At 66.3% G+C, this 55,220-nt stretch carries 59 protein-coding genes (2 of these 59 cut by a window edge); 46 read left to right on the plus strand and 13 right to left on the minus strand.

All coding sequences use genetic code 11. From position 1 onward, the window contains the following. From kynU to AC1MDG_RS07280, 5 genes are all read left to right on the plus strand, one after another. Positions 1–61 carry the 3' portion of a kynureninase gene (kynU, locus tag AC1MDG_RS07260; protein ID WP_479808380.1) on the plus strand. 1,184 nt of this gene lie to the left of the window's left edge, so only the last 61 of its 1,245 coding nucleotides appear in the window; its start codon lies off the left edge, out of view; it ends in the stop codon at positions 59–61. A 208-nt stretch (positions 62–269) separates the two neighbouring features. Beyond that, positions 270–539: a 30S ribosomal protein S15 gene (rpsO, locus tag AC1MDG_RS07265; protein ID WP_011691294.1), complete on the plus strand. Its 270-nt coding sequence runs from the start codon at positions 270–272 to the stop codon at positions 537–539. A 245-nt stretch (positions 540–784) separates the two neighbouring features. Continuing rightward, positions 785–3,025: a polyribonucleotide nucleotidyltransferase gene (locus tag AC1MDG_RS07270; protein WP_479809041.1), complete on the plus strand. Its 2,241-nt coding sequence runs from the start codon at positions 785–787 to the stop codon at positions 3,023–3,025. 168 nt (positions 3,026–3,193) lie between these two features. Beyond that, the gene (locus AC1MDG_RS07275; protein WP_043480128.1) at positions 3,194–4,537 is read left to right on the plus strand and encodes a M16 family metallopeptidase; all 1,344 of its coding nucleotides are present in this window, start codon (positions 3,194–3,196) and stop codon (positions 4,535–4,537) included. 85 nt (positions 4,538–4,622) lie between these two features. Beyond that, positions 4,623–5,084, plus strand: a complete 462-nt coding sequence (locus AC1MDG_RS07280) for a DUF1579 domain-containing protein (RefSeq protein WP_479808381.1) — start codon at positions 4,623–4,625, stop codon at positions 5,082–5,084. 71 nt (positions 5,085–5,155) lie between these two features. Here AC1MDG_RS07280 and AC1MDG_RS07285 read toward each other — a convergent pair whose 3' ends face one another. Beyond that, positions 5,156–5,437: a hypothetical protein gene (locus tag AC1MDG_RS07285; protein WP_479808382.1), complete on the minus strand. Its 282-nt coding sequence runs from the start codon at positions 5,435–5,437 to the stop codon at positions 5,156–5,158. 154 nt (positions 5,438–5,591) lie between these two features. Here AC1MDG_RS07285 and AC1MDG_RS07290 point away from each other — a divergent pair, with 154 nt between their 5' ends. After that, complete coding sequence (locus tag AC1MDG_RS07290; RefSeq protein WP_479808383.1) at positions 5,592–6,698, plus strand: helix-turn-helix transcriptional regulator; 1,107 nt, start codon at positions 5,592–5,594, stop codon at positions 6,696–6,698. 23 nt (positions 6,699–6,721) lie between these two features. Here AC1MDG_RS07290 and AC1MDG_RS07295 read toward each other — a convergent pair whose 3' ends face one another. Both AC1MDG_RS07295 and moaA read right to left on the minus strand, forming a co-directional pair. Next, positions 6,722–6,988, minus strand: coding sequence for a MoaD/ThiS family protein (locus AC1MDG_RS07295; protein ID WP_043480132.1), 267 nt, complete (start codon positions 6,986–6,988; stop codon positions 6,722–6,724). Between the two features lie 4 nt (positions 6,989–6,992). After that, complete coding sequence (moaA, locus tag AC1MDG_RS07300; RefSeq protein ID WP_479808384.1) at positions 6,993–8,123, minus strand: GTP 3',8-cyclase MoaA; 1,131 nt, start codon at positions 8,121–8,123, stop codon at positions 6,993–6,995. A gap of 132 nt (positions 8,124–8,255) precedes the next feature. Here moaA and AC1MDG_RS07305 point away from each other — a divergent pair, with 132 nt between their 5' ends. The 9 genes from AC1MDG_RS07305 to AC1MDG_RS07345 all read left to right on the plus strand — a co-directional run bounded on the left by AC1MDG_RS07305 (position 8,256) and on the right by AC1MDG_RS07345 (position 15,979). After that, complete coding sequence (locus AC1MDG_RS07305) at positions 8,256–8,999, plus strand: response regulator transcription factor (RefSeq protein WP_479808385.1); 744 nt, start codon at positions 8,256–8,258, stop codon at positions 8,997–8,999. After that, positions 8,986–10,227: a sensor histidine kinase gene (locus AC1MDG_RS07310; RefSeq protein ID WP_479808386.1), complete on the plus strand. Its 1,242-nt coding sequence runs from the start codon at positions 8,986–8,988 to the stop codon at positions 10,225–10,227. The genes AC1MDG_RS07305 and AC1MDG_RS07310 overlap by 14 nt, the downstream gene beginning before the upstream one ends. 187 nt (positions 10,228–10,414) lie before the next feature. Continuing rightward, positions 10,415–11,845, plus strand: a complete 1,431-nt coding sequence (locus AC1MDG_RS07315; RefSeq protein ID WP_479809042.1) for a molybdopterin-dependent oxidoreductase — start codon at positions 10,415–10,417, stop codon at positions 11,843–11,845. A gap of 103 nt (positions 11,846–11,948) precedes the next feature. Beyond that, the gene (locus AC1MDG_RS07320; RefSeq protein WP_479808387.1) at positions 11,949–13,178 is read left to right on the plus strand and encodes a molybdopterin molybdotransferase MoeA; all 1,230 of its coding nucleotides are present in this window, start codon (positions 11,949–11,951) and stop codon (positions 13,176–13,178) included. Then, the gene (gene moaC / locus AC1MDG_RS07325) at positions 13,166–13,660 is read left to right on the plus strand and encodes a cyclic pyranopterin monophosphate synthase MoaC (RefSeq protein WP_479808388.1); all 495 of its coding nucleotides are present in this window, start codon (positions 13,166–13,168) and stop codon (positions 13,658–13,660) included. Before AC1MDG_RS07320 ends, moaC begins: the two co-directional genes overlap by 13 nt. Then, the gene (locus tag AC1MDG_RS07330; RefSeq protein WP_011691307.1) at positions 13,657–14,181 is read left to right on the plus strand and encodes a MogA/MoaB family molybdenum cofactor biosynthesis protein; all 525 of its coding nucleotides are present in this window, start codon (positions 13,657–13,659) and stop codon (positions 14,179–14,181) included. The genes moaC and AC1MDG_RS07330 overlap by 4 nt, the downstream gene beginning before the upstream one ends. Next, positions 14,171–14,638: a molybdenum cofactor biosynthesis protein MoaE gene (locus AC1MDG_RS07335; RefSeq protein WP_479808389.1), complete on the plus strand. Its 468-nt coding sequence runs from the start codon at positions 14,171–14,173 to the stop codon at positions 14,636–14,638. Before AC1MDG_RS07330 ends, AC1MDG_RS07335 begins: the two co-directional genes overlap by 11 nt. Positions 14,639–14,732: 94 nt before the next feature. Continuing rightward, positions 14,733–15,491: a 4-hydroxy-tetrahydrodipicolinate reductase gene (dapB, locus tag AC1MDG_RS07340; RefSeq protein WP_479808390.1), complete on the plus strand. Its 759-nt coding sequence runs from the start codon at positions 14,733–14,735 to the stop codon at positions 15,489–15,491. A gap of 5 nt (positions 15,492–15,496) precedes the next feature. After that, complete coding sequence (locus tag AC1MDG_RS07345; RefSeq protein ID WP_043480144.1) at positions 15,497–15,979, plus strand: hypothetical protein; 483 nt, start codon at positions 15,497–15,499, stop codon at positions 15,977–15,979. On the opposite strand, the gene AC1MDG_RS07350 is transcribed toward AC1MDG_RS07345, so the two are convergent. After that, the gene (locus AC1MDG_RS07350) at positions 15,976–17,211 is read right to left on the minus strand and encodes a heparan-alpha-glucosaminide N-acetyltransferase domain-containing protein (protein ID WP_479808391.1); all 1,236 of its coding nucleotides are present in this window, start codon (positions 17,209–17,211) and stop codon (positions 15,976–15,978) included. The genes AC1MDG_RS07345 and AC1MDG_RS07350 overlap by 4 nt on opposite strands. A gap of 68 nt (positions 17,212–17,279) precedes the next feature. Between AC1MDG_RS07350 and AC1MDG_RS07355 the strand changes: the two genes are divergently transcribed. The 7 genes from AC1MDG_RS07355 (at position 17,280) to AC1MDG_RS07385 (ending at position 25,279) form a co-directional block, all read left to right on the plus strand. Beyond that, on the plus strand, positions 17,280–17,696 hold the full coding sequence (locus AC1MDG_RS07355) for a hypothetical protein (RefSeq protein WP_479808392.1): 417 nt from the start codon (positions 17,280–17,282) through the stop codon (positions 17,694–17,696). Positions 17,697–17,774: 78 nt separating this feature from the next. Beyond that, entirely contained in the window at positions 17,775–18,683 is a 909-nt protein-coding gene (gene dapA / locus AC1MDG_RS07360; RefSeq protein ID WP_479808393.1) for a 4-hydroxy-tetrahydrodipicolinate synthase, read from the plus strand. 42 nt (positions 18,684–18,725) lie between these two features. Next, the gene (locus AC1MDG_RS07365) at positions 18,726–20,417 is read left to right on the plus strand and encodes a ribonuclease J (RefSeq protein WP_479808394.1); all 1,692 of its coding nucleotides are present in this window, start codon (positions 18,726–18,728) and stop codon (positions 20,415–20,417) included. Positions 20,418–20,613: 196 nt separating this feature from the next. Then, the gene (locus AC1MDG_RS07370) at positions 20,614–23,553 is read left to right on the plus strand and encodes an FtsK/SpoIIIE family DNA translocase (protein WP_479808395.1); all 2,940 of its coding nucleotides are present in this window, start codon (positions 20,614–20,616) and stop codon (positions 23,551–23,553) included. 9 nt (positions 23,554–23,562) lie between these two features. Next, positions 23,563–24,204: a CDP-diacylglycerol--glycerol-3-phosphate 3-phosphatidyltransferase gene (gene pgsA, locus AC1MDG_RS07375; RefSeq protein WP_043480152.1), complete on the plus strand. Its 642-nt coding sequence runs from the start codon at positions 23,563–23,565 to the stop codon at positions 24,202–24,204. After that, entirely contained in the window at positions 24,201–24,695 is a 495-nt protein-coding gene (locus AC1MDG_RS07380; RefSeq protein ID WP_043480154.1) for a CinA family protein, read from the plus strand. Before pgsA ends, AC1MDG_RS07380 begins: the two co-directional genes overlap by 4 nt. Before the next feature lie 140 nt (positions 24,696–24,835). After that, complete coding sequence (locus tag AC1MDG_RS07385; protein ID WP_043429615.1) at positions 24,836–25,279, plus strand: helix-turn-helix domain-containing protein; 444 nt, start codon at positions 24,836–24,838, stop codon at positions 25,277–25,279. A gap of 130 nt (positions 25,280–25,409) precedes the next feature. Here AC1MDG_RS07385 and AC1MDG_RS07390 read toward each other — a convergent pair whose 3' ends face one another. Continuing rightward, the gene (locus AC1MDG_RS07390; RefSeq protein ID WP_479808396.1) at positions 25,410–25,919 is read right to left on the minus strand and encodes a MarR family winged helix-turn-helix transcriptional regulator; all 510 of its coding nucleotides are present in this window, start codon (positions 25,917–25,919) and stop codon (positions 25,410–25,412) included. Positions 25,920–25,960: 41 nt separating this feature from the next. Between AC1MDG_RS07390 and AC1MDG_RS07395 the strand changes: the two genes are divergently transcribed. From AC1MDG_RS07395 to dapF, 6 genes are all read left to right on the plus strand, one after another. Next, positions 25,961–26,185, plus strand: coding sequence for a DUF3046 domain-containing protein (locus AC1MDG_RS07395; protein ID WP_043480156.1), 225 nt, complete (start codon positions 25,961–25,963; stop codon positions 26,183–26,185). 190 nt (positions 26,186–26,375) lie between these two features. Then, entirely contained in the window at positions 26,376–27,431 is a 1,056-nt protein-coding gene (recA, locus tag AC1MDG_RS07400) for a recombinase RecA (protein WP_043480159.1), read from the plus strand. A 28-nt stretch (positions 27,432–27,459) separates the two neighbouring features. After that, complete coding sequence (locus AC1MDG_RS07405; RefSeq protein WP_479808397.1) at positions 27,460–28,005, plus strand: regulatory protein RecX; 546 nt, start codon at positions 27,460–27,462, stop codon at positions 28,003–28,005. Between the two features lie 17 nt (positions 28,006–28,022). Next, positions 28,023–29,591, plus strand: a complete 1,569-nt coding sequence (gene miaB / locus AC1MDG_RS07410) for a tRNA (N6-isopentenyl adenosine(37)-C2)-methylthiotransferase MiaB (RefSeq protein WP_479808398.1) — start codon at positions 28,023–28,025, stop codon at positions 29,589–29,591. A 3-nt stretch (positions 29,592–29,594) separates the two neighbouring features. Beyond that, on the plus strand, positions 29,595–30,551 hold the full coding sequence (miaA, locus tag AC1MDG_RS07415; protein WP_479808399.1) for a tRNA (adenosine(37)-N6)-dimethylallyltransferase MiaA: 957 nt from the start codon (positions 29,595–29,597) through the stop codon (positions 30,549–30,551). A 105-nt stretch (positions 30,552–30,656) separates the two neighbouring features. After that, positions 30,657–31,601, plus strand: coding sequence for a diaminopimelate epimerase (gene dapF / locus AC1MDG_RS07420; RefSeq protein WP_043480165.1), 945 nt, complete (start codon positions 30,657–30,659; stop codon positions 31,599–31,601). On the opposite strand, the gene AC1MDG_RS07425 is transcribed toward dapF, so the two are convergent. Continuing rightward, entirely contained in the window at positions 31,582–32,196 is a 615-nt protein-coding gene (locus tag AC1MDG_RS07425; protein WP_479808400.1) for a class I SAM-dependent methyltransferase, read from the minus strand. The genes dapF and AC1MDG_RS07425 overlap by 20 nt on opposite strands. Before the next feature lie 445 nt (positions 32,197–32,641). On the opposite strand from AC1MDG_RS07425, the gene hflX reads away from it, so the two are divergent. Together hflX and AC1MDG_RS07435 are read left to right on the plus strand one after the other, a co-directional pair. After that, complete coding sequence (hflX, locus tag AC1MDG_RS07430; protein ID WP_479808401.1) at positions 32,642–34,210, plus strand: GTPase HflX; 1,569 nt, start codon at positions 32,642–32,644, stop codon at positions 34,208–34,210. Further along, entirely contained in the window at positions 34,203–36,275 is a 2,073-nt protein-coding gene (locus AC1MDG_RS07435; RefSeq protein ID WP_479808402.1) for an ATP-dependent DNA helicase, read from the plus strand. The genes hflX and AC1MDG_RS07435 overlap by 8 nt, the downstream gene beginning before the upstream one ends. 72 nt (positions 36,276–36,347) lie before the next feature. Here the strand turns inward: AC1MDG_RS07435 and lexA are convergent, their stop codons facing one another. After that, positions 36,348–37,097 carry a transcriptional repressor LexA gene (gene lexA / locus AC1MDG_RS07440; RefSeq protein WP_043480173.1) on the minus strand — a complete coding sequence of 250 codons (750 nt, stop codon included), beginning with the start codon at positions 37,095–37,097 and terminating at the stop codon, positions 36,348–36,350. 475 nt (positions 37,098–37,572) lie between these two features. On the opposite strand from lexA, the gene AC1MDG_RS07445 reads away from it, so the two are divergent. From AC1MDG_RS07445 to AC1MDG_RS07480, 8 genes are all read left to right on the plus strand, one after another. After that, positions 37,573–37,923, plus strand: coding sequence for a LysM peptidoglycan-binding domain-containing protein (locus AC1MDG_RS07445; protein WP_479809043.1), 351 nt, complete (start codon positions 37,573–37,575; stop codon positions 37,921–37,923). A gap of 77 nt (positions 37,924–38,000) precedes the next feature. Further along, positions 38,001–39,119, plus strand: coding sequence for a histidinol-phosphate transaminase (locus AC1MDG_RS07450; RefSeq protein WP_479808403.1), 1,119 nt, complete (start codon positions 38,001–38,003; stop codon positions 39,117–39,119). A gap of 91 nt (positions 39,120–39,210) precedes the next feature. Beyond that, a complete protein-coding gene (hisB, locus tag AC1MDG_RS07455; protein WP_028271935.1) occupies positions 39,211–39,837 on the plus strand; it encodes an imidazoleglycerol-phosphate dehydratase HisB in 627 nt (208 codons plus the stop codon). Then, positions 39,834–40,595, plus strand: a complete 762-nt coding sequence (gene hisH / locus AC1MDG_RS07460) for an imidazole glycerol phosphate synthase subunit HisH (RefSeq protein ID WP_043480177.1) — start codon at positions 39,834–39,836, stop codon at positions 40,593–40,595. Before hisB ends, hisH begins: the two co-directional genes overlap by 4 nt. Then, entirely contained in the window at positions 40,596–40,754 is a 159-nt protein-coding gene (locus AC1MDG_RS07465; RefSeq protein ID WP_479808404.1) for a hypothetical protein, read from the plus strand. 54 nt (positions 40,755–40,808) lie between these two features. Beyond that, positions 40,809–41,555, plus strand: coding sequence for a bifunctional 1-(5-phosphoribosyl)-5-((5-phosphoribosylamino)methylideneamino)imidazole-4-carboxamide isomerase/phosphoribosylanthranilate isomerase PriA (priA, locus tag AC1MDG_RS07470; RefSeq protein ID WP_479808405.1), 747 nt, complete (start codon positions 40,809–40,811; stop codon positions 41,553–41,555). A gap of 13 nt (positions 41,556–41,568) precedes the next feature. Then, positions 41,569–42,468 (plus strand): SseB family protein, encoded by a 900-nt coding sequence (locus tag AC1MDG_RS07475; RefSeq protein WP_479808406.1) that lies wholly within the window; start codon positions 41,569–41,571, stop codon positions 42,466–42,468. 58 nt (positions 42,469–42,526) lie between these two features. Next, on the plus strand, positions 42,527–43,837 hold the full coding sequence (locus AC1MDG_RS07480; RefSeq protein WP_479808407.1) for an MFS transporter: 1,311 nt from the start codon (positions 42,527–42,529) through the stop codon (positions 43,835–43,837). A gap of 79 nt (positions 43,838–43,916) precedes the next feature. Here AC1MDG_RS07480 and AC1MDG_RS07485 read toward each other — a convergent pair whose 3' ends face one another. Further along, positions 43,917–44,315, minus strand: a complete 399-nt coding sequence (locus AC1MDG_RS07485) for a DUF1844 domain-containing protein (protein ID WP_479808408.1) — start codon at positions 44,313–44,315, stop codon at positions 43,917–43,919. 385 nt (positions 44,316–44,700) lie between these two features. Here AC1MDG_RS07485 and infC point away from each other — a divergent pair, with 385 nt between their 5' ends. The 4 genes from infC to AC1MDG_RS07505 all read left to right on the plus strand — a co-directional run bounded on the left by infC (position 44,701) and on the right by AC1MDG_RS07505 (position 47,595). Further along, positions 44,701–45,741 carry a translation initiation factor IF-3 gene (gene infC / locus AC1MDG_RS07490; RefSeq protein WP_479808409.1) on the plus strand — a complete coding sequence of 347 codons (1,041 nt, stop codon included), beginning with the start codon at positions 44,701–44,703 and terminating at the stop codon, positions 45,739–45,741. 116 nt (positions 45,742–45,857) lie between these two features. Then, positions 45,858–46,052, plus strand: a complete 195-nt coding sequence (gene rpmI / locus AC1MDG_RS07495) for a 50S ribosomal protein L35 (protein WP_009358635.1) — start codon at positions 45,858–45,860, stop codon at positions 46,050–46,052. A gap of 119 nt (positions 46,053–46,171) precedes the next feature. After that, a complete protein-coding gene (rplT, locus tag AC1MDG_RS07500) occupies positions 46,172–46,645 on the plus strand; it encodes a 50S ribosomal protein L20 (RefSeq protein ID WP_043480189.1) in 474 nt (157 codons plus the stop codon). Between the two features lie 53 nt (positions 46,646–46,698). Beyond that, complete coding sequence (locus AC1MDG_RS07505) at positions 46,699–47,595, plus strand: TrmH family RNA methyltransferase (protein WP_479808410.1); 897 nt, start codon at positions 46,699–46,701, stop codon at positions 47,593–47,595. A gap of 94 nt (positions 47,596–47,689) precedes the next feature. Here AC1MDG_RS07505 and AC1MDG_RS07510 read toward each other — a convergent pair whose 3' ends face one another. Then, on the minus strand, positions 47,690–47,956 hold the full coding sequence (locus AC1MDG_RS07510; RefSeq protein WP_043480193.1) for a GlsB/YeaQ/YmgE family stress response membrane protein: 267 nt from the start codon (positions 47,954–47,956) through the stop codon (positions 47,690–47,692). Between the two features lie 232 nt (positions 47,957–48,188). On the opposite strand from AC1MDG_RS07510, the gene AC1MDG_RS07515 reads away from it, so the two are divergent. Beyond that, positions 48,189–49,106, plus strand: a complete 918-nt coding sequence (locus tag AC1MDG_RS07515; protein ID WP_479808411.1) for a cation diffusion facilitator family transporter — start codon at positions 48,189–48,191, stop codon at positions 49,104–49,106. A gap of 63 nt (positions 49,107–49,169) precedes the next feature. On the opposite strand, the gene AC1MDG_RS07520 is transcribed toward AC1MDG_RS07515, so the two are convergent. Next, the gene (locus AC1MDG_RS07520) at positions 49,170–50,381 is read right to left on the minus strand and encodes an MFS transporter (RefSeq protein WP_479808412.1); all 1,212 of its coding nucleotides are present in this window, start codon (positions 50,379–50,381) and stop codon (positions 49,170–49,172) included. A gap of 177 nt (positions 50,382–50,558) precedes the next feature. On the opposite strand from AC1MDG_RS07520, the gene AC1MDG_RS07525 reads away from it, so the two are divergent. Continuing rightward, positions 50,559–51,011, plus strand: coding sequence for a (deoxy)nucleoside triphosphate pyrophosphohydrolase (locus AC1MDG_RS07525; protein ID WP_479808413.1), 453 nt, complete (start codon positions 50,559–50,561; stop codon positions 51,009–51,011). A 7-nt stretch (positions 51,012–51,018) separates the two neighbouring features. Here AC1MDG_RS07525 and AC1MDG_RS07530 read toward each other — a convergent pair whose 3' ends face one another. Further along, positions 51,019–52,140, minus strand: a complete 1,122-nt coding sequence (locus tag AC1MDG_RS07530) for an Rv2578c family radical SAM protein (RefSeq protein ID WP_479808414.1) — start codon at positions 52,138–52,140, stop codon at positions 51,019–51,021. 84 nt (positions 52,141–52,224) lie between these two features. On the opposite strand from AC1MDG_RS07530, the gene pcp reads away from it, so the two are divergent. Further along, a complete protein-coding gene (gene pcp, locus AC1MDG_RS07535; RefSeq protein ID WP_479808415.1) occupies positions 52,225–52,899 on the plus strand; it encodes a pyroglutamyl-peptidase I in 675 nt (224 codons plus the stop codon). Positions 52,900–52,903: 4 nt separating this feature from the next. Here pcp and AC1MDG_RS07540 read toward each other — a convergent pair whose 3' ends face one another. Together AC1MDG_RS07540 and AC1MDG_RS07545 are read right to left on the minus strand one after the other, a co-directional pair. After that, positions 52,904–53,539 carry an SIMPL domain-containing protein gene (locus tag AC1MDG_RS07540; RefSeq protein ID WP_479808416.1) on the minus strand — a complete coding sequence of 212 codons (636 nt, stop codon included), beginning with the start codon at positions 53,537–53,539 and terminating at the stop codon, positions 52,904–52,906. 1 nt (position 53,540) lies between these two features. After that, complete coding sequence (locus AC1MDG_RS07545) at positions 53,541–54,029, minus strand: eCIS core domain-containing protein (RefSeq protein WP_479808417.1); 489 nt, start codon at positions 54,027–54,029, stop codon at positions 53,541–53,543. 283 nt (positions 54,030–54,312) lie between these two features. On the opposite strand from AC1MDG_RS07545, the gene pheS reads away from it, so the two are divergent. Further along, positions 54,313–55,220 carry the 5' portion of a phenylalanine--tRNA ligase subunit alpha gene (pheS, locus tag AC1MDG_RS07550; RefSeq protein ID WP_479808418.1) on the plus strand. It continues 154 nt past the right edge of the window, so the window shows 908 of its 1,062 coding nt (coding positions 1–908); the start codon lies at positions 54,313–54,315; the stop codon falls past the right edge of the window.

The raw sequence follows: 55,220 nt of genomic DNA on the forward strand, positions 1-55,220 counted from the left end.
CTCATTTATGGAGGTTTACCGCGGCGTCGCCGCTGTCCGCGACCTCCTGGCACGCCACTAGCCGGCCGGCCCACAGCAGCCAGGTTGCACCGCGTGTTTCGACAAGATTGCAGCCGGGCCGGTAAACTAAACGTTGGATCCGGCTGCAGTCCGTGGCGGCTGGCTCTTGTTATGTGCAGGAATTCCCGAATTAGCGGGGATCTCAGGCGCAGGCACACCCGGCAGTGAGTTACTGATTCGGGCCTCACGGCACATCTCTAGGAGTTATTGTGGCACTTGACGCCGCTGTAAAGCAGTCCATCATCAAGGATTTCGCAACGTCCGAAGGCGACACCGGTTCACCGGAGGTCCAGGTTGCAGTCCTCACTCAGCGGATCAAGGATCTCACTGAGCACATGAAGGAGCACAAGCACGACTTCCACACCCAGCGCGGTCTGCTGGCCATGGTTGGTCGTCGCAAGCGCATGCTCACCTACCTGAAGAACACTGACATCAACCGCTACCGTGCGCTCATCGAGCGCCTCGGCCTGCGCCGCTAGTCAGACCCGAGGGGCGGCCCCTTCCGTGACGGAAGGGCCGCCTTCTTCAAACAAAACTAAACAGGAGGATCAACCGCATCACGCATTCGCGGTCCTCGGTAGTGATTCCCGGGAACGGCTTCGAAGAATGAAGCCCGGCCCGTGGGTCTCGATCGATGACCGGGTGCAGTGCAGGCCAGTAGACAGATGCTGGACTGGGTTGATGCGGCTGGACTTCCGTTAACCAAGAAACGGAGGTGACTCTCTTGGAGGGTCCCGAAATCCAGTTCTCAGAAGCCGTTATTGACAATGGCCGCTTCGGCAAGCGTGTAATCCGCTTCGAAACCGGCCGCCTTGCCAAGCAGGCAGCCGGCGCAGCCATGGTGTACATCGACGAAGACACCGCGCTGCTGTCCGCTACCACCGCAGGCAAGCACCCGCGTGAAGGCTTCGACTTCTTCCCGCTGACCGTTGACGTCGAAGAGCGCATGTACGCCGCCGGCCGCATCCCGGGCTCGTTCTTCCGCCGCGAAGGCCGCCCGTCCACCGAAGCCATCCTGGCTTGCCGCCTCATGGACCGCCCGCTGCGTCCGGCCTTCATCAAGGGCCTGCGCAACGAGGTCCAGATCGTCGTCACCGTCCTGGCGATCAACCCGGACGAGCTTTACGACGTCGTGGCCATCAACGCCTCGTCGATGTCCACCCAGCTCTCCGGCCTGCCCTTCTCCGGCCCGATCGGCGGCGTCCGCGTTGCCCTCGTTTCCGACGAGAACGGCTTGCAGTGGGTTGCTTTCCCGAAGCACTCCCAGCTCGAGAACTCCGTGTTCAACATGGTCGTTGCCGGCCGTGTTGCCGGTGACGACGTCGCCATCATGATGGTTGAAGCCGAAGCCACGGACAACTCCTGGAACCTCATCAAGGAACAGGGCGCCACCGCTCCCACCGAAGAGGTTGTTTCCGAAGGCCTCGAGGCCGCCAAGCCGTTCATCAAGGCACTGTGCGACGCCCAGGCAGACCTCGCCGCCCGCGCCGCCAAGCCGACCGTCGAATTCCCGGTCTTCCTCGACTACGAAGACGACGCCTACGCCGCTGTTGAAGCCGCTGCCGCCGAAAAGCTGGCTGCTGTCTTCCAGATTGCTGACAAGCAGGAGCGCGACACCGCTTCGGACCAGCTCAAGGACGACGTCACTTCGTCGCTCGCCAGCCAGTTCGAGGGACGCGAGAAGGAACTGTCCGCAGCTTTCCGCTCGGTGACCAAGCACGTTGTGCGCCAGCGCATCCTGAAGGACCAGATCCGCATCGACGGCCGCGGCCTGACGGACATCCGCCAGCTCACCGCCGAGGTCGAGGTTCTGCCCCGCGTTCACGGTTCGGCCATCTTCGAACGCGGCGAGACCCAGATCATGGGTGTCACCACGCTGAACATGCTGAAGATGGAACAGCAGATCGACTCGCTGTCCCCGGTCACGCGCAAGCGCTACATGCACAACTACAACTTCCCGCCGTACTCCACCGGTGAAACCGGCCGCGTGGGTTCGCCCAAGCGCCGCGAAATCGGACACGGTGCCCTGGCCGAGCGGGCACTCGTGCCCGTCCTGCCGTCCCGCGAGGAATTCCCCTACGCCATCCGTCAGGTATCTGAGGCACTCAGCTCCAACGGTTCGACGTCGATGGGTTCCGTCTGCGCCTCCACGCTGTCGATGCTCAATGCAGGTGTGCCGCTGAAGGCGGCCGTTGCAGGTATCGCCATGGGCCTGGTTTCCGACCAGGTTGACGGCCAGACCCGCTACGCAGCACTGACCGATATCCTCGGCGCCGAAGATGCCTTCGGTGACATGGACTTCAAGGTCGCCGGTACCTCCGAGTTCGTCACGGCCATCCAGCTGGACACGAAGCTCGACGGCATCCCGGCCTCCGTCCTGGCTGCCGCCCTGAAGCAGGCCCGCGAAGCACGCCTGCACATCCTCGAGGTCATCAACTCCGCGATCGACACCCCGGACGAACTCTCCGAGTTCGCTCCGCGCGTCATCGCGGTCAAGATCCCCGTGGACAAGATCGGCGAGGTCATTGGGCCCAAGGGCAAGATGATCAACCAGATCCAGGAAGACACCGGCGCGGACATTTCCATCGAGGACGACGGCACCGTTTACATCGGCGCCACCAACGGCCCGTCCGCCGACGCCGCACGCTCCGCGATCAACGCCATCGCCAACCCGCAGGTTCCGGAAATCGGAGAGCGCTACCTGGGTACGGTCGTCAAGACCACCACCTTCGGTGCCTTCATTTCCCTCACCCCGGGCAAGGACGGCCTGTTGCACATCTCCGAGCTGCGCAAGATCGCCGGCGGCAAGCGCGTTGACAACGTCGAGGACGTCGTCTCCGTGGGCCAGAAGATCCAGGTGGAGATCACCAAGATCGACGACCGCGGAAAGCTGTCCCTCTCCCCGGTCATCGCCGAGGAAGAAGGCGCTGAAAGCGCCGAGGTCGCCGAGGCAGCCGCAGAGTAGTCTGCAGCGCATTAAGTAGTTCAAGCACGACGGCGGGGCCGGTGGAACTTCCACCGGCCCCGCCGTCGTTAAGCCACCCGATTGAATTGCCATTTCCCCGGGCATGACGCCAGTGGTCCGCTGGTACGATTGCAGGCAGATTTGGCACCGTTTTCCTGAAAGGCCTTGATGACTGTCGTACCCCTGCCGCTCGAGCAGAACCACCCCGGAGACACCCTGATCCACGGAGCCGACGGCGGGTCCGTTGTCCGCCGGTCCGTGCTTCCGGGAGGCGTGCGTGTACTGACGGAGGCCATGCCGGGCCAGCGGTCCGCGACCATCGGCTTCTGGGTCGGCGTGGGTTCACGGGACGAAGCCCACGGGCAGCACGGGTCCACCCATTTCCTGGAGCACCTGCTGTTCAAAGGCACCAAGCGGCGCACCGCACTGGAAATCGCTTCCGCCTTCGATGAGGTGGGCGGGGAGTCCAACGCCGCTACTGCCAAGGAAAGCACCTGCTACTTTGCCCGGGTCCTGGATACCGACCTCCCGATGGCCATCGACGTCATCGCGGACATGATCACCGGCGCAGTCCTGGACCCGCAGGAGATGGAGCAGGAACGCGACGTCATCCTGGAGGAAATCGCGATGGACAGCGACGACCCCACGGACGTCGCGCACGAGCACTTTGTCGCCGCGGTGCTGGGAACGCATCCGCTGGGCCGCCCGATCGGCGGGACCCCGGAAGCCATCCGGGCCGTTGCCCGCGATTCCGTCTGGGACCATTACCGCCGGTACTACCGTCCGGACGAGCTGGTCATCACTGCCGCCGGCGGACTGGACCACGACGTCGTCTGCGGACTCGTGGTGGATGCCCTTCACCAGGCGGGCTGGGCACTGGAGCCCGGGGCGGCACCGGTGGAGCGGCGCTCCACCGAACGGGCCGACATCACCGGCACCGCCGGACTCCACGTGGTCAAGCGGCCCGTCGAGCAGGCAAACATCATCATGGGCTGCCCCACGATCGTCGCAACGGACGGGCGCCGCTATGTCATGAGCGTGCTCAACGCCGTGCTGGGCGGAGGCATGTCCTCACGCCTGTTCCAGGAAGTCCGGGAGAAACGGGGCCTGGTGTACTCCACGTATTCCTTCGCCTCGTCCTATGCCGACGCGGGCTATTTCGGGATGTACGCGGGCTGCACCCCCTCGAAGGTCCGCCAGGTCATCGAGCTGCTGGGTGTCGAACTGGACAAGCTGGCGGGTCACGGCATTTCCGAGGACGAACTCAGGAAGGCCGTGGGCCAGCTCTGCGGCGGGATTGTGCTGGCGCTCGAAGACACCGGATCGCGGATGTCGAGGCTGGGCCGGGCCGAGCTGGTGTCCGGCGAATACCAGGACATCGAGGAGACGCTCCGGCAGATCAAGAGCGTCACGGTAGAGCAGGTTCGGGACCTGGCGCAGGAGCTTGCGGCGGCACCGCGAACGGTGACGGTGGTGGGCCCGTTCGAGGAAGGCGAAACCTTCGGCCTCTAAACCGGACCCCTTAGCCGGGCGACTCCGTGCTGGACATCCCAACGCAGCGGCGTGATGATGAACCCGGGGACACACTGGAGGAGCAATGGACCGTCCGCACCCGGGCAGTGCGCAGGAAGAGCTGGGAGCCTTCCTCGGGCACTGGACAGGGACTACGCGCATAGAGGCCACGTCCCGCAGGCCCGCCAGGACGGCAGCGGCCGAAGTGACGTTCACCAAGGCCGCCGGCGGCTACGCGGTGCTGCAAAGCTACCGGCACACCGAAACCGACGGAATCCGCTTTGAGCGGCATGGCATGTTCACCATGGACGCAGACCACGCGGACACGGTCTGGTACCACGTGGACAGCGTGGGACTGCCGCGGGAAGCGCCGATCCGGTCTAGCTGGCACGGCGGAGTACTCACCGTGGAACGCCAGAACGGCAGGGACACGTCCCGGCATACCTTCCGGGTGGACGACGGCGTGCTGACGCACACGTCAGAGGTCCGCCTGGCCGGCGATTCAGGCTTCGCTCCGTTCATGACCTCCGTTTGCCGCCGCACCTGACAGCCCGAACGGACACTTACGGCCCCGGTGTTGAGCGCGAACGGACATGAGCGGCCCCCGCCGGGAGTCACTCAGCCCGCTGATTGCACAATCCGGGTCCGGGGCGCCCCGTTCAGGGCGGGAGCCGCGTCGGGGGAATTCCACACTGTCTGCTGAAGCTTCGCCAGCAATGCTTCGGCCTGTTCCCGGGTGGTGAGATCCAGTTCAACCACCACATAGTGCGGATCGTCCACCGGCCGGCTGATGCGATGTGCGGTCACCCCCGCCGCCAGGCGGCTCACCGGGTCACGATCGAAAGCCGCCTTCCACATGTCGAAGTCCTTGATTCCATGCTCGATCTGAAGTGTGTACATGTCATTCCTTTCAGTCCGGGTTGTGCCGTTAGCACCACGGTAGCCACGGCCGGCGAGGGGCCGGTATCCCAGAATTCTGGAAGGGCCCAGGCGATTTCCCGGGCGGCACGGGTGGGCCCGTATGTTCGTAAGGTTCCAGGGCCATACTGGTTCCATGACCACGAAGTGGGCGGTGAGCCGGAGCCTGGACAGGATCGGCGGGCTCTGCAGTTCAGCCCCGGAGGACCACGAACTGCGTGCAGCCCTCCTGCCGGAGATCGGCAGCATTGTTCCGTTCACTTGGTTTGTCTGGCCCCTGACCGACCCCGAAACGTGCACCGGAATTTCACCGATGGCCCGGATTCCCTGCCCGCAGGAACTGCCGGCCCTGATCAGGTTGAAGTACGCGACGGCGCCCGGCCGGTGGACGTCGCTCATCGGCAGCGGCCCGCCCGCGGTGACCCTGCAGACGGCAACCAGGGGAGACCCTGCCCGAAGCCCGCTCTGGAACGGCGTCCTCCGGCGGTATGGAGTCGCGGATGTCCTGTCCATGGTGTTTGCCGACAGCAACGGCTGCTGGGGCTGGCTTGACCTGTGGCGGACCACGGACCAAGGGCAGTTCACGGAACACGAAGCGGAGCACCTGGCGGCTGCGGCGCCCGTCATCGCGGCCGGTCTGCGGCGAAGCAGGGCAGCCCGGATGAGGCTGGATGCGCAACCGCGCCGCCACCTGCTGCCCCAGGCGGGGCTGCCTCAACAAGCAGTGCTGACGCTGGACGCGGAGCTGCGGGTGACAAGCAGGAGTGCCTCGGCTGCTGACTGGCTCGGCCTCCTGCAGCCGGGGCCAAGCCCTTATGAGGCGATTCCGGCCGAAGTCTTCAACGTGGCGGCACAAGTCCTTGCCCGCGAGGCCGGAGTGGATGCCCACCCGGCATCAGCCCGGGTAAGTATCGGCTATGGCCGGTGGGCAGTCCTCAGGTCGTTCCGGCTGGACCCGGGGCAGAACGTGTCAGCGGAACTGGCCGTGACCATTCAGGAATGCCCGGCCGGGGAACGACTCGACGGTTTTGCCCGGTCCTTCGGCCTGACACCGCGGCAGCGCAGCCTGTTGGAGCTCGCCGCGGGCGGACTGGACACCGCAGCGCTGGCGGCGGCCCTCGGGATCAGCGCTTACACGGTGCAGGACCAGTTCAAACTGGTTTTTGCTGCCTGCGGGGTGCGGAGCAGGAATTCCTTGATGGCTTTGGCCCTCGGCACGGCGCGGGGCGGCCCGCCCTCGTGAGAACCCGCCGTCTTCCAGGGTGCCTAACCGCCGGCGAACGGCGGCAGCACGTCCACCACGTCGTCCGGCTCCAGGACCACGGACCGGTCGCGCACGGCCACTTCGTTGAGCAGGAAACTGCTTCGCGAAAGCAGCCGCGCGAGGGGCGGGGTGCCTGCGGGCGGAACCGGGCGGTCGACGTCGAGCACGGCGCTCAACAGTGCCTCCATGGTGGAGCCGGCGGGAAGCTCAAAGCGTTCTTCTTCCACGCCTGCCGCGGCGCGCGCGGCAGCGAAATAACGTACGTTCAATGCTTTAGCCTCCGATGGCGCTCATGCTGCGGTCCGGCTGGACGAAGTCCGGAGCGTCCAAACCGACATGGTCCATGCCGTGGGCTTTCGGCTTGATCCACATGGCGTCCTGCCAGCGTTCGGCGAGTTGCTCATCCGTGGCGCCTTCGCGCAGCAGCCCCAGGAGATCGACTTCCTCACGCGAGAAAAGGCAGCTCATGATCTTGCCCTCGGCCGTGATCCGGGTGCGGCGGCAATCCGAGCAGAAGGGTTCGGTGACGGAGGCAATGATCCCCACTGTTCCCAGCACGGGGCCGGTGGCCTCGTCGGAACCCGGGACCCGACGTCGTACTTCGAAGCGTTCGGCCGGCGCGCCGTCGCGGTCCCTCGGATCCGTACTGAGCACGTAGTCGACGGACAGCAGCTCGCGGATCTCGGCCGCGGTAATCATGTTCCGGCGGGTCCAGCCGTGGTCCGCGTCGAGCGGCATCTGCTCGATGAAGCGGAGCTCGTAGCCGCGGTCCAGCGCCCACGCCAGCAGCGACGGGGACTCCGCGTCGTTGATTCCCCGCATCAGGACCGCGTTGAGCTTTACGGGGCCGAGTCCAGCAGCCCAGGCGGCGTCGACGCCGGCCAGGACCTTGTCCAGGAAGGGCCGCCGGGTCAGCTTGGTGAACGTTTCCTCGTGCAGCGAATCGAGCGACACGTTGATCCGCGACAGCCCGGCAGTTTTGAGGCCGGCCGCCTTCTTGTCCAGCCCGACCGCGTTGGTGGTCATGGAAATCGGCAGCTCCGGGTGTGCCTGCCGCAGGGCGGAAATGATGTCGAGCAGGTCGGCCCGGACCAGCGGTTCGCCGCCGGTGAGGCGCAGTTCGCGCACGCCCAGCATGTCGACGCCGATCCGCACGATCCTGACGATTTCCTCGGCGGACATCACGGCCTGCTTGGCCAGCCATTCAAGGCCTTCGGCCGGCATGCAGTACGTGCAGCGCAGGTTGCACTTGTCCGTCAGCGACAGCCTCATGTCCGTGGCCCGGCGACCGTAACGGTCCATCAGGCCCGCGGGCTGGCCCGCCGGACGCGATGGCAGCGGTGCTGCTGCCGGGGCGGAACCGGCCCCCTCCCGGGGTTGCGGCATACCAAGCTGAACAGTCATAAATTCAGGCTACGCCACGTTGGGGCCAACCATCACGCCCGTGACATCCGCGGATCTTACGGAATCCCTACGGATCGCCCCGGGCGGCGGCAAAGCCGTGCCGGGCGCCTGCCCCGAACCTATGCTGGAGGAGTGAACAAGTCCCAGCCGGCGCCGGTCCAGACCGCAGTCGGAAACCGGCGGATACTCCTCGTCGAAGACGAACAAACCATCGCCGGCGTGGTCCGTGACTACCTGGTGCAGGCCGGCTTCCAGGTGGACCTGGCCGCGGACGGGTTTACCGCCCTGCGCCTCGCCGCAGAGCGGAACCCTGACCTCGTTCTGCTGGACCGCATGCTGCCCGGGCTGGACGGCGTGGAAGTGTGCCGCAGACTCCGCCAGACGACGAGCGTGCCCGTCATTATGCTGACCGCCCTGGGGACGGAGGATGACAGGATCCTGGGGCTGGAGGTCGGCGCGGACGATTACATCACCAAGCCTTTCTCGCCCCGCGAACTGGTGCTCCGGGTGCGATCGGTGCTGCGCCGCAGCGTCCAGGAGTTCAGCCCTGAACCTGCGGTGGAGGTCGCCGGGTTCGAGCTCAACCCGGCAGCCCGGACTGTGTCGCACCACGGAACACCCCTCGCGCTGACCATCCGGGAGTTCGACTTGCTGGCGTTCCTGCTGCGCCGCCCCAACCAGGTGTTCAGCCGTGAGGAACTGATCAAAGCCGTGTGGGGCTGGGACTTCGGGGACCTGTCCACGGTCACCGTCCACGTCCGGCGGCTGCGCGAGAAGATCGAGGCCGACCCCACCCGGCCGGCGCTCCTGAAGACAGTGTGGGGCGTGGGCTACCGGCTGGACACTCCGGACGGGGCTACCGGTGCAAACAGCTGAGCTTCTCGCGATCGTGGCGTGGGCGCTGCTCTGGGCCGTCGTCATCGGGGCAGGGTCGCTGCTGCTGCTCAGACCGCTTCGCCGGACGTCCCTGGCCGTCCAGATCTGCGTGGTGGTGCTGTCCACCGTCGCGGTCCTGACCGCCGGCATGGTGAGCGCGTTCAATGCGATGGTGATTTCCGCCCGGGACCTGGAGGTCATGTGGTATGTCCTGGCCATCGCCTCGGCGGTGGCGCTGGCCATCTCCCTCGTCCTCGGGGCGCGGGTTTCCCGCAACGCCAGGCTGCTCGCAGCGGCCGCACGGAGCATCGGGCGCGGCGAAAACCCGGGCCTGCCCGCACCGCTCATGAGCTCCGAGCTCTCGGAACTGGCGGATGAACTGGAACGCAGCAGCCGCATGCTGGCCGAATCCCGCGAGCGGGAGGCCGCCGTCGAAAATTCACGCCGGGAACTCGTCAGCTGGATTTCGCACGACCTCCGCACGCCGCTGGCCAGCATGCGCGCCATGGCCGAGGCGCTTGAAGACGGAATGGCCGCCGACGTCAACGGCTACTACCGCAAGATCATCAGCCAGACGGACCAGATGGCCGTCATGGTCAACGACCTCCTGGAGCTGTCCAAAATCCAGGCAGGCACCCTGCGGCTCACAGCCGAGCCCTTGGATCTCTACGACCTCGCCAGCGACGCAATCGCGGACCTTGCTCCGCTTGCCGCCCGCAGGCAGATAACGCTCGACGGCGGCGGTGTCCGTGAGTGCCTGGCCCTCGCGGACGGTCCGTCGCTGGGACGCGCGGTCCGCAACGTGGTGCTGAACGCCATCCTGTACAGCAAGCCCGGCTCCGGCGTGACCGTGGAAGTCGGCCGGGAAGGGCAGGACTCTGTGATTTCAGTGACGGACGGCTGCGGCGGCATTGCACCGGAGGACATCCGGCACCTCTTCGACACCGGATGGCAGAAGAACCCCGCGCGCGGCCGCTCCGGCGGCATGGGCGTGTCCGGAGCCGAGCCGGAGGCGCCGGGTTACAGCGGCGCCGGGATCGGGCTCAGCATGGTGGCCGGAATCGTCCGGGCCCATGAGGGCAGCGTGACGGTGGAAAATGTCGACGGCGGCTGCCGTTTCTCCCTTCGCCTGCCCGCCGAGGATCCGGAGCACCTGGCGGAAGCCCCGCGCCCTCGCGGGCCCGCAAGCCACAACGATCCGGAATCGAAGGTGCCCCGTGGACACTAACGAACCCGGAAGGGCGTCCGGGAAATTGCCAGCCGACGTCCCAACCGACGTCGCAACCGAGGTCCCCGCTGCCAACCGCCTCCACGCATCCGGCCGGTGGGCAGCCGCGGCCGGCGTTGTGGCCGTGGCCGCCGGGGTGGTGGCTGGCGAACTCGCCGCTGCCCTCGTGAGCCCGGCGCTTTCGCCGATGACGGGCGTTGGCGGTGCCGTGATCGATGCTGTCCCGCCGGCTGTCAAGGACTGGGCCGTCTCAGTGTTTGGCACTGCGGACAAGCTGGCGCTTCTCGTGGGTATGGGACTGGCGATGGCCGGGCTCGCGGCGCTCGCCGGCCTGCTGGAATGGCGCCGCCGCTTTGCCGGGTTCGCGGTCATCGCCGTATTCGGCGCGGCCGGCCTGGCGGCGGTCCTTGGCCGGGCCCAGGCAACCGGCAATGCCATTGTGCTTCCCTTGCTTGCGGCCGGCATAGGAATCCTGGCGCTGCGCTGGCTGATGTCACGCCTCCGGGAATGGAGTACGGCCGGGCAAGCCCCCGAAACGCAGCCGGGACCGGGCCGGCGCCGGTTCCTGCAGGCACTCGGCGGAAGCGCTGTCTTCGCGGCCGTTGGCGGCGCGCTTGCTGTCGCCCTGCGCGGCGCCGCGGCCGGAGTCAGCGAATTCCGGAGCAAGCTCGCGCTGCCCGCCGCGGCTTCCCCGGCTCCGCCGGTTCCGGCGGGAGCCGGGCTGGGGCTGGACGGCATCAGTCCGGTGGTGACGCCCAACCGTGACTTCTACCGGATCGACACTGCCCTCACTGTTCCGGCGGTGGATCCGGACTCCTGGGTCCTCAGGGTCACGGGCATGGTGGAACGGGACATCGAGCTCGATTTCGCCACGCTGCTCTCGAAGCCCATGACTGAACGCCATGTGACCATCGCCTGCGTCTCCAACGAAGTGGGAGGGGACCTCATCGGCAACGCGCTGTGGCTGGGCTGGCCGGTCCGGGAGCTGCTGGCCATGGCAGGGCCGCAGAACGGGGCGGACATGGTGCTGTCGCGCAGCAAGGACGGCTGGACGGCCGGCACACCTCTCGAAGCATTGACGGACACACGGGACGCGCTCATCGCCGTGGGCATGAACGGCGAACCGTTGCCGCTGGAGCACGGCTTCCCGGTGCGGCTCGTCGTTCCCGGCCTGTACGGCTACGTCTCCGCCACCAAATGGCTCACTGAACTGAAAGTGACCCGTTTCGCAGACGACGTCGGGTACTGGACTCCCCGCGGCTGGAGTGAACGCGGGCCCATCAAGACGTCGTCCCGCATCGACGTTCCGCGCTCCGGGCGCCCGGTGCGCGCCGGAACGGTGGCCTTCGGCGGCGTCGCCTGGGCCCAGCACACCGGAATCGGCACGGTGGAACTCCGCGTCAACCGCGGCGCCTGGCAGACGGCGGAGCTTGCTCCCGGCATCTCCCGGGACACCTGGTACCAGTGGCAGCTGTCACTGCCCCTGACGCCCGGGCAGTATGAGATCCAGGTCCGGGCCACGGACCTCAATGGCGTGCCGCAGATCGAAAAGCCGTCCCGGGTTGCCCCGGACGGCGCTACCGGATTCCACACCATTAGAGTTGACGTGACGCCGTAGCGGGCCGGTAGCCCTCAGGGCTGGACCGCAGTGAGCACGGCGCCGCGTATGCAGGCACAGCAGCACCCCGACACAGCACGCCCGGACCCGAAGTAAGGAACGCATGCACCGCACCGACAACGGCCATCAGGCCCGCTCTGTGGAAGTCCACCGCGAAGCAGTACGGGAGCTCCTCGCGGACCTCAGCGGCCCCGGCCGCACAGAAGAGCTGCCGCTCCTCGCTGCGCTGGGACGCGGGCTGGCCGCGGATGTCCCCGCTCCCGTGGACCTGCCGCCGTTTGCGAACTCCCAAATGGACGGCTTCGCGGTCCGCAGCTCGGACATTCCCGACGGCGGGACGGACCTGACAGTGGTGGCGACCATCCCGGCCGGTGCTACCGCAGCGGCGCTGGAACGGGGCACGGCCGCCCCGATCATGACCGGAGCCATGATTCCTCCCGGAGCCGACGCCGTCGTACCTGTTGAGAGGGCGGTTCCGGACTCTTTCCCGGAGCCCGGAACGGCGGCCACGGTCCGGCTTCCGGCAACGGCGTCAGGAACCTACGTCCGGTACGCGGGCAGCGATATCCGGGCCGGGGAGCTGGCGCTCGCCGCCGGAACGTTCCTGGGCCCGGGCCAGCTGGGGCTCCTGGCGGCCCTGGGCATCACACGGGTCACGGTGTACCGGAAACTGACAGTGCTCCTCGCCACCACGGGGGATGAAGTGGTGGAGCCCGGCAGTCCGCTGGAACCCGGCAAGATCTATGACGCCAACGGCACGCTCCTGGAAGCAGCCATGCGCCAGGCCGGGCTGGATGTCCTGCGGGCAGCGATCTCCACGGACAGTCCGGACGAGCTCACGGCCATGCTCCGGGAGCATGGCCCGCAGGTGGACCTGATCGTCACCACGGGCGGTGTCAGCAAGGGCGCCTACGAAGTGGTCAGGCAGGCGGCTGCGGGACAGGACGTGGAATTCCTGCACGTGGCTATGCAGCCCGGGGGACCCCAGGGGATCGGCCGGTTCGACGGCGTCCCGTTTGTGGGTTTCCCGGGCAACCCGGTCAGCTGCCTGGTCTCCTTCGAAATGTTCCTGCGCCCGGTCCTCGGCGAGTTGTTCGGGTCACCGGCTCCACGGCCGGCCTTCCGGGCCAGGCTGGCGGAGCCGCTGGAATCACCTGCAGGAAAGCATCAGGTACGGCGCGGCACCCTCCTTCCGGACGGTTCGGTCCGGCTCGAAGGCGGCGCAGGTTCGCACCTGGTCCACGCCCTGGCCAATTCCAACGCCCTGATCCATGTCCCGGCGGGGACTTCTGCGCTCGCCGCGGGCGCAGAAGTGGAAGTATGGACGCTGTGAACAATGAAGACAACGCTGCCGGGCTGACGCATCTGCGCCGGGACGGAACAGCGCAGATGGTTGATGTTTCCGGCAAGGCCGAGACCATGCGGGAGGCCACGGCCACCGCCACGGTCCGCACCACCGAGGAGGTTCTCGCCCTCCTGGGCGCGGGGGACCTGCCGAAGGGCGACGCCCTGGCTGTGGCCCGCGTTGCCGGGATCATGGCGGCGAAGAAGACCCCCGAGCTCATCCCGCTGTGCCACCCGCTGCCCATCTCCAAGGTCACTGTTGACTTCGAACTGGGCCGGGATGCCGTCTCGGTACTGGCAACCGTCAAGACCCGCGGCGTGACCGGCGTCGAAATGGAAGCGCTCACCGCAGCGTCGGTGGCGGCCCTCAGCGTGTACGACATGATCAAGGCAGTCGACAAGCATGCCGTATTGACCGACATCAGGGTGCTGGCCAAAAGCGGCGGCAAGAGCGGGGACTGGACAGCATGAGCACCTTTGGACAGCAGCCCGAACCACACCGCCATGGAGAGGCCACCGGCCGGAAGGCCGGCGTCGTGATTGCCTCCAACCGGGCGGCGGCGGGCATCTACCGCGACGAAACCGGGCCGGTGATTACCGATTGGCTGACGGAGCACGGCTTCGAGACGTTCCCGGCCATGGTGGTGCCCGACGGCGAGCCCGTGGGCGCCGCGCTGCGCGCCCTCCTGACGCAGCAGCCCGCCGTGATCATCACCAGCGGCGGTACCGGGCTGAGCCCTGATGACCTGACCCCGGAGATGACGGTTCCCCTGCTGGACCGCGAAATTCCAGGGATCATGGAGGGCATCAGGCAGGCGGGACTGGCCAAGACACCCATGGCCATGTTGAGCCGCGGACACGCGGGCGCGGCCGGACGCACTTTCATTGTCAATCTTCCCGGATCACCCAAAGGCGTCATGGACGGCCTGAGTGTGCTGGATCCGGTCATCAGCCACCTTTGCGACCAGTTGGAAGGCAGCCATGAGCACTGACAAGGCCACTGAATCCGGATTCGAGATCGTCAACGCGGTGCTGAGCGCCGAGCCCATCTCCGTGGCCCAGGCAATTGCCGCGGTGGAATCGGACACCGCCGGTGCCGTGGTCAGCTTCAGCGGCGTGGTCAGGAACCACGACGGCGGCAAGCCGGTTGAGCGGCTCAGCTACAGTGCGCATCCCACCGCCCACCAGGTGATGGCCGACGTAGTTGCGCAACTCGTCGCCGAACATGCCGGCGACGGCGGCGAAACGGTACGGATCTGGGCCGCGCACCGCGTGGGCATGCTGGAAATCGGCGACCCCGCCCTGGTGTGCGCCGTCTCAGCGTCACACCGCGGCCAGGCGTTCGAGGTGTGCTCGGAGCTCGTGGACCGTGTCAAGGCCCAGGTGCCCATCTGGAAGGAACAGTTCTTCAGCGACGGGACCGTCGAATGGGTCGGGGCCGGAGCCTAGGACCATCGTTGCCGGAGCTTGAGGACCGCGGGGCGGCGGGTAACGTCCCGTCCCGGTTCATTGGCGCGGGCGGCCCGACGGTAGGGTTAAGACCATGACCGAACAACTTGCCGTCGCCGTCCTGGGCGCGAACGGGCGCATGGGCGCCGAGGCCGTGAAAGCCGTTGAAGCGGCCCCCGACATGAAGCTTGTAGCGGCCCTCGGACGCGGTGATTCCCTCGACGAGCTGGTCAACGCCGGCGCCCGGATTGTGGTGGACCTGACCGTCCCCGAAAGCACCGAGGCGAACGTCCGCTTCGCAGTCGAAAACGGCATGCACGCCGTCGTCGGCACCACCGGCTGGGACGCAGCCAGGCTTGGCGGGCTTGAGGAACTATTGGGCCGCAACGCCCGGGTAGGCGTCCTCATTGCCCCCAACTTCGCGCTCGGCTCCGTCCTGGCGTCCGCTTTCGCCGCCAAGGCGGCCAAGTACTTCGAGTCCGTGGAGGTCATCGAGCTGCACCACCCGGACAAGGTTGACGCGCCCTCCGGCACCGCTGTCCGCACCGCGCAGTTGATAGCCGCTGAACGCGCCGCCGCCGGTGTCGGTGCCAGTCCGGACGCCACCACCACCGAACTTGCTGGTGCCCGAGGCTGCGATGTGGACGGTATCCGCGTGCACAGCGTGCGCCTCCGCGGCCTGGTGGCCCACCAGGAAGTACTGCTCGGCGGACCGGGGGAGCAGCTGACCCTGCGCCACGACTCCTTCGACCGGGCGTCCTTCATGCCGGGCGTGCTGCTGGGAGTGCGGAAAGTCGCAGGGCACCCCGGATTGACCGTGGGCCTGGACGGCTACCTGGACCTCGGAGTCTGACGGCCATGGGCAACGTCCTCGCCGGCCTGAAGAAGAACCGCACCAAGATCTGGGTCGGCGCGGTGACGCTGCTGCTGGTTTTCTACCTGGTGGTGTCCTTCCAGCGGTCCGTCCTGCTCCTCGCCGACCCCAACCCCGTGGCCAAGGCCATTGGTGCCGCCTACCTGGTCCTGCCGGTCATCGGAGCCTGGGCCCTGGTGCGTGAACTGCTGTTCGGCGCCCGGACGGAGCAGATGGCCAAGGTCCTCGAGGCCGAAGGCGGGCTGCCGGTTGACAACCTGCAGCGCACACCTGCCGGGCGGATTGTGCGGGAGTCGGCAGATGCCGAGTTTGAGAAGTACCGGACCGAGGCCGAGGAAGCGCCGGACGACTGGCGCTCATGGTTCCGGCTCAGCTGCGCCTATGACGCCGCGGGGGACCGCAAGCGCGCCAGGGCCTCCATGCGCGATGCCCTGAAGCTGTTCCGCGAGGGTAACAAGCCCGCTTAGCGGATCCCTGCCCGCTGGTACCGGCCCACCTCGCTGGCGGCGTGGGCCACCCACTCCAGCGGTCCCCGCCAGTTGAGTGCCGCGAAGGACCCTCCGATGAGGACGGCGGTCAGCGCCTGGGCCGCATACACGCCTTCCGGGGTCCACCCGGCGGGCAACGGCTGCAGGTACAGTGCGGCCACCAGGCACACGTGCGCCGTGTAGAGGCTGAGGGTCATGGCACCGGCGCCCCGCAGCGGCAGCAGCAGGTCCAGGCTGAGCCATTCGCCCAGCCTCCCCAGCAGCAGGCAGGCGCCCACCACGGCGGCGGCCACGGCGGAAGTGTGGAGCAGGTCCAGCGTCGTGCCCGAATGCGGTGCGCTGGTTGCCAGCCACCACCATGAGCCCGATTGCTCCACCCCGGCAAGGTTGACCTGCAGGAGGCTGTCCAGGGGGTAGCGGGGGTCCGCCAGCCGGGCCTGCAGCGCTTCCTTGCCGCCCCACTCATTCATCGCCAGCACGCCCAGCCATTTGGCCAGCACGGCCACCACTGCGCCGCCGGCCAGCAACGTCACCTGGACGGCCGCCTTCGTCAGTGCCAGCCGGCCGATCACCAGCCCGATCAGCAGGTAGCTCAACCACTGCAGGACGGGATAGTACCCGGTCAGGAAGATGTCGCCCAGCAGGCGGCCCGGCGTGACGAGGTCTTCCCAGCCGGGGTTGTGGTGCAGCTGCAGCGGCGGTGCAGGCGCCAGGAGCCACGGACGCAGCAGGTAGGCCAGGACCGGGGAAAGCAACACCCAGCCGGCGGCCCACGCGCAAAGCGGCCTGATGCCGAGGCCGATGAACGGCAGGGCGCACAGGAACAACACGGAGTAGTGGACCAGGATCACCGCGACGTTGACATCCAGCCCGCCCAGGAAGAGTCCGACGACGGCAATCACCAATGCCCGGAGCGCTATGCCGCGGCGTGCGCCGCTGAGTTCCCGGCCTTGTGGCGGACGCTGCTTTCCGGTGGACAGGGCAAGCCCGACCCCCGCCAGGACGGCGAACAGTGCGGCCGCCCGCCCCGAGAACGCCAGGCCGATCCATGTGGGCGTCAGCTGCGCGTCCGCTTCGAACGTGGGAAGCAGGTGGGTGGCCATCATGCCAAGAAGCGCCAGCCCCCGGGCCGCGTCTATTCCGGTAAGCCTCGTTGTTGTGCTGGTGCCTTTGGCAGTCCGCGAGGGGGAAGCAGTGCCACGGGAGGTCATGAGCCGATCGTCTCATATCCGGCTTGCGGGCTCTTGTATTCGAATATATGTTCGAATACCATCGTTGCATGAACAACGCACCAGAACGCCGGGCACCAGAACACCGGGCACCAGAACGCCGAACCGCGCCGGACCACGGAAATGCTTCGGGCCCGCTCAAGGCGATGAGCCCGGGAGTGGTGGATTATCTCTTTCGGCAGCTGGTGGCCGGAAGCCCTGCCGAGGATGTCCAGTGGGGGAGCGAGGGCGTGGCCCTGTCCGCCCAGCCGCCCGGCGCCGAGCTGGCACGCAGGCTCTCCGAGTGCGATCTTGACGCGCTGACGCCCACAGAGCTCTTCCACTACGTCCGGGCCGCCCAGCGGCTGGCCTCCTGGGCCGAGGCACTCCGGGAAGACGCCGTGGGCCGCTATTGCGGGCCGCCCCGCCAGGAAGCGTCGCCTCAGGAGCAGGCGCAGCCGGCGCCGGCCCGTGGCACGGAAAAGTGACGCCGGCGCTGTGAATTTGACGATCGTCACGCCGCCGCCATTGTCCTAACAAGGCTGGGACAGGGTAACGTTTTTCCTATGGCTGAAACTTCCGCGAATATCCCTGCTTTTGGCACCCTCCTGACCGCCATGGTCACGCCGTTCACTGAGCACGGCAAAGTGGACTACCAGCAGGCGGCGGAACTGGCCGTAAAGCTCGTCGACGACGGCTGCGACGGCCTCGTTGTCACCGGAACCACGGGAGAGACGTCCACCCTCACCGACGAGGAGAATGTGGGCATGTTCCGGGCCGTGAAGGAAGCTGTCGGCGGCCGCGCCGCGATCATCGCCGGCACCGGAACGAACGACACCGCACACTCCGTGCATCTTTCGAAGCAGGCAGCCCAGGTTGGCGTCGACGGACTGTTGATCGTCACGCCCTACTACAACAAGCCCAGCCAGGCCGGCGTGCGCGCCCACTTTGAGACCATCGCCTCCTCCACCGACGTTCCCGTGATGCTGTACGACATCCCCGGCCGTTCCTCGATCCAGATCGCTCCGGAGACCATGGTCCGTCTCGCCGAGCACCCGAACATCGTGGCGGTCAAGGACGCCAAGGCCGATTTCGCTGCCGCCACGCGCGTCATGGCCCAGACTGACCTCCTGTTCTACTCCGGCGACGACGGACTGACCCTGCAGTGGATGGCGCTGGGCGCCGTCGGGCTCGTGGGCGTCACCACCCACGTCGCCACCCGCCGGTTCCGCGAGCTGATCGACGCCGTCAACGCGAACGATCTCGGCACCGCCCGGAAGATTAACTTTGAACTTGAACCTGTCATCCGGGCCACCATGACCCGCGTGCAGGGCGCCGTTGCGGCCAAACAGATTCTTAAATGGCAGGGAGTCCTGCCCAACTCGGTTGTCCGTTTGCCCCTCGTGGAGCCGGACGAAGCTGAGATCGCAATCATCCGCGAGGATTTGGCGGAAGCAGGCATGGTCTTTTCCTGATCGGCAAAGCCCATTCCTGTTCCGCCCGGAAAGTAGTGCACTATGACCCAAACCGCCCTTCCCGGCCTTGTTACGCCGCCGAAACTGCTCAAGGACACCCTGCGGATCGTTCCGCTTGGCGGCCTGGGGGAGATCGGCCGCAACATGACCGTCTTCGAAATCGACGGCAAGCTGCTCATCGTCGACTGCGGCGTCCTCTTCCCTGAGGAGACCCAGCCCGGCGTCGACCTGATCCTGCCCGATTTCTCCTACATCGAGAAGCGCCTCGAGGACATCGTCGCCGTCGTCCTGACGCACGGCCACGAAGACCACATCGGCGCCGTTCCGTACCTGCTGCGCCTGCGCGCCGACATTCCCCTGGTGGGCTCCCAGCTGACGCTGGCCCTCATCGAGGCGAAGCTGCAGGAACACCGGATCAAGCCGATCACCCAGACCGTCACCGAGGGGCAGGTCCAGAAGTTCGGCCCCTTCGAATGCGAATTCGTGGCCGTCAACCACTCCATCCCTGACGCCCTCGCCGTGTTCCTCCGCACCTCCGGCGGCACCGTGCTGCACACCGGCGACTTCAAGATGGACCAGCTGCCGCTGGACGGCCGCATCACCGACCTCCGCCATTTCGCCAAGCTGGGCGAAGAAGGCGTGGACCTGTTCATGTCGGACTCCACGAACGCGGACGTGCCGGGCTTCACCACGGCCGAGAAGGAAATCGGCCCCACCCTGGACCGCCTCTTCGGCCAGGCCTCCAAGCGCCTGATCGTTGCGTCCTTCTCCTCGCACGTGCACCGTGTCCAGCAGGTCCTCGACGCCGCGGCCAACCACAACCGCAAGGTCGCCTTCGTGGGCCGCTCGATGGTGCGCAACATGGCCATCGCCGAGAAGCTCGGGTACCTCGACGTGCCCCCGGGCATCCTGGTCGACATCAAGAACATCGACAACCTGCCGGACAACCGCGTAGTGCTGATGTCCACCGGTTCCCAGGGCGAGCCGATGGCAGCCTTGTCCCGCATGGCCAACGGTGACCACCGCGTCGTCGTCGGCCAGGGCGACACCGTGATCCTCGCCTCCAGCCTGATCCCGGGCAACGAGAACGCGGTGTTCCGCATCATCAACGGCCTGCTCAAGCTCGGCGCCGACGTCATCCACAAGGGCAACGCCAAGGTCCACGTCTCCGGCCACGCCGCGGCCGGGGAACTGCTCTACTGCTACAACATCCTCGAACCGCTGAACGCCATGCCGGTGCACGGCGAGACGCGGCACCTGATCGCCAACGGCAAGATCGCCCTGGAGTCCGGCGTGCCGGACGAAAGCATCCTGCTGGCCGACAACGGCACGGTGATCGACCTCCGCGACCACCAGGCCGACGTCGTGGGCCAAGTTGAGGTGGGCTTCGTCTACGTTGACGGCTCCAGCGTCGGTGAAGTGACGGAAGCTGACCTGAAGGACCGCCAGACCCTCGGCGACGAAGGCTTCATCTCCATCATCACCGTGATCCACCGCGCCACCGGCAAGGTGGTCTCCGGACCGGAAATCCACGCCCGCGGCGTGGCTGAAGATGATTCCGTTTTCGACGAAATCATTCCCAAGATCAATGCTGCGCTGGAAGAGGCCGTGCTCAACCACACGGACCACACAACGCACCAGCTCCAGCAGGTTGTCCGCCGCGTTGTCGGCACCTGGGTCAACCGCAAGCTTCGCCGCAAGCCCATGATCATTCCGGTGGTGCTCGAGGCGTAAGCCCGGAATTGTTCGACGGGGCCCTCCCCGCAGGAAAGCACGCCCTTCGGGCCGCTGCCTGCGGGGAGGGCCCCGCTCCTTAAGCCGGCCGAAGCCTCCGGAAACGCCTTGATCCCGCCGTTTCATCCGCAACACCCATCCCGGACCGCCCCGTAAATCCGGGGTTTTTGGCCCGGCTTCCGGTACCGTGGCGGGTATGGCGACACGTACCTCCTCCGCGCCTAGAGGCAACTCAAGCGGCAAACCAGGCAGCTCAGCGGGCAGGGGCTCCGGCTCCGCTGCGTCCAAAACCAGCCGGGCCGGAGGATCGTCGGGCACGGCACGCACCCGCCAGATGGCCGCCGTCGAACCCCGTCAGCCGTGGCTCGTGCGGGTGGCCGCAGGCGCGTGGCTGGGAGTCGGGCACGTCGTCGGCGGCGGTGTCCGCCGGATCGGCCACGACGTCAGCGACGTTGCCCCCGAGGACCGCCGGGACGGTGCCGCCCTCTTCAACCTCGCCCTGGGCGTGTTTGTTGCCACCTTCGCGTGGTGGGGTTTCAAGGGATGGTTCCCCGACACCGTGTTCGCGATCGTCAACGGTACTTTCGGCTGGATGTCGCTGCTGCTGCCGCTGATGCTTTTCGTCTGCGCCTTCCGGCTGTTCCGCCAGCCTTCGGACGGGCGGGGCAACAACAGGATCGGCATCGGCTTCCTCATCATGACCTTTGCCGGCTGCGGCCTGGCACACATCATCGGCGGACAGCCCACCGTGACGGACGGTTTCGATGGCCTGCGGCAGGCCGGCGGAATGCTCGGCTTCCTGGCCGCCTCGCCGCTGGCAGCCCTGCATACGGCGGTGCCCGTGGCGGTGTACGGATTGCTGGCCTTCACGTCCCTCCTGATTGTGACCGCGACGCCGTTCGGCGCGATTCCCCGCCGGATCAAGGATGCCTATGAGCACCTCATGGGCATCGACCTGCAGGAACCCGGCGACGTCCACGACCGCAGCTACCTCTACGAAAACTCCGGCCAGGCCGCGCCCAAGAAGAAGAAGCGCGGCCGGCTGTTCGGCAAGGACCAGGAGAATGATCCCCGCCTCGAAGGGTATGTGGGTGACGAAGCCTTCGAACATGCCGTCATCGACGACGACGAGGCAGCCGACAGCGCCAACGGCACCAAGGCTGGTGCCAAGGGCCCCCGCCCTGCGCCCGGCGTGCGCCGGCCCACCCAGGCCGAAATCGCCGTCGAGAGGATCAAGGCAGCCCAGGGGCTGGGCACCAAGGGGCAGGATGCGCCCGGCGAAAACGCCACCGAAGCCATCCCGCTGGTGACCCCGGGGATGGTGGCAGCCGGGTCACTCAATCCCGCTGCAGGTGCGGCCGCCGTTGCTTCAGCTGCGCAAGTGCCCTCACGCCCCGTTGCCCCCGCGCCGCCGCCCACGCCGATCCCGCAGCGCACGGAGCAGCTCTCCCTCGCCGGAGACGTCACCTACACGCTGCCGTCGTCGGACGTACTGACCCCCGGTTCCATCCCGAAGGAGCGTACGGAGGCGAACGATGCCATCGTGGCGTCACTCACCGAAACGCTCAACCAGTTCAACGTGGACGCCCAGGTCACCGGCTTCAGCCGCGGCCCCACCGTCACCCGCTATGAAATCGAACTCTCCCCGGGCACCAAGGTGGAGCGCGTCACGGCGCTGTCCAAGAACATTTCCTACGCCGTCGCGTCCAGCGATGTCCGCATCCTCAGCCCCATCCCCGGCAAGTCCGCCATCGGCATCGAGATCCCCAACACGGACCGCGAGACCGTCTCCCTCGGCGATGTGCTCCGCAGCCAGAACGCCCGGCGCACGGACCACCCGATGGTCATGGGCGTCGGCAAGGACGTGGAGGGCGGCTACGTCGTCGCCAACCTGGCCAAGATGCCCCACCTGCTCGTGGCTGGTGCCACCGGCGCCGGTAAGTCGTCCTTCGTGAACTCCATGATCACCTCGATCCTGATGCGCGCCACGCCGGACGAGGTCCGGATGGTCATGGTGGACCCCAAGCGCGTGGAACTCACCGCGTACGAGGGCGTCCCGCACCTGATCACGCCCATCATCACCAACCCCAAAAAGGCCGCCGAGGCCCTGCAGTGGGTGGTACGGGAGATGGACGCCCGCTACGACGACCTCGCCAACTACGGCTTCAAGCACATCGACGACTTCAACAAGGCCGTCAGGGCCGGCAAAGTCCACCCGCCGGTCGATTCCAAGCGCGTCATCCGCCCGTACCCGTACCTGCTGGTGATTGTGGACGAACTCGCCGACCTCATGATGGTCGCCCCGCGCGACGTCGAAGATTCCATCGTCCGCATCACCCAGCTCGCCCGTGCCGCCGGCATCCACCTGGTCCTGGCAACCCAGCGGCCCTCCGTCGACGTCGTGACCGGCCTGATCAAGGCCAACGTCCCTTCCCGCATGGCGTTCGCCACGTCGTCCGTGACCGACTCCCGCGTGGTCCTGGACCAGCCCGGCGCGGAAAAGCTCATCGGCCAGGGCGACGCGCTTTTCCTGCCCATGGGCGCCTCCAAGGCAATGCGTGTGCAGGGCGCCTGGGTCACCGAATCGGAAATCCACAAAGTGGTTGAGCACGTCAAGGGCCAGCTCAAAGCTGTGTACCGTGACGACGTTGCCCCCGAGGCGCAGAAGAAGCAGATCGACGACGACATCGGGGACGACCTCGAAGTGCTGCTGCAGGCCACCGAGCTTGTGGTCACCACCCAGTTCGGTTCAACGTCCATGCTCCAGCGCAAGCTGCGTGTCGGCTTCGCCAAGGCGGGCCGGCTGATGGACCTGCTCGAATCCAGGGGAGTGGTGGGGCCCTCGGAAGGCTCCAAGGCCCGCGACGTGCTGGTGAAGCCGGATGACCTTGCCGCCGTCCTCGCCGCCATGAAGGGCCAGGATGCCCCGGCCGCGCCGGACTCCCAGACCGCTGCGCTGAGCGACAACGCGAACGCGAACATCGCCCAGGGCGGTTACGCAGAGGATCTCGTGGCCGCAGACCTGGACAACCGAACCCAGAAAGTTGAGTACTACGACGGCGCCGACGCCAGCACGGGAGGCTACGGTGACGACGAAGACGGCTCCGAAGACGCCTGGTCGCTCACCGGACGGTAGCCTAGGAGAGTGACTAGCACTGAAGCCAACAGCTCAGGCTCCGCCTCCGGGATCTGGAACCTTCCGAACATCCTGACGATGCTGCGGATTGTCCTGGTGCCGTTCTTCGTCTGGTTCCTCATCGCGGACGCGCCGGGGCTCCACAGCCAGAACGGCCTCTGGCGCTGGGCCGCTGCCTTGACGTTTGCGGTTGCCATCTACACGGACAAGCTCGACGGCGACATCGCCCGGAGCCGGGGACTGATCACCGACTTCGGCAAGATCGCCGATCCGATCGCGGACAAGCTCCTCACCGGTTCCGCCCTCGTGATGCTCTCGCTGCTCGGCGAACTGCCGTGGTGGATCACCATCCTGATCCTGGCCCGCGAATGGGGGATCACGGCACTGCGGTTCTTCGTGATCCGCTACGGCGTCATCCCGGCGTCACGCGGCGGCAAGCTAAAGACCGTGGTGCAGACCGTCGCGATCCTGCTGTATGTGGTCCCGCTCGCCTCACTGGCGCCGTGGCTGGGCGTGGTGGCCTTTTTGGTGATGCTGGCGGCCGTGGCAATTACCGTCTGGACCGGCGGCCAATATGTCGTCGAAGCGCTGAAGCTGCGGGCGAACGGACGGCGCGCAGCCAGCAAGCGCGTCCAAGGAGAGCTGCCATGAGCAATTTGCACCGTATCGCTGAACAGGCCGTCACCGGCGCCATCTCGCGGGGACTGACTGTGGCCACCGCCGAGTCCCTGACCGCGGGCATGGTGGCGGCGGTCCTCGCTGACACCCCCGGCGCCTCGGGCATGCTCCAGGGCGGCGTGGTTTCGTACCAGAATTCCGTCAAGGCGGACGTCCTGGGCGTTCCCGCCGAACTGCTCGACGCCGTCGGATCCGTGGACGGTGACGTCGCTAAGGCGATGGCCGAGGGGGCGCGACGCGTCTGCGGGGCAGACATCGGCGTGTCCACGACGGGCGTCGCGGGCCCGGAACCGCACGGCGGCAAATCCGTGGGGACGGTTTTTGTGGGTGTCGCCACCGCGGAGGGCACGACGTCGTTCGGTTACGTTTTCGAGGGAAACCGCGCGGACATCCGCGGCCAGGCGTGTGCTGCTGCTTTGGAGCGGCTGCTGGAGGCCCTATCTTCCGAGGCTTACCCGGCGTAAAGTTGCCGGGAACAAAATTTGATTCCTAATAGTTGTTACATTGTGTCGCTTCCGAATCAGTGAGGCGCCTAGGATGAATAAATAATTATGGTTCGCCTGATGAGGGCGGACCTGACGTACGAGGGAGCAAGGCGATACAGATGGTAAAGCAGCCCGTATCCGTAAACGGCGTTGTCCGCTGGAAGGATGTGGGCCTCGCCGATCAGGCCAAGAGCGAACAGAAGGAGCGCAAGATGGTAGTTCTTCGTCACGAAATCGGTGATGTGCTGCGCGACGTTCGCCAGCGTCAGGGCCGGACCCTCCGCGAAGTGTCACACAGTGCCCGGGTTTCCCTGGGTTACCTGAGTGAAGTGGAGCGCGGCCAGAAGGAAGCCTCTTCGGAGCTGCTGTCTTCGATCTGCTCGGCCCTGGACGTACCGTTGTCCAGCATGCTCCGCGAAGTCAGCGACCGCGTTGCCGTCGCCGAGGGCGTTGCTGTTCCGGACACCGTTCCGCAGGAATTCTCGCAGCGTTACCTTGACCGCGAACTTAACACTGAGCTGTCTGACGAACTGGCCAAGGGGCTGCTCTCGGGCGCCCGCTGACCCGCATAAGTCAGGGTTTCGTTTTTCCAGTTGACGCGAGGGGCCTTCGGCTAAGCCGGAGGCCCCTCGGCGTGCGTATCGGAGCTTGTGGCCGGTATGGCGCGGGGCGCGCACACCGGCCCTCAGGCCTTTATTTCGCCTCGTCCTTGGGGAATCCGTCCCGTTCATAGGTCGCGTTGAGCTTGGCCATGTAGGCGGCGAGTGTCTGCAATTCCTCTACCGGCCATTCCCCGAGCCGCTCACGGAAGACCTCGCGCCGGGCATCCTGTACCTGGTGCATCTTCTCCTCGCCCTTGGGCGTCAGCCGGATGGTCTGGGCCCGGCCGTCCAGCGGGTCCGCTTCCTTCGACACGAGGCCGATGCTCTCAAGGAATGCGATCTGCCGGCTGACCGAGGGTTTGCCGACTCCGATGCAGGAGGCAAGTTCTGTAAGCCTGATGGGGCCCTCCCCGCGGATGACGGTGAGAAGGCCATAGGCCGCCGGTTCCATGTCCGGGTGGACCTGCCGGGACAGCTGCTGGGAGATGGAACGTCCACGGCGCCAGAAGAGGCTCATCTGGTTCTCAACGTTCCGCAGGGCGGCGTCGACGCTGTTTTCCGTGGCACCGGGGGCATCGGGTTCCACAGCTGGGTTGCTCATGGCAACCATTCTATTGGCCTCAGGCGTGAGAGACTTTATCCGTGCGAATCAGCGACTTTTGGCGGCTCATGGACGACGAGTTCGGTGCGGGGTACTCCCGTGTCCTCAGCAGTTCGCTGGTGCTGGCAGGTGTTGGCGGGCGGACCGCGGACCAGGCGCTGGCGGCGGGTGTTCCCCCGCGGCAGGTATGGCTCGCGATGTGCGACGTGCAGGATGTCCCGGCTGATCGACGTCTCGGCAGGGACATTAAGCCGTCCCGAAACTAAGTGTCCGCAGCCTGACACGCCGACGGGTTGTTCGAATATCTGTTCGGGTCGGGCTATGCTTTTTTCAGACCGTTTTTCCACATACGCAATGTCATCCGGCAAGAATGTCGGTGGGTACCGTTAGCGTCGGTGATGACAGACAAAGGGCCGCTCAGGCCACTCCACAGCGAGAAAACTAGAGGTGTGAACCATGGCGGCAGCCCCGGATCGTCAGAAGGCGCTCGATGCAGCGCTGGCCCAGATCGACAAGCAGTTCGGCAAAGGCTCCGTCATGCGGCTGGGCGATGAAGTACGTGCTCCCATCGAAGTCATCCCCACCGGCTCCATTGCCCTGGACGTTGCGCTGGGAATTGGCGGCCTGCCGCGCGGCCGCGTCGTGGAAATCTACGGCCCGGAATCGTCGGGTAAGACCACCGTTGCCCTGCATGCCGTCGCAAATGCCCAGCGCCAGGGTGGCATCGCCGCCTTCATCGACGCCGAGCACGCGCTGGATCCGGAATACGCTGCCAAGCTGGGTGTCGATACCGACGCCCTGCTGGTTTCGCAGCCGGATACGGGCGAACAGGCCCTCGAAATCATGGACATGCTGATCGGCTCGGGTTCCCTCGATGTCATCGTCATCGACTCCGTGGCCGCCCTCGTGCCCCGCGCGGAAATCGAAGGCGACATGGGCGACAGCCACGTCGGCCTCCAAGCCCGCCTGATGAGCCAGGCCCTGCGTAAAATCACCGGACGGTTGAGCCAGACCAAGACCACCGCCATCTTCATCAACCAGCTGCGCGAGAAGATCGGCGTTTTCTTCGGATCACCCGAGACCACCACCGGTGGTAAGGCACTGAAGTTCTACGCCTCCATCCGTATCGACGTCCGCCGCATCCAGACGCTGAAGGAAGGCGCCGACTCGGTGGGCAACCGCACCAAGGCGAAAATCGTCAAAAACAAGATGGCTCCGCCCTTCAAGATCGCCGAATTCGACATCATCTACGGTCAGGGCATCTCCCGTGAGGGCGGCATTATCGACATGGGGGTGGAGCACGGACTGATCAAGAAATCGGGTTCTTGGTTCACCTACGACGGCGACCAGCTGGGCCAGGGCATGGAGAACTCCCGACGCTTCCTCCGGGACAACCCGGAACTTGCCGCAGAACTGGAGCGCCTCATCAAGGAGAAGCTGGGTGTCGGCGTGAAGCCCGCCGCCGCTGAAACTGAAGAGTCTCCGAAGCTCAAGGCCGTTGACGGCTTCTAGGAGACGCCGGTCCGGGGCCGGGTTCTCCGTGGAGCAGGGTGCGGAGCCGCAGGCGGAACAGGACGCGGAGCCGGATCCGGCCTCGGTGGCGCGGGCCATCGTGCTGCGGCAACTCACCAATTCGCCCAAAAGCAGGCTGCAGCTTTCCCGCAAGCTCGCCGAACGCAATGTTCCGGAGGACGTGGCCGAGGCCGTGCTGGACCGGTTCGAGGAGGTCCGGCTGGTCGATGACGCGGAGTTTGCTGACATGTGGGTCCGGAGCAGGTCCCAGACCCGCAAGCTTGCCAAGGGAGCACTGCGCCGCGAGCTGGCGGACAAGGGCATCGAGCCGGACATTGCTGCCCGTGCCCTGGAGCAGCTTAGCGACGAAGCGGAGGAGTCGGCTGCGCGCCAACTCGTCGAACGCAAGCTGAAGGCCTCAGCGGACCTCACGGACCGGGCTGAGCGGGACAAAGTCACCCGTCGGCTGGCTTCCATGCTGGCGCGTAAGGGGTACCAGCCCTCACAGGCCTTCCGGATTGTGGGGGAGGTCCTCGACGCCGCCGGCGAACCGGCGGCAACGGAATTCCTGTGAACCGGTACCCTTAACAGGTGAGTTTGACCATTCCCTCCCCAGCGTCCGGCACCAGCACTTCAGCCAGCACCGACACGGCACCCGCAGCTGCCCGGCAGCGAACCTACCAGGTGCGTACTTTCGGCTGCCAGATGAACGTGCACGACTCCGAACGTATGGCCGGCATGCTGGAAGATGCCGGCTACGTCCCGGCGTCCGGGGATCACGCCGATGTGGTGGTGTTCAACACCTGCGCTGTCCGGGAAAACGCTGACAACAAGCTCTACGGCAACCTGGGGATGCTCGCGCCGGTCAAGGCGGCCAACCCCGGCATGCAGATCGCTGTGGGCGGCTGCCTGGCCCAGAAGGACCGCGAAACAATCCTGAAGAAGGCTCCGTGGGTAGACGCCGTGTTCGGCACCCACAACGTCGGAGCCCTGCCCGCGCTCCTGGACCGCGCCCGGCACAACAACGAAGCCCAGCTGGAGATCCTGGAATCGCTGGACGTCTTCCCGTCCACCCTTCCCACCAAACGGGACTCGGTGTACTCGGGCTGGGTCTCGATTTCAGTGGGTTGCAACAACACGTGCACGTTCTGCATCGTTCCCGCCCTGCGCGGCAAGGAAAAGGACCGTCGCCCGGGCGACATCCTCGCCGAGATCCAGGCTCTGGTGGATGACGGCGCCATCGAAGTCACGCTCCTGGGCCAGAACGTGAACTCCTACGGTGTGGAATTCGGCGACCGGCAGGCCTTCTCCAAACTGCTCCGCGCCTGCGGCGAGATCGAAGGACTGGAGCGCGTCCGGTTCACCAGTCCGCACCCCGCCGCGTTCACTGACGATGTCATCGACGCCATGGCGGAAACGCCCAATGTCATGCCGCAGCTCCACATGCCGCTGCAATCGGGCTCGGACAAGGTCCTCAAGGACATGAAGCGCTCCTACCGCTCCACCAAGTTCCTCGGCATCCTGGACAAGGTCCGGGATCGGATTCCGCATGCGGCCATCTCCACGGACATCATCGTGGGCTTCCCCGGCGAAACTGAAGAGGACTTCCAGGCCACTCTGGATGTCGTCGAAAAATCGCGCTTTGCCACGGCGTTCACTTTCCAGTACTCCAAGCGCCCCGGCACGCCCGCAGCCGACCTGCCGGACCAGCTCCCCAAGGCCGTGGTCCAGGAGCGCTTCGAGCGCCTGACGGCCCTGCAGGACAGGATCGCCGCAGAGGAGAACGCCCGCCAGCTGGGCCGCCGGGTGGAGGTCATGGTCACGGCACAATCAGGCCGCAAGGCGGAGGAAACACACCGCCTGTCGGGCAGGTCGCAGGATCAGCGCCTGGTGCATTTCTCAGTTCCGGAAGGTGCGGAGAAGCCCCGCCCCGGCGACCTCGTCACGGTGACCATCACCGAGGCCGCCGCATTCCACCTGGTTGCCGATCCCGCCTCGGCGGACGACTATTCCCTGCGTCGCTCGCGTGCCGGTGACGCCTGGGACAGGTCCCAGGCGGACTCCTGCGGAGCTCCGGCAGCCGGCAGCGGTACCGGCGCGAACGGCGGCAAAAGCGGCGTGTCCCTCGGCATGCCGGCCCTCCCCGTCCGCCGCAGCTAGGCAATGGCCAACCCGCGAGAGCACGCCAACCCGCAAACGCCCGCCAGATCCCAGACGCCCGCCCGGGACGTCCCCGCCGTCATCGCGGTGGTTGGCCCCACCGGATCCGGCAAGTCGGACCTCGCCGTGGCGCTGGCGCTGGAACTCGACGGCGAAGTCATCAATGCGGACGCCATGCAGTTCTACCGCGGAATGGACATCGGCACAGCCAAGATCACGGCGAAGGAGCAGCGGGGAGTCCCGCACCACCTGCTGGACACGCTGGACGTCACCGAAGAAGCCAGCGTTTCCGATTTCCAGCGGGACGCGCGTGCCGCCATCACGGAGATCCACGCCCGGGGCAAACGGGCCATCCTGGCCGGCGGGTCCGGCCTGTACGTCCGGGCCGCCCTGGACGTCCTCGAGTTTCCCGGCACGGATCCGGACGTCCGGCGCCGGCTTGAAGCTGAGCTCGACACCGCCGGCCTGGCGCCGCTGCGCACCAGGCTCGAAGCAGTAGATCCCGTCTCTGCCGCCCGCCTGGGCGACGCCCGCAGGGTTGTCCGCGCACTGGAGGTCTTCGAGCTGACCGGGCGCCCCTTCAGCTCGTTCATGCCCGTCCGGGAGTACTACCAGCCCGCGGTCCAGATCGGGCTCCAGGTTGACCGCGAGCTACTGAAAGACAGGCTGGCGCAGCGCGTTCACGGCATGGTCGCCAACGGACTCCAGGCCGAGGTAGAACGGCTGGACGCCGCCGGGCTGAGGAACGGCAAAACCGCGTCCCGCGCACTGGGCTATTCCCAGTTCCTGAAGGTGCTCGACGGCGAATGGGATACCGGCCAGGCCGCGGAGGACACCATCATGGCCACGCGGAAATTCGCCCGCAGGCAACTGACCTGGTTCCGGGCGGACCCCCGCATCCACTGGTTCGACTGGCAGGACCCGGACCTGGTGGCCAAGGCACTGGGCGTCTGCCGCTGAACACCAGGTCCGCCGGGATGCCGGTGTCCTGCGACACCCGGTCCCCTGTGTGATTCGCACCGCACTCTTTTCCGGCCCGTCCCGCCGTGACGGTAACCTTGGACCATGGACGAAACCCTTGCACCCGCCCCTGACCGTACACTCCAGGGGCTGAGCGGCCTGGCCTTCTCCAAGGGCCACGGCACCGGCAACGATTTCGTGCTCGTCGCCGACCCCGAGGCCACCTGGCCCATTGCCCCCGAGCAGGTCGCGGAACTCTGCGACCGCCACCGCGGCATCGGCGGCGACGGGCTGATCCGTGCCGTGCCCTCGCGTTTCCTCCCCGAAGGGCGTGAGCTGCAGGCGGTCCACCCGGATGCCGAGTGGTTCATGGACTACCGCAACGGCGACGGATCCCTGTCGGAAATGTGCGGAAACGGCGTGCGGGTGTTCGTGCACTTCCTCGTCGCCCAAGGCCTTGTCCGCCTCGACGCCGGCGACGCACTGACAATCGGAACACGCGCGGGCGCCAAGACGGTGGTGCGGACCGACGACGGCTACGCCGTGGACATGGGGCCGTGGGAATTCATTTTCCCGGGGGAGGCCACGGCGCGGGCCATGGACTCGCTCGTCACAGCCGACGGCCTGGAAGTGCCGCGACCGGCCCTGTCCGTCAGCATGGGGAACCCGCACACCGTGGTGGCCCTGGCGGAACTCAGCGAGCTCGAGGCAACCCAGCTGTTCAAAGCACCGCACGTGGACCCGAAGCCGGCCAACGGCACCAACGTCGAGTTTGTCGTCCCGTCCGAGCCGCTGGTCCACGACGGCGTCGGGACCATCACCATGCGCGTCCACGAGCGCGGTGTGGGGGAGACACAGTCCTGCGGCACCGGCGCCTGCGCCGCCGCCGTTGCCATCCGCCACTGGGCCGGGCAGGGCGCTCCGGACGCCTGGAACGTCAAGGTGCCCGGCGGCGTCGTCGGCGTTAAGTTCTTTGCCGGGCCGGAAGGCCACGAACACGTGGAACTCAGCGGCCCGGCAGTGATCGTCGCTAGCGGGACGCTTTCCTGACCCGGAGAATCCTGAAGGACTTTGACGTGCTTTCCCGGGTGACGGTGAAGCTGCTGTCCAATTCGGCGCCCAACCAGCGTTGCAGCGAATCCGACCCCAGGTTCTTCTGGACCACCAGCCAGGCGGATCCGCCGGGAGCCAGCCGGGGGAGCCACAACAGCAGCAGGGAGTGAAGCTCGTCCTTGCCGATCCGGATGGGCGGATTCGACCAGATCGTGTCGAAGCGGAGGCCGGGATCAACGTCATCCGGCAGGCTGGCCGTCACGTTGTTCAGGCCCAGCAGGCCGGCATTTTCGTTCGTCAATGCGACGCAGCGCTCGTTCACGTCCACGGCGTAGACCTGCGAATGGGGTGCCCGCAGGGCCATGGTCAGGGCAATCGGACCCCAGCCGCAACCGATGTCCAGCAGGTTGCCCTGGGGCGAAGGCGCCGGCACGTCGGCCAAAAGTACGGCAGTTCCCTTGTCGATACCGTCCGGGCTGAAGATGCCGCTGGACGTCTGCAGCCTGCGGGTTTCACCGGCAAGTTCCACCGTGAGCGGTTTGCGGGTGAACGGCCCGGCAGGTTGGGCGCTGAAATAATGTGCAGACTCCATAACTCGCCAGATTAGTTGCCGCGCGCGCCGATGGGAAACGAGGACGCGAACGGGGCACGGTGACCGGTCTGCTAGTGTTTAATCCATGTTCTTGATCTTTGAGTAGCCGGCACGGGCCACCGCCCGTCCCGCAGCGACGCAGGTATACACCTTCCGCTCAGTGCGCCGTCCTGCCGTGATTCTCCGGCACGACGTCCCGCCCGTACTACTTGGAGTCCAGCAATGCTGATGATCTGACCCTGCGCATCCCTTCCGGACCGGCGCACCCTCCGCAAGCCCGCCTGCCCCAGGCACCTCACTTACCGCCCGTAACGCCGCCCGCTGCACATCAGCCGCCGGCACTCCAGGAGCCCGAATGACCCATAGTCGTCAGCCCAGCGCGAATACCGCCCCGCAGACAAACAATCAGCATTATTCTGAAAGTGTCGAATCTTCAAAGGAGAACATGACCAACCAGCCCAATACCGGATCAGATTCAGCCTCCCAGGACATGAGTCCTGAGGAAATCCAGGCTGTCATCGACCGGATTCTGTCCAAGGATGTCCCTGCCCGAGCCGCCGGATCCGCCCCTGAGAATCCGCGCGGAGTTCTGGGCTCGGCCCAGGCGATTTCCCGCCAGGACAGCGAACACAGCATCTTCGACGGGGACCAGCAGGACCTCGAGGAACGCCGGGCCCTGCGCCGTACGGCCGGCCTTTCCACGGAACTCGAAGACGTCACCGAGGTTGAGTACCGGCAGCTGCGCCTCGAGCGGGTGGTCCTGGCCGGCCTCTGGACCGAGGGCACCCTCGCCGATGCGGAAAATTCGCTGCGCGAACTTGCCGCGCTGGCCGAAACCGCCGGCTCGGAAGTCCTCGACGGCATCGTCCAGCGCCGCGCCAAGCCCGACCCCGGTACCTTCCTCGGCTCCGGCAAGGCCCAGGAGCTCAAGGACATCGTGATGTCCACCGGCGCCGACACCGTGGTGGTGGATGCCGAGCTGGCACCATCACAGCGTCGCGGACTTGAGGACATCGTGAAGGTCAAGGTCATTGACCGCACGGCCCTGATCCTGGACATCTTTGCCCAGCACGCCAAGAGCCGCGAAGGCAAGGCCCAAGTAGAGCTGGCGCAGCTTGAATACCTGCTCCCGCGCCTGCGCGGCTGGGGCGAATCCATGTCCCGCCAGGCCGGCGGCCAGGTTGGCGGCGCAGGTGCCGGCATGGGCTCCCGCGGGCCCGGTGAAACCAAGATCGAACTGGACCGGCGCCGGATCCGTACCAGGATGGCCAAGCTGCGGCGCGAAATCGCCGCGATGAAGCCGGCCCGGGAAACCAAGCGGGCCAACCGCCGTCGTAATTCCGTGCCTTCAGTGGCCATCGCGGGCTACACGAACGCGGGTAAGTCCTCATTGCTGAACCGGCTGACCGACGCCGGAGTCCTGGTGGAGAACGCACTGTTCGCCACGTTGGATCCCACGGTCCGCAAGGCCGAGACGGCGGACGGGCTGGGCTACACCCTGGCTGACACCGTGGGCTTCGTCCGGTCGCTTCCCACGCAGCTGGTGGAAGCATTCCGTTCCACCCTCGAGGAAGTGGCCGATTCGGACCTCATCCTGCACGTGGTGGACGTTTCGCATCCCGATCCGGAGGGCCAGATTGCAGCGGTCCGGGCCGTGTTCAGCGAAGTGGATGCCCGCAAGGTGCCGGAAATCATTGTGCTGAACAAGGCCGACGCCGCGGATCCCTTCGTGGTGGAACGCCTCAAGCAGCGCGAACCCCGCCATGTGGTGGTCTCCGCCCGCACCGGGCAGGGCATCGCCGAGCTCCTGAAGGCGATCAGTGAATCCATCCCGAGGCCAAGCGTCAAGATGGAACTGCTGATTCCCTACAACCGCGGGGACCTGCTCAGCAAACTCCACGAAACGGACGCTGAAATTCTTCGCCTGGACCATGAAGAGGAGGGCACACGCGCCCTCGTCATGGTGCGCGAGGGGCTCGCCGCTGAACTGGAATCCTTCATCAGCAATGTCTGATCCCGGGGCCGGAGAAACCAGCGGTTCCGCCGGCGAGCAGTTCGTCATCGAACTGCTCGACCGGGCGGTGTCCGGCATGGGCGGACAGAGCCGCAGCGGCCAGCACGAGATGGCCCGGCAGGTGTCGCGCGCTATCGTCAGCGGCGACCACCTGCTGGTGCAGGCCGGCACCGGCACCGGAAAGTCACTCGCGTACCTGATTCCGCTGATCGCCCATTCACAGGTCAGCGACAAGCCCACCCTGGTGTCCACGGCCACCCTGGCCCTGCAGACCCAGATCGTGGGCAGGGACCTGCCGCGGCTGCTGGAAACCATCACTCCCGCGTTGGAGCGGCCTGTCAAGGTGGCCCTCGTCAAGGGCCGGGCAAACTATGTCTGCCGGCACAAGCTCGACGGCGGGTTCCCCTCCGAGGAGCCGTCCGAAGGGCAGCTCTTCTCGCTGGGCGAGGACACCAGCGTCCCGCACTTCGCCGCCTCCCTGGGCGGCCCGGCGTCGCAGCTGGGCAAGGAAGTGGTCCGGCTCCGCGAGTGGGCGGAGAAGACCGCAACGGGGGACCGGGACGAACTGATGCCGGGTGTGACGGACCGTGCCTGGCGGCAGGTGTCCGTCACGTCCATGGAATGCCTGGGGGCGCAGAAATGTCCCATGGCCGCCGAATGCTTCAGCGAACTGGCCCGTCAGGACGCCGCCGAGGCAGATGTCGTGGTCACCAACCATGCCATGCTGGCCGTCAGCGCCTTCGAGGGCCTGGCGGTGCTTCCCGAGTACGACGTCGTGGTGGTGGACGAAGCGCACGAGCTGCAGGATCGGGTAACGGGAGCAGTCTCCGGGCAGCTGTCCGTGGCGATGGTCCACGCCGCCGCTTCGGGTGCCCGGAAGAATACCGGAATCACGGTGGACGCGCTCAATAACGCAGCCGCGAACCTTGAGCTGGCCATTGCCGGCGTCCCCAGTGGCCTCCTGCCCAATGGCCTCAACGACGAACAGCTTGACTGCGTGGACCAGCTGCGGGAAGCCTGCCGGGCCGCCCTTTCCGACTCGAAGGGGGACAGCGCCAACACGGCCGACGGCGGCCGCCAGCTTGCGCGCTCCCGCCTCATGGTCATCCTCGAGCTCTGTGAACGCCTGATCGCCGCCCGGGAGAACCGCGAGGTTGTCTGGTTCTCGCGGAACAGCACGTTTGATCCGCAACAGGGCTACTCCCAGCCGGACGACGCCGCCCCCGCGCTGATTAACATCGCCCCGCTGAGCGTGGCGGGGAAGCTGCGCGATGGGCTCTTTGCCGGCCATACAGTCGTCCTCACCTCCGCCACCCTCGCAATCGGATCCGCCTTCGAGCCGGCCGCAGGAGGGCTCGGGCTGGTGGGTCCGGGCGCACCCAGCTGGACCGGTGTGGACGTCGGCTCGCCTTTCGACTACCCCAAGCAGGGGATTCTCTACGTAGCCAGCCACCTGCCGAAGCCCGGCCGCGGAACGTCACCCGAAGCGCTGGACGAGCTGGAGAAACTGATCCGGGCGTCCGGCGGCGGGGCACTGTGTCTCTTTTCGTCGCGGCGGGCCGCGGAGGAGGCGGCAGAGGCCATGCGCCCGCGACTGGACGTCAGCATCCTGTGCCAGGGCGAATCCACCATGACAGCACTGGTGCGGCAGTTTGCGGACGAACCGGACACCTGCCTTTTCGGCACCATGTCGCTCTGGCAGGGAGTCGACGTTCCCGGCGGTTCGTGCCGGCTGGTGGTCATCGACCGGATTCCGTTCCCCCGGCCGGACGATCCCCTAATGACGGCGCGTTCCCGGGCGGTGGCCCAGGCGGGCGGCAACGGCTTTATGTCGGTGTCGGCCACCCACGCGGCGATCCGGCTCGCCCAGGGGGCCGGCCGGCTGATCCGCTCTACGGGCGACAAGGGCGTTGTGGCCGTCCTTGACTCCCGGCTCTCCACAGAGCGCTACGGGGGGTTCCTCCGGGCTGCCCTGCCGCCGTTCTGGCCCACCACCGATCCTGCGATTGCGGTTGCCGCCCTGTCGAGGTTGGCAAAGGCTCCGTCAGAGGTTGCCGCCGGCTGACGCCGACAGCTGTCAGGGCGCGCCGCCCGGGCATCCGGTCACGACGGCTGCCCGGCCGCGGGCGGGCAGCGGCTACAGCGAGCGGAGAACCGACACAACCTTGCCCATGATGTTGGCGTGGTCGCCGAGGATGGGCTCGTACTGCGTGTTCTGTGGCAGCAGCCAGGTGTGGCCGTCCCGTTGGCGGAACGTTTTGACTGTGGCTTCATCGTCCAGCAGGGCGGCCACGATGTCGCCGTTGACCGCGTCACTCTGCCGGCGGACCACAACCCAGTCGCCGTCGCAAATTGCCGCGTCGATCATCGAGTCGCCGGTCACTTTCAGCATAAAGAGCTCACCGTGGCCAACCAGTTGCCTTGGCAGCGGCATCACGTCCTCCACCATCTGGTCAGCCAGAATCGGGCCGCCTGCTGCGATCCGCCCGACCAGCGGGACCATGGCCGTGTCCGTTGCGGTGGCTAGCTCGGAGACGGCCAGTCCACCAACGGTGCGTAGCCGTGCAGGCTTCTCCACACCGGAGATTTTGGCGGTTCCTTCGTCCAGGGTCAGCGGCATCAGGACTTCCATGGCACGCGGACGCTTCGGGTCGCGGCGGAGGTACCCCAGCTTCTCGAGCTGCGAAAGCTGGTGGGTGACGCTGGAGAGGCTGGCCAGGCCCACGGTGTCGCCGATTTCACGCATCGACGGCGGATAGCCGTTGTCATTGACGGACCGCTGGATCGTTTCCAGAATCTTCTTCTGCCGCACCGTGAGGCCCTTCGGCTTCGCTGGTGACTGCTGGCTCCGCTGCGTAGCCCTGCCGCCGGTGGCTTGTGCTGCCATGTTCGCCAACGCCTTTCCGTTCCACCCGGCCTCCGTGGCTGCAGCTGCCGGGAACTTCCGGCCTGAAAATGTCAGACCCTGCTGATCAACTGCAGAAGTGGTTGTTCTGTAGCTCAAACGTAGGCCAGCCCCACAGCTTTTTCAAACATTTGTTCTAGTGAGTCTCGACAATGTTCGTTAATAAGTGCTAGAACGGAACCAGCAAAGTTCGAATATGTGTTCTAGTCGCAAGCTCCATTCGGTTCTATGTTCGAAGACCGGGTGGGCGGATGGCAGCTTCAGGAACATGCCGAGCGGCACAGTCAGGTCCAGGAGGGCTCAGTTCATGTCAGCAACAAGCGCTATTCAGGGTTCGCGTCACAAGGGTTCGGCCAATCAGGGCCGGGGCCATCACACTTCGGAGTCCCCGCGGTCCGCAGGGCAGGGAGCGGGCGTGTCGGGAATCCAGGGCTTCAACTGGGAAGAGCGTCCGGCGGTGAAGGCTGCCAGGACGGCGAAGGTCAGGTCTGCGCAGCCGCCGCTCCGCCTGACGCGCAGGGGGCGCATCGTCCTGGTGGGCGTGCCGCTGATCCTGTTGACGGTGCTGTTGATCTCGCTGGCCGGGTTCTTGAACTCGCCTGCGAAGGCGGCGGATTCCGCGTCCGAGCTCTCAGTGACCCCCACCGTGTCGGTCACGGTTCAGCCGGGGCAGTCCCTGTGGGAGATCGCAGGCTCCGTGGCGCCGGAACGCGACACCCGCGATGTTGTGGCCGACATCGTCCAGCTGAACAACCTTGATGGCGGCAAGGTCATGCCTGGCCAGCAGATCTTCGTGCCCTCGAACTAGGCCCGGGAGATGGCCGTCGGCTGGGGCCGCGGCGTCACAGTTTCAGTGGCCCGGCCACCCTCACTTAAACTGTTGAAGTGACTGACCAGCTAGAGCGCCTGAACCGACTTCCCCTCCGGACCAACCTGCGTGGCCTCACCCCGTACGGTGCGCCGCAGCTGGACGTTCCCATCCTGCTCAACGTCAACGAGAATACCCATGGCGTTCCTGCCGATGTCCTCGTGGCCATCTCCGAAGCCGTCACCGCAGCTGCCGCAGGACTAAACCGCTACCCGGACCGTGAGTTCACCGAACTCCGGGAACGCCTGGCGGAGTACCTCGGCCACGGCTTGGGGGCTGAAAACATCTGGGCGGCCAACGGGTCCAACGAAGTGCTGCAACAGATCCTGCAGGCGTTCGGCGGGCCCGGGCGCACGGCGCTCGGGTTCCCGCCCACGTACTCCATGTACCCCCTCCTGGCGAGCGGGACCGACACTGAATACATCGTCGGCCAGCGTGCAGAGGACTATGGCCTCAGTGCCGAGTCGGCGGCTCGGCAGGTCCGGGAACTTCAGCCGAACATCGTCTTCCTTTGCTCACCCAACAATCCCACCGGCACCGGGCTGGGACTGGATGTGGTGGAGGCCGTGTACGCCGCAGGCGAGGCAAGCCAGACCGTTGTGATCGTCGATGAGGCCTACCACGAATTTGCCCACGACGGTACGCCCAGCGCCCTGACCCTTCTTCCGGGCCGTGAGCGGCTGATCGTGTCCCGCACCATGAGCAAGGCGTTTGCCCTGGCCGGTGCGCGCCTGGGGTACATGGCGGCCGCGCCTGAGGTGGCTGACGCGCTGCGGCTGGTGCGGCTGCCCTACCACCTCTCCGCCATCACCCAGGCCACTGCCCTGGCCGCCCTGACGCACCGCGAGGCGCTCATGGCCGACGTCGAAGACATCAAGCGGCAGCGCGACCGGATCGTCACGGAACTCACCAGGATGGGCCTCAAACCCGCCGCGTCCGACTCCAACTACGTCTTCTTCGGCGGGCTCGAGGACCCGCGCGGGGTTTGGCAGGGCCTGCTCGACCGCGGGGTCCTGATCCGGGACGTCGGGATCCCCGGGCACCTGCGCGTCACCGCAGGCACTGAGACGGAAACCACAGCCTTCCTGGAGGCCCTGGAACTGATCCTGACCGGTCAGCCCAGCGTCCCGGCCTAAACTGGACTCAGACCCCCGGTTCCCCAGGGAGCCGGTTGCCACGACGCTGAACCCACACGGAATTCCTCCTTACATCCAAAGGACACAACACATGAGCACCACCGGATCCATTGCTGCCGAGGCCCGGACCGCACGCATGGAGCGTTCCACGAGCGAATCGTCCGTGCTCGTCGAAATCAATCTTGACGGCACGGGCATCTCGGACATCAGCACCTCGGTTCCGTTCTACGACCACATGCTGACGGCGTTGTGCAAGCACTCGCTCATCGACATGACGGTCAAAGCTACCGGTGACATCCACATCGACGTCCACCACACCGTGGAGGACGTCGCCATCACCTTTGGCGAGGTACTTCGTACAGCCCTGGGCAACAAGGCCGGCATCCGCCGCTTCGGCGAAGCCACGGTGCCCCTGGACGAAGCCCTGGCCCACGCCGTGGTTGACGTCTCCGGACGCCCCTACCTGGTGCACGGCGGAGAGCCTGCGGGCCAGGAATACCACCTGATCGGCGGGCACTTCACGGGTTCGCTGACCCGTCACGTGTTCGAAGCCATCACCCTGCACGCCGGCATCTGCCTGCACATGAACGTCATCGCGGGCCGGGATCCGCACCACATCGTGGAGGCCCAGTTCAAGGCTTTTGCGCGGGCGTTGCGCGCAGCCGTGGAACCTGATCCCCGCGTGGAGGGCATCCCCTCCACCAAGGGTGCACTGTGACCGGCCCGGTCCTTCGCGACGGAGCTATTTTTGATCCTGCCGCGAATGCGAAGCCGGCGTCTCCCGAGGGCAAGCCCACTGTCACCGTCCTGGACTACGGCTCCGGGAACGTCCGCTCAGCCGTGCGGGCTCTGGAGCGTGCAGGCGCCGAGGTGATCCTCAGCGCCAAGCCGGAAGACGTCCTGAATGCCGACGGACTGCTGGTGCCGGGGGTCGGCGCCTTCGAAACCGTCATGCGCGAACTCAAGGCAGTGGACGCCATCCGGATGATCGGCCGGCGCGTCGCAGGCGGCCGTCCCGTCCTGGGCATCTGCGTAGGCCTCCAAGTGCTTTTCGAAGCCGGAGTGGAGCACGGCACCGAAGCGGAGGGCATGGGGGAGTGGCCCGGCAAAGTTGAACTGCTCCCTGCCGAAGTGGTGCCCCACATGGGGTGGAACACCGTGAAGGTTCCGGAAGGATCCAGGCTCTTCGAGGGCGTCGAAAACGAACGCTTCTACTTTGTCCACTCCTACGGTGTGCAGCACTGGGACTTTGACGTCATCCAGCCCCGCATGGCGGCCCCGCTCGTCACGTGGTCCGAACACGGCGCACCGTTCGTCGCCGCCGTGGAGAACGGGCCGCTGTGCGCCACCCAGTTCCACCCGGAAAAGTCCGGCGACGCCGGCGCCCGGCTGCTCCGCAACTGGGTCAACAGCCTGCGGCGCGGCCAGGGTGCCGCCCCCGCAGCCGCCCCTGCCGGTACCGGACCGGCCGCCTAGATGTGGTCGATCGTCCTGATGGGCCTCGCCGGCCTGCTCGTCGGCGGGGCGTTGTCCTTCAGGCAGCAGCACAAGCCCCTCTGGACCCAGATGATTTTCTACGTTCTGGCCGGGATGGCGCTGCTGGCTGCCTACCTGCTTACCCTGCCGGCCAGCTAGCCGGGCCCGAACCTCCCGATCAACGCAGCTTCACTACAACCTGAGGACCTGAAGATGACCACCGAAACGCCGCTGCCCGTACTGGAACTGCTGCCCGCCGTCGACGTCGTGAACGGCCAGGCGGTCCGCCTGGTCCAGGGCGAAGCCGGCAGCGAGACGAGCTACGGCACGCCGCTGGAAGCTGCGCTCAACTGGCAGGAACAGGGCGCCGAGTGGGTTCACCTTGTGGACCTGGATGCCGCCTTCGGCCGCGGCTCGAACGCGGAACTGCTCCGCGAAGTGGTGGGCCGGCTGGACATCAAGGTGGAACTTTCCGGCGGCCTGCGCGATGATGAGTCGCTCGAAAAGGCCCTGGACCTGGGCGTTGCCCGCGTGAACCTGGGCACCGCTGCCCTCGAAAACCCGGAGTGGACGGCGCGCGCCATCGACCGCTTTGGCGACAAGATCGCCGTCGGCCTCGACGTTCGCGGAACCACGCTGGCAGGCCGTGGCTGGACCAAGGAAGGCGGCGACCTCTGGGACGTGCTGGCACGCCTTGAAGAAGCCGGCTGCGCCCGCTATGTGGTCACCGACGTCACCAAGGACGGCACCCTGCAGGGCCCCAACGTTGAGCTGCTCCGCCGGATGGTGGAAAAGACGGGTAAGCCGGTGGTGGCCTCGGGCGGCATCTCCAGCCTGGAAGACCTCAAGGTCCTGCGCTCCCTTGTTCCCCTGGGCGTTGAAGGCGCCATCGTTGGCAAGGCGCTCTACGCCGGAGCATTCACGCTGCCGGAAGCGCTGGATGTAGCCGGCCGCCGCTAGGCCGGCAGCCAACATGGAACAGCGACCTCCAGCTCCCCGGGAACTGCCCGGCCACATCGCGGCCGCCCTGGCCGGCTCCGGCGGCGCCACGGATTCCGCCGGGCAGCCCTGGGCGGGCCGCAGCCTCGCCGGCGAGGATGCGAAGATCCATAACTTCGAGGACGACGACGGCACGGCCGACGCCGGTTTCCTCGCCGCCGTCACGGCTCTCCGCTCGGCCGCGGGCGACGAAGCTGCCGTGGTGGCGTCCCTGGCCAACGCCCGGGTTTTCGTTCCGATTGTTGCCCAGCTGGCCGAAGAGAGCGAACACCCGGCCGGTCCGGAAGGTAAGCAGCACGGGGACAAGCTCCACGGGGATAAGCAAGCGGATATGGCGCTCGTAACGCTGAAGGCGCCGGACGGGCGGACGGCGATGCCCGTCTTCACATCGGCAGCGGCGCTGGAAGCGTGGCACCCGCGGGCCCGGCCGGTGGCGGTGTATGCCGCCCGGGCGGCACTGTCCGCGGTGTCCGAAGGCGCCGAACTCCTGGTCCTGGACCCCGGCTCCGAGTACACGTTCGTCGTCCGCCGGCCGGCCGTCTGGGCCCTCGCCCAGCAGCAGGAATGGCTGCCGTCCTACGCAGATCCTGAGCTTGCCCGCGCCATGGCGGAGGCAACAGCCGGCTACCCGCCAGTGCGGCGTGTCGAACTCGCGCCGGGAGGCGGTGTCGCCTCGGCAACAGCCGGCGGCGCTATTGTGCCGGGCGGCGGCCCGGGCCCGGAGCTCCGGGTGGTGTTGTACCTGGCAGACGGCCTGGATGCGGCCGGCGTCCAGGCACTCGTGGCAGGACTTAACGCCGAGTGGTCCCGGAATGCAGTCTTCGCCGAGCGGGTTGACTCGATCGAGGTAAAGTTGCAGCGCGCAGCAGAGTAGCCGGCGGCAGGCGGGGCACACCCCGGTCCTCCCTCCGACAGGATGAAGGACGTAGCCCGTGAATTTCGCTCTTTACAAGGAGCTCTTGGCAGTCAGGCCCATCAGGCGTCTGCTGACTGTCGGAATGATAGCCCGCATTCCGCACTCCGCGGCCGGAGTGCTGCTGACGCTGCACATCGTCCTGACCCTGGGCGAGGGTTATGCCGCCGCCGGGGCCGCGGCAGCGGTGATGACCATTGGCATCGCCCTCGGTGCACCGTGGCGGGGGCGGCGGGTGGACACCGTAGGCCTTCGCAAGGCATTGATTCCTTCCGTGGTCTCGGAGACTGTCATCTGGTCCGTGGTGCCGCACGTTTCCTACCAGTGGCTGCTGGCGCTCGTGTTCGTCGGCGGACTCCTCACGCTGCCCATCTTCAGCGTGGTGCGACAGTCCCTGGGCGTGCTGGCAAGCGGCGAGCAGCGGCGGACGGCATTCGCGCTGGATGCGATCTCCACGGAACTGGTCTTTATGCTCGGCCCGGCCGCCGGCGCCATTGTGGCCACCGCCGGGTACTCGGTTGTAGGGCTGACTGTGGTGGGCGTCTGCACGTCCCTGGCCGGACTCTTCCTGATGTGGTTCAACCCGCCCACCCGCAGTGCGGCGCCGGATGAAGAATACGAAACGGACCAGCAGGAAGGGGCGGAAGTGGCGGTCGTCGCGGCGGCTCCGGCGCACCTGCAGGAAGCAGCGGCGGAACTCGCTCCCGTAGCGGCCGGTGAGCTCCGTCGCTCAGGCTTGCGGCACAAGGTGGCACACAACTTCGCCTGGTTTACCGCAGCCGTGGCGGCGGTCTTCGCCGTGGCCGCCGGGGCAGGCATGGTGCTCAGCGGCACGGACGTGGGGATCGTTGCCGCATTGGAGACCGGCGGCCATCAGGCGGAGATCGGGCTGGTCTTTCTCTTCTGGTGCGCGGCTTCCGTGGTCGGCGGCCTCCTCTACGGCGCGATGCACCGGCCGGTTTCGCCGATTCTCCTCTTGCTCGGCATGGCCGCCCTCACCATCCCGATGGGGTTCGCCCGGGACACGCTGACGCTGTGCCTGCTGTCGTTGCTGCCCGGGTTGCTGTGTGCTCCGGTCCTGTCCGCTGCGTCGGAAAAGGTGGCGGACCTTGTGGAGGAGGCCCGCCGCGGCGAGGCCATGGGCTGGTACGGGTCCGCGCTCACTGCCGGCGTGGCCCTCGGCGCTCCCCTGGCGGGGGTGTTCATCGACGGAATCGGGCCGTCCGCCGGATTTGTTTCGGTGGGCGCTGCCGGGGTTGTGCTCTGCCTGTTCGGCCTGGCGCTGCAGCACCGGAGGCGTCGGCGCGGCGTGGTTGCCGAGGCCGGCTAAATTCCCGGACAGACACGACGACGGCGGCGGGCGGACCGGATTGGTCCGCCCGCCGCCGTCGTGCAACCCGTTGAAGTGCCTAGTTAACCGGCCCGGTGTACTTTTCCCCCGGACCCTTGCCGGGGGCGTCCGGAATAGTCGACTCTTCGCGGAACGCCAACTGCAGGGAACGCAGCCCGTCGCGCAACGGGCCGGCGTGCTGGGAACCAATCTCCGGCGCTGCGGCGGTCACGAGTCCGGCCAGGGCGGTGATCAGCTTGCGGGCCTCATCCAGGTCCTTGAGCTCCTCGGCATTTTCTTCGGCGGCAAGGCCGAGCTTGACGGCCGACGCGCTCATGAGGTGCACAGCGGCGGTGGTGATGACCTCGATGGCAGGGACCTCGGAGATGTCGCGGATCTGCTGCGACACCTGCTCCTGGCCGTCCCGCTGACCGGCGGCGGGCTCGAAAACGTGTGAATTACTGTCTGAAGTGCTCATACTGGTAAGCTTGTCACAGACCGACTGAATGTCGTTATTTTGCTATGTGGAACCCGCTACTGCGAATGTGCAGTATCCGGGCTTCAGTCTGTAGAATCGACTTCAGTTTGCAAGCGGAGTTCTCTCCCACCCGCGTCAGCCGTTTTCCCGGAAGTCATTTCCGCGGAAGCCAAGGTTGCCGGGTACTTGGTCGGGCGGTCCAGGCAGCGTCAGTTGCCAGGAACGTGTACAGCCTCTCCGGAGGCGGCGTACATCCGATCTTCGAGGCCTTCGATTGCTCCGGCAATTGGGGGCCTTCTCTATTTGCCGGTGGAATACTCATCTCAACCACAGGAGTTCTAACATTAGCGAGCCAAGAATCAATGAGCGTATCCGCGTCCCCGAGGTGCGGCTGGTCGGCCCTGCAGGTGAACAGGTAGGAATCGTCCGTATTGAGGACGCCCTGCGTTTGGCTGCCGAGTCCGACCTTGATCTCGTTGAAGTTGCACCGCAGGCCAAGCCTCCGGTGTGCAAGCTGATGGACTTCGGCAAGTACAAGTACGAAGCCGCTGTCAAGGCACGCGAGGCCCGGAAGAACCAGACCAACACGGTTCTCAAGGAAATCCGTTTCCGGCTGAAGATCGACACCCACGACTACGAGACCAAGCGCGGCCACGCCCTCCGCTTCCTCGGCGCCGGGGACAAGGTCAAGGCCATGATCCAGTTCCGCGGCCGCGAACAGCAGCGTCCGGAAATGGGCATCCGCCTGCTCCAGCGCTTCGCCGACGACGTCGCCGAAGTGGGCGTTGTCGAGTCCAGCCCCCGTATCGACGGCCGCAACATGGTCATGGTTGTGGGTCCGCTGAAGAACAAGGCTGAGGCCAAGGCCGAAGCTCGCCGTGCGACGCAGCGCGCTGAAGCCAAGGCGGAGAACGAAGCCAAGGCCAGCGGCCGTGTTGACGTCAGCCGCGACCAGCCCGCTATGACTCAGTCCCTTGCGGACCTGCTTCCTGAGGGTTTCGCGGTAAACACCGAAGAGGCAGCGCCCGAGGCCAGCACTGAGGCCGCTCCGGTCTCGGCCAGCGCCGAGGCACCTGCCGAAGCGGTTGCGGCACCGGAAGCCGAGGCCCCGGCCACGGAAGCTCCCAAGCAGGAAGCCCCGAAGCAGGAGGCCCCTGCCGAGGAAGCTCCCAAGGCGGCACCGGTCAAGGAAGCTCCGAAGCAGGCAGCGCCGAAACGCGAGGCCCCCAAGGCAGCGCCGCGTCCTGCGGTCAGCAAGCCTGCAGCGGCCAAGGCACCTGAGGCGCCCAGGCCTGCAGCGGCCGCCCCCGTGGCGCCGAAGCCGGCCGGAGTGCCCTCGCCGCCCAAGCCGGTAGCACGGCCCGCTGCGCCCAAGCCTGCAGCACGGCCGGCCGCTCCCAAGCCGGGCACCAAGAAGACCAACTAGTTCAAAGCTGCGCGCAGCATCGCCCGCGCGCAGCAAGCAACCAGCACGCCGCCCGCAGGGGTGGCTGCACGAAAGACTGCAGACATGTCTGCGGATACGTAAGGAGATCGGTTCCCATGCCGAAGATGAAGACCCACAGTGGTGCTAAGAAGCGCTTCAAGCTGACCGGCAGCGGCAAGCTGCGCCGCCAGCAGGCAAACCGCCGCCACTACCTCGAGCACAAGTCCTCCAGGCTGACCCGTCGCCTCGCCGGCGACAAGATCGTCTTCAAGGGCGACGCCAAGGTCATCCGGAAGATGCTCGGCATCTAAGTTCCAAGTTCTCTGACTGCTCGCCACCTGGCAGCGGTCAACTACCAAAAAGGCTTCTCAGGCCAGCCGGTTGTTCCGGCAGTAGTCGCTTGGGATAAGAATTCTGAAGGAGTACGCACGTGGCACGTGTGAAGAGGGCGGTCAACGCCCACAAGAAGCGCCGGGTTATCCTTGAACGCGCAAAGGGCTACCGTGGACAGCGTTCACGCCTGTACCGCAAGGCCAAAGAGCAGCTGCTGCACTCGTTTGTGTACAGCTACGGTGACCGCAAGAAGAAGAAGGGCGACTTCCGCCGCCTGTGGATCCAGCGCATCAACGCTGCATCCCGCGCCAACGGCCTGACCTACAACCGTCTGATCCAGGGCCTGAAGGCCGCTGAGGTCGAGGTTGACCGCCGTATGCTGGCCGAGCTGGCTGTTTCCGACGCCAACGCTTTCGCCGCCTTGGTGCAGGTTGCCAAGGACTCGCTGCCTGCTGACACTTCCGCGCCGGCCGTCTCGGCTGAAGCCGCCCCGAAGGCCAAGGCTGCCAAGAAGCCTGCCGCCAAGAAGGCCGCTGCGAAGAAGCCTGCCGCCGAAGAGGCCGCCAAGTAGCACCCGTTCTGGGTAGTTCAAGGACTGGTGGCAACAGCCACTAAAGTTCTTATATGAACGAAACCGGGCGCCCGCAAGATTTTCCACTCTCCAACCCCCGAGCTGATCGGGTGAGGGATGTGGCAAAGCTTGCCGGGCGCCCGGCCCGTTTAAAGCGCGGGCAGTTCCTGGCTGAGGGGCCGCAGGCAGTCCGGGAGGCCCTGGTGCTGCATCAGAAAAGAATTGCGGCGGGGGAACCCGGGGTGGTCCACGAAGTATTCGCCAGCGAAGCCTGCCTGGACCGGTACCCCGAATTCGAGGAGCTGGCCGACGGTGTCAACGCCCGGCTCGCCACGGACGAGGTGCTCGCCGCCATGGCGGACACCGTCAATCCCCAAGGCATCATCGCCGTCTGCGCCTTCGTGGACGTGGCCCTTGACGCGGTGCTCGACGCCGGGCCCCGTCTGATCGCCGTCCTGTGCCAGGTACGGGACCCCGGCAACGCGGGAACCGTCCTGCGGGCGGCCGACGCTGCCGGGGCCGACGCCGTCGTCCTAACAGCCTCCAGCGTGGATATCTACAACCCCAAGGCCGTCCGCTCCACCGCCGGCTCTTTGTTCCACCTCCCCGTGGTCCTCGGCACCGACCTGGAAGAGCTGGCCAGCGCCTGCCGCGAACACGGTATCGGCATCCTGGCCGCAGACGGATACGGCCAGCTGGACCTTGACCAGCTCCAGGACGAAAACGCCGCCCGGAGACTGGGCACTTCCGGCGCTGGCTCGGCCTATGATCTTGGGCAGCCCACCGCGTGGTTGTTCGGCAACGAGGCCCAGGGTTTGTCGGACGCCGAACTGTCGCTTGCCGATCACCGGGTGGCCGTTCCTGTCTACGGGGCCGCGGAAAGCCTGAACGTGGGCACAGCGGCCACGGTGTGCCTCTACGCAAGTGCGCGTTCGCAGAAGCGGGCCTGAACGCAAAAGGCGGGGGCTCACCTTCCGGTGGGCCCCCGCCGTCGTAATTTCCACCATCCGGCACCTTGAGTGCCTTAAGCAGTGGTGAGTGTCGTTATGTGGTCTTGCTCCTGCCGGTGATGAAGCCGTAGATTCCGGCGACAACCAGGCCGCCGACGATGGCGAGAAGCCAGGAACCGAGGTTCCAGAATTCCATTTTGCCGCCGCCGAACAACAGGTCGCCGATCCAGCCGCCGACGATGGCGCCGACAACACCAAGAACGAGGCTGGTGACCCAGCCGCCGCCGACCTTGCCAGGCATGATTGCCTTGACGATTGCTCCTACAATGAGTCCGAGAATGATCCAGCCAAGAAAGCCCATGTCTCCTCCTACATATTCGTCGGAACTCTCTACGGGTCCCGATTATGGATTCAAGCTAACACAGGTGTGATTGCTTGTCAGCAGGCTTAGTTTCAATGTTTTTGGTGTCGCCCGCAGTGGCCCGCTGTGCGTCGGGCAGCGGCAGGCGGGTACGGTATTCCTTGCGGGCATCAGCATTGCGCGGTGATCGCACCTGCAAATTTCCGGCAATCCGTGAAGAGGAGAAGCTCACTTGGCTGCAAATGGCGGTACCAAGGCGATCGTCGCGGCTCTGGCTGCAAACCTGACCATCGCTGTACTGAAGTTCGTCGCTTTCATCCTGACGCTGTCGTCGTCAATGCTGGCCGAGGCAATCCACTCCCTTGCCGATTCGGGCAACCAGATCCTCCTGCTGGTGGGCGGAAAGCGCGCCAAGCGTGCCGCGAGCCCCGAACACCCCTTTGGCTACGGACGTGAGCGCTACATCTACGCGTTCATCGTCTCGATCGTGCTCTTCAGCGTGGGCGGCCTGTTTGCGCTGTTCGAGGCATGGGGAAAGATTCAGCACCCCCACGCCATCGAGGGCGACTTCTGGTGGGTTCCGCTGGCCGTGCTGATCGGGGCTATCATCGCCGAATCCTTCTCGTTCCGGACAGCAATCGTCGAGTCAAACCACTCGCGTGGCAAGCAGAGCTGGGTGCGCTTTGTCCGTAACGCCAAGCAGCCTGAGCTCCCGGTCATCCTGCTGGAGGACCTGGGCGCGTTGGTGGGCCTGGTGTTTGCGCTGTTCGGCGTGAGCCTGACGCTCATTACCGGAAATGGCATCTGGGACGCCCTGGGAACCGCGATGATCGGCTTCCTGCTGGTGGCCATCGCCATCGTTCTTGCGATGGAGACCAAGTCGCTGCTGCTCGGCGAGTCCGCTACCAAGGCGGATGTCGTCAGGATCAGCGGCGCGCTTGAGGCCGACGGGTCCAAAATCATCCACCTGAAGACCCTCCACCTCGGACCGGAGGAACTGCTGGTAGCTGCCAAGATCAGCGTCGGCTCCGCTGCCACCGGTGCAGAGATTGCCAAGGCAATTGACGACGCCGAAAGCCGCATCCGCGAGGCCGTGCCCATTGCGCGGGTCATCTACTTGGAACCGGACGTGGAGCGCGCGCACGTCTGACCCGGACGGTGGGACCTACTCCACCTCCGGAAGGCCGCTGGTTTCCCCGCCTGCAGAGGCAGGCTAGGAAACCAGCGGCCTTTTGCGTTCCAGCAGACCGCTGATGACCGCCACCCCGAGGCCCAGGATTGCCAGCACTGCGCCGACAAGGGCGGGCGCGACGTATCCCCAGCCCCAGGCGATCACCAGGCCGCCGAGGAAGGCGCCGAGGGCGTTCGCCACATTCAGGGCCGCGTGGTTGAGCGAGGACGCCAGGGACGGGGCATCGGGGGAGGCGTCCAGCAGGCGCGTTTGCAGGGCGGGCACCAGCAACGAGCCGGCACCGCCCACCACAAACACCATGACGAAAGCGGACCACGGCCAGTGGACGGCCACCGCGTAGACGACCAGCGCGACGGCGATGCCCGGCAGGACCCAGTAGATGGTGCCCATGACCGATTTGTCCGCAATGCGGCCGCCCACGATGTTTCCGGCCACCATGCCCAGCCCGTAGAGGGCCACCACCAAGGGGAGGAACGCCGGGGGAATGCCCGCCACGGAAGTCATGGTGTGCGCAATGTACGTGTAGGTGGCAAAGAATCCGCCGAAGCCTACTATTCCGATCAGGATGGCTAGCCAGACCTGCAGCCGTTTCAGGGCGCCAAGTTCGCGGCGGATGCTGGCGTCCGGATGCGCTTCCTGGAACGGGACGAACTTCCCGAGCATGGCGAGCGTCACCAGCCCGATCACGCCGACGAGCACGAAGAGCAGGCGCCACCCGAACGCCTGGCCCAGCCACGTGGCGAACGGAACCCCGATCACGTTCGAGATGGTCAGTCCGGCCATCACCATGGAAATCGCCCAGCCCCGCTTGGTCGGAGCGACCAGCGAAGCGGCAATGACGGCTGCAACGCCGAAGAAGGCTCCGTGAGGCAAACCTGCCGCGAACCGGGACACCAGCATGGTGCCGTAATCCGGAGCAATGAAGGACGTGAGGTTGGCCAGGCTGAAAAACAGCATGAGGCCCAGGGCGAGGTGCTTGCGGGGGAGCTTGGCGCCTACGGCTGCCAGGAGTGGTGCGCCGATGACAACGCCGAGCGCGTAGGCCGAGATGAGGTGGCCGGCTTCCGGGGTGCCGATGTTCAGCCCCTGTTCCACCTCCTTGAGCAGTCCCATCATGGTGAATTCGGTGACACCGATACCGAATCCACCCATCGCGAGGGACACGATGGCCAAGGCGAGGTGGCTGGTTCCGGCCTTCGGCTTGGCAGTGCTGAGGGTGGGCGTGGAGGTCATGGGCCTGCTTCTTGAAAGTTCTGGTTCATCGGAGGTTTGGTCAGCGCGCAGCATAAAGTCTGATTACTTCAACGTAGGGGGAGGGGGCCGTATTCCGGAACGGTCGCTTGTCCGGAGTGCCGTTCCGGGGGCGCCGGCGGAACCAGCCACCCCTATTGTCCCCCATAGACTGGTGCGGTGACTGGACTAATCAATGTTGTTGGCGGAGCTGTGGTGGATTCGCTGAGCTCCCCTGCCCGGCTCCTGGTGGCCAGGAGGACTGCGCCGCCCCAGTTTGCCGGCATGTGGGAATTCCCGGGCGGGAAGGTGGAACCCCGCGAGTCGGCGGAGGACGCGCTGCACCGGGAACTCCGTGAGGAGTTGGGAATCGGGGTGCGGCTCGGCGCTGAACTGCCGGCCGAAACCGCAGCCGGCTGGCCCCTCAATGCCAAGGCCTCGATGCGCGTGTGGTTTGCCGAGATCGCAGACGGCGAACCCCGCCCTTTGGAAGATCACGATGAGCTGCGCTGGATTGCACTCGCCGGAAGTGATGAAGCTCTCGCCCTGCCGTGGATACCCGCAGATTTCCCGGTTGTACGGGCCTTGCTGGCAGCGGTTGGCGGTCCAGGTCCGCTTTCGCCGGAATCGTAACGGACGGTCAGAACAGCGTGGGCTGAGCAGGCTCCGCACTCGGGCTGGTTCCCGGGCCTGTTCTTGCTGCGGGGATGCTGCCGGCGGGGTACTGCGCTTCCTCTTCCCTCGGGTCGCCGGCCAGGTCACGGTGGCTGAACCCGTGCGAACCGTAAAAGCCGTGCCTGGACTTGAAGTAGCGGATCCGTCCCGCGAGCCACTCGCGGTACTCCTTGGATGCATAGGAGCCGGTGCCGTACAGCCGGCGGTAGCGGCCCGCCAGTTCGGGGTGACGGGCAGCGATCCATTGCATAAACCACTCACGCGTGCCCGGCTTAAGGTACAGGGCGCCGGCCGTGACGCCCGTGGCGCCTGCTGCAGCCAGCGAGCCAAACAACGAGTCCAGCGCGTCGTCGCTGTCGGACAGCCACGGCAGGATGGGCATGGCCATCACGCCGCACGGCAGGCCGGCGTCCCGAAGCCTCGAGACGAGCTTGAGCCGCGCCCTGGGGCCCGGAGTGCCCGGCTCGACGGCCTCGGACAATTGTTCGTCGGTCATGGCCAGCGAGATTCCGATCCCCACGGGTACCTGCGTGGCGGCGTGCTTGAGCAGCGGAATATCCCGGGCCAGCAGTGTTCCCTTGGTGAGGATGGACAGGGGCGTCCCTGAGTCGGCGAGGGCACGGATGATGCCGGGCATCAGTTGATACCGGCCCTCGGCCCGCTGATACGGATCCGTGTTGGTTCCCAGTGCTACATGGTGATGGCCCCACGAAGGCTTGGCCAGTTCCTTCCGCAGGACCTCGGCGGCGTTGATCTTGACCACCACCTGGCTGTCAAAATCCAGGCCGGCATCAAAGTCCAGGTACGTGTGGCTTTTACGGGCGAAACAGTACACGCAGGCGTGGCTGCAGCCGCGATAGGGATTGACGGTCCATTCGAACGGCATGCGCGAACCGGCGGCCACTTTGTTGAGCACTGATTTGGCTGTGACCTCATGGAAAGTGACCCCCGCAAATTCGGGGGTTGATACGGAACGCACCAGACCTGCCAGGGGCAGCAAGGCCTCGGCGGCCGGGGCGGAGGCCGGTGCGTTGCCGGCGGGGGTGTCCGCCGGCGCCGGCCGGAGTGCTTGTGCGTCCCATCTCATGGCTACCATTCGAAGGTATGTTCTAATGAATGTCAAGGGCCCGGAAGCCACTGTCGGTGCGTGGGCGGTTGCTAGGCTGGGGCAATGATCCTCCTCACCGGGTTCGAACCCTTTGGCGGCGAAGCCATCAACCCGTCCTGGACCGCTGCGGAAGCAGCCTCTGGAATCCTGCAGGCTGAGGGCCATGCCGTCGCCGCGGTGGAACTGCCGTGCGTGTTCGGACAATCCATCACAGTGTTGGAGGATGCATTGCAGCGTTACCGCCCGGAGCTGGTGGTCTGCGTCGGCCAGGCCGGCGGCCGGCCGCGGATCTCCCTGGAACGCGTCGCGATCAACTGCGACGACGCCCGCATCCCGGACAACGCCGGAAACCGTCCCGTGGACGAGGCAGTGGTTCCCGACGGGCCGGCAGCCTACTTCAGTTCACTGCCTGTGAAGGCAGGCCTTGAGGCCCTGCGTGCCGCGGGAATACCGGCCGAGGTTTCACAAAGTGCCGGCACCTACGTCTGCAACCACGTCTTCTACGCACTCATGCACACACTCAACAGTGGCCGCGCAAGCGGTGGTTCCCTCAGCAACGGTTCGCCCGCAACCCGCGGCGGATTCATCCATGTCCCGTATGAGACGCAGCAGGTGCCCCGGGGCAGCGGCACCCCGTCGCTGCCTGCCGCCGTGATGGCGGAGGCGCTCGCCGTCGTCGTCCGGACCGCGCTGGCGACCACCGCGGACATCAAGCTGCCCGCGGGCAGCGTCCACTAGCTCGTCACCGGAGCTCCCAGACGACGTCCACCGTGGCGGAGACGCCGGACTGCCCGGCTTCGATCCCTACGGAGTCCGTGGCCATGGCACGCTGCATTTTCGCAACCGGAATCGGCCCCGACGGTCCGGGCCGCTGGGTGACGGATACCACCGGGCCGAGCTCGGCGCCCGCCAGCGAGGCGAACTGCCCGGCCGTGGCCAGGGCATCCTGCCAGGCGGCCTCCCGCGCCTGCGACGTCACGGCCGCCGGATCGGCGAATCCGAGCTCCAGCCCGTTCAGCCGGACGTCGTTGCCGCCGGCGGCCACCGCCCCCGCGATAACCTCGGAGGAACCGGCAACGTCCCGCAGCCGGACGGCCAGGATGCCTGATGCGATGTATCCCGCGACAGTCTGGCCCTGCCCCTCCTTCCACACTACGTCGGCACGGACGTTCAAGCCCGAGGTGCTGATGTCCGGGTCGGATACACCGTGCTCCCGCAGTACCGCCGATATCCCCGCCGCGGCCCTCCCCGCTGCCGCATAGGCGGCACCGACGTCCTCCCGGCGGCATTCCACCCCTATGGAAACTGTCAGCAGGTCCGGTACCGCTTCGGCAGTGCCGGACCCGGTGACCGTGACGGTCCTGGTGATTTCGGTCATGTCATGCCTCAATTCCATTGTTTGCAGCGCTGCCCGTGCGGCGACTGTCCGTTCCGCGGCGACCCGTTCCGAGGTGGCGTCTATCAACGTAGCCGCCGGCCTCCAATCCCGCCATACGTTCAAAAATGTTGGCGGAGCCCGGGTTTCCCGTCCGCAGCAGCGACCACCCGGCAGCGATGAAGTACAGCGGAAGGAACGGCAGGCCCAGGCACCACGCATACTGGCTGCTGTGCCGTTCCTCATGGCCCAGCAGCTCCGGGCTGGAGAGTGCCTCAGGCGCGTTGGCCCGGAAAAGCACCACGTTCCCCACGGTGAACGCCCGGGCGAAGGGGAGCCGCCAGCGGTAGTCCGTGGCGATCAGCAGGCCGCGGGGTCCGGTGCACACGGAGGTGCGGGCGCACTTCGCCAGCAGCAGGCCTAGAAGCGTCGTTCCATTCAGCAGGTTGGCGGTCTGCCGCAGCCGCTGTCCTGGGGTCATGGGGCCGGTCATGAGGCCATGGTAGCGGGAGCCGCTCATGACCGCCCCAGCCCTGCTGCTCGGGCCTGCAGACTGTCACGTTGGGCCCTGTGGCGCTCTCAGCCGGGTGCCGTCAACTAGACTGGGGGAGAGTGCCCGCCGGACGAATTTCGGCGAGCCCTGCCCTTTGTCACTTCACGCGGTCCCTGAACAGGGCCGGGCGGAAAGACAAGCCAGTGACGGACACGCTGCCGGTGGACCCGAATGCAGCTGGACAGCTCGCTGGCGAGACCCGACTCGTAGCTAAGAACAGTAGATGACTGAAACTTTGCCGGGCGCTGCCATCCCGAACCCTCTGGATGAAGCCGCCATTACTGCCGCCGTAGACCACGCCGTTGCCGCCATTGCCGCTGCCTCCACCCTTGACGAGCTCAAGGCCGTGAGGCTGGCACACACCGGCGAGAAGTCGCCGCTGAGCCTCGCCAACCGCGAAATCGGCGGACTGGCGAAGGACCAGAAGGCCGCTGCCGGAAAGCTCATGGGCGCCTCCCGCGGACGCGTCAACAAGGCGCTCGCGGACCGTACCGCCGAGCTCGAAGCTGAAAACGACGCACGGATCCTCGTCGAGGAGACCGTGGATGTCACGGCAGCTCCGCGGCGCCGCCGCGCCGGTGCGCGCCACCCGCTCTCCACCCTGCAGGACCGTGTGGCGGACATCTTCGTGGGCATGGGCTGGGAAATTGCCGAGGGACCTGAGGTTGAATCCGAGTGGTTCAACTTCGACGCCCTGAACTTCAAGCCGGACCACCCGGCCCGGGAAATGCAGGACACCTTCTTCGTGGAGCCCCCCGAAGCCCACCTGCTGATGCGCACGCACACCTCCCCGGTGCAGGTCCGCTCCATGCTGGAACGCGACGTGCCCATCTACGTGCTCTGCCCGGGCAAGGTGTTCCGCACCGACGAACTCGATGCCACGCACACCCCGGTGTTCCACCAGTTCGAGGGCCTGGCCATCGACAAGAAGCTCAGCATGGCGGACCTCCGCGGCACGCTGGAGCACTTCGCCCGGCAGATGTTCGGCGACGAAGCCCAGATCCGCCTGCGCCCCAACTACTTCCCGTTCACCGAGCCGTCCGCGGAGCTGGACATCTGGCACCCGGGCGCCAAGGGCGGTCCGCGCTGGATCGAGTGGGGCGGCTGCGGCATGGTCAACCCCAACGTCCT

The sequence above is a fragment of the Arthrobacter sp. AIWTK1 genome, from assembly GCF_056680535.1.

Coding starts and splice junctions, on each gene's coding strand:
- AC1MDG_RS07330 (WP_011691307.1), top strand. CDS start 13,657: ATGAGCACCTTTGGACAGCAGCCCGAACCACACCGCCATGGAGAGGCC.
- AC1MDG_RS07320 (WP_479808387.1), top strand. CDS start 11,949: ATGCACCGCACCGACAACGGCCATCAGGCCCGCTCTGTGGAAGTCCAC.
- AC1MDG_RS07540 (WP_479808416.1), bottom strand. CDS start 53,539: ATGACCGAAATCACCAGGACCGTCACGGTCACCGGGTCCGGCACTGCC.
- AC1MDG_RS07370 (WP_479808395.1), top strand. CDS start 20,614: ATGGCGACACGTACCTCCTCCGCGCCTAGAGGCAACTCAAGCGGCAAA.
- AC1MDG_RS07315 (WP_479809042.1), top strand. CDS start 10,415: ATGACGGGCGTTGGCGGTGCCGTGATCGATGCTGTCCCGCCGGCTGTC.
- AC1MDG_RS07475 (WP_479808406.1), top strand. CDS start 41,569: ATGGAACAGCGACCTCCAGCTCCCCGGGAACTGCCCGGCCACATCGCG.
- AC1MDG_RS07290 (WP_479808383.1), top strand. CDS start 5,592: ATGACCACGAAGTGGGCGGTGAGCCGGAGCCTGGACAGGATCGGCGGG.
- dapA (WP_479808393.1), top strand. CDS start 17,775: ATGGCTGAAACTTCCGCGAATATCCCTGCTTTTGGCACCCTCCTGACC.
- AC1MDG_RS07285 (WP_479808382.1), bottom strand. CDS start 5,437: ATGTACACACTTCAGATCGAGCATGGAATCAAGGACTTCGACATGTGG.
- AC1MDG_RS07335 (WP_479808389.1), top strand. CDS start 14,171: ATGAGCACTGACAAGGCCACTGAATCCGGATTCGAGATCGTCAACGCG.
- AC1MDG_RS07365 (WP_479808394.1), top strand. CDS start 18,726: ATGACCCAAACCGCCCTTCCCGGCCTTGTTACGCCGCCGAAACTGCTC.
- miaA (WP_479808399.1), top strand. CDS start 29,595: ATGGCCAACCCGCGAGAGCACGCCAACCCGCAAACGCCCGCCAGATCC.
- AC1MDG_RS07350 (WP_479808391.1), bottom strand. CDS start 17,211: ATGACCTCCCGTGGCACTGCTTCCCCCTCGCGGACTGCCAAAGGCACC.
- pcp (WP_479808415.1), top strand. CDS start 52,225: ATGATCCTCCTCACCGGGTTCGAACCCTTTGGCGGCGAAGCCATCAAC.
- recA (WP_043480159.1), top strand. CDS start 26,376: ATGGCGGCAGCCCCGGATCGTCAGAAGGCGCTCGATGCAGCGCTGGCC.
- hisB (WP_028271935.1), top strand. CDS start 39,211: ATGAGCACCACCGGATCCATTGCTGCCGAGGCCCGGACCGCACGCATG.
- priA (WP_479808405.1), top strand. CDS start 40,809: ATGACCACCGAAACGCCGCTGCCCGTACTGGAACTGCTGCCCGCCGTC.
- AC1MDG_RS07545 (WP_479808417.1), bottom strand. CDS start 54,029: ATGACCGGCCCCATGACCCCAGGACAGCGGCTGCGGCAGACCGCCAAC.
- AC1MDG_RS07275 (WP_043480128.1), top strand. CDS start 3,194: ATGACTGTCGTACCCCTGCCGCTCGAGCAGAACCACCCCGGAGACACC.
- AC1MDG_RS07345 (WP_043480144.1), top strand. CDS start 15,497: ATGGGCAACGTCCTCGCCGGCCTGAAGAAGAACCGCACCAAGATCTGG.
- AC1MDG_RS07280 (WP_479808381.1), top strand. CDS start 4,623: ATGGACCGTCCGCACCCGGGCAGTGCGCAGGAAGAGCTGGGAGCCTTC.
- AC1MDG_RS07435 (WP_479808402.1), top strand. CDS start 34,203: ATGTCTGATCCCGGGGCCGGAGAAACCAGCGGTTCCGCCGGCGAGCAG.
- AC1MDG_RS07505 (WP_479808410.1), top strand. CDS start 46,699: ATGAACGAAACCGGGCGCCCGCAAGATTTTCCACTCTCCAACCCCCGA.
- dapB (WP_479808390.1), top strand. CDS start 14,733: ATGACCGAACAACTTGCCGTCGCCGTCCTGGGCGCGAACGGGCGCATG.
- AC1MDG_RS07465 (WP_479808404.1), top strand. CDS start 40,596: ATGTGGTCGATCGTCCTGATGGGCCTCGCCGGCCTGCTCGTCGGCGGG.
- AC1MDG_RS07390 (WP_479808396.1), bottom strand. CDS start 25,919: ATGAGCAACCCAGCTGTGGAACCCGATGCCCCCGGTGCCACGGAAAAC.
- AC1MDG_RS07520 (WP_479808412.1), bottom strand. CDS start 50,381: ATGACCTCCACGCCCACCCTCAGCACTGCCAAGCCGAAGGCCGGAACC.
- lexA (WP_043480173.1), bottom strand. CDS start 37,097: ATGGCAGCACAAGCCACCGGCGGCAGGGCTACGCAGCGGAGCCAGCAG.
- AC1MDG_RS07530 (WP_479808414.1), bottom strand. CDS start 52,140: ATGAGATGGGACGCACAAGCACTCCGGCCGGCGCCGGCGGACACCCCC.
- AC1MDG_RS07355 (WP_479808392.1), top strand. CDS start 17,280: ATGAACAACGCACCAGAACGCCGGGCACCAGAACACCGGGCACCAGAA.
- AC1MDG_RS07510 (WP_043480193.1), bottom strand. CDS start 47,956: ATGGGCTTTCTTGGCTGGATCATTCTCGGACTCATTGTAGGAGCAATC.
- AC1MDG_RS07485 (WP_479808408.1), bottom strand. CDS start 44,315: ATGAGCACTTCAGACAGTAATTCACACGTTTTCGAGCCCGCCGCCGGT.
- moaA (WP_479808384.1), bottom strand. CDS start 8,123: ATGACTGTTCAGCTTGGTATGCCGCAACCCCGGGAGGGGGCCGGTTCC.
- AC1MDG_RS07425 (WP_479808400.1), bottom strand. CDS start 32,196: ATGGAGTCTGCACATTATTTCAGCGCCCAACCTGCCGGGCCGTTCACC.
- moaC (WP_479808388.1), top strand. CDS start 13,166: ATGGACGCTGTGAACAATGAAGACAACGCTGCCGGGCTGACGCATCTG.
- hflX (WP_479808401.1), top strand. CDS start 32,642: ATGACCAACCAGCCCAATACCGGATCAGATTCAGCCTCCCAGGACATG.
- AC1MDG_RS07385 (WP_043429615.1), top strand. CDS start 24,836: ATGGTAAAGCAGCCCGTATCCGTAAACGGCGTTGTCCGCTGGAAGGAT.
- rpmI (WP_009358635.1), top strand. CDS start 45,858: ATGCCGAAGATGAAGACCCACAGTGGTGCTAAGAAGCGCTTCAAGCTG.
- dapF (WP_043480165.1), top strand. CDS start 30,657: ATGGACGAAACCCTTGCACCCGCCCCTGACCGTACACTCCAGGGGCTG.
- AC1MDG_RS07380 (WP_043480154.1), top strand. CDS start 24,201: ATGAGCAATTTGCACCGTATCGCTGAACAGGCCGTCACCGGCGCCATC.